Origin of the sequence: Arthrobacter sp. Y81 (genome assembly GCF_002929335.1) — a bacterium.
Lineage (GTDB): Bacteria > Actinomycetota > Actinomycetes > Actinomycetales > Micrococcaceae > Arthrobacter.
Map to the genome: position 1 here is coordinate 56,779 of NZ_PJIL01000009.1, position 54,875 is coordinate 111,653.

A 54,875-nucleotide genomic window follows, 5' to 3' on the forward strand; every position below is an offset into this window, starting at 1 on the left:
GGCCAGGGTGAGGACGAACTCCGCCGGGCGGGTCTTGGAGACCGCTGTCGCGGCGCCCGCCACGGCCGTTACCGGGTTGCCGGCCGACTCCACGCCCGCCGGGCGGCTTTCAAGGATTGTGGTCACGATTTCTCCTATTTGCTGGCGTCAGTGGGTGCGACGGCGGTGATGGAGCCGGTGTTCGTGGACTCCCCCGGACAACGGGCCTCGGCGGAACAGCGTCCGTCGCAGTCATGCTTGGTTACGAGTTCAAACTGCACACCGCCGTGCTGTTCCACGCCGGTGCGGATGGCGCGTTCGACGACGGTTGTGGCGAGCCGCTGCCGCAAGGCCAGCGGATCGCGGCGCAGGTCACGGGTCAGTGCGACACAGAGCAGCAGCATGACCAGCACGAAGGGCAGGGCGGCCACGATGGTGATGCGCTGCAGGCCGGACAACGCCTCGGACGGTTCATCTCCGCCGGCAAGCAGCATGACGGCTGCCACTCCACCAGTCAGCAGGCCCCAGAAGATCACGAGCCCGCGGCGGGGTTCGCTGGAGCCGTTGGAGCTCAGGGAGGCCATGATGATGGACGCTGAGTCTGCTCCGGTGATGAAGAAGATGGCCACCAGCACCATGGCCAGGACGATGACTGCGGCGGTGGCCCAGGCAGGCATGTTCAGGTTCTTGACCAGGTCGAAGAGGGCTCCGTCGAAGGAGATGGAGGGTGCGCCGTCGACCATCTTCACGAGGCCGTCGGCGGGATTCTCCGTCTTATCGGCCTGCTGCTGGATGCTGAAGGCGGTGCCGCCGAAGATGCCGAACCAGATCACGCTGACAATGCTGGGAACCAGCAGCACTCCGGTGACAAACTGCCGGATGGTGCGTCCCCGGCTGATGCGGGCGATGAACATGCCGACAAACGGTGTCCAGGACAGCCACCAGGCCCAGTAGAAGATGGTCCAGCTGGACATCCAGCTCCGCAGTGCCTCATCTCCCACGGCTTCCGTCCGGGAGGACATTTCCGCCAGGTCCCTGGCGTAGTCGCCGACGGCGGCCGGAATCAGGTTGAGGATAAAGAGGGTGGGGCCGGCAACAAAGACGATGAGTGCCAGGACGACGGCCAGGACCATGTTGATGTTGGACAGCCACTGGATGCCGCGGCTGATGCCCGAGACCGCGGAGGCCACGAAGCATGAGGTCAGGATGGCGACGATCACCACGAGCACAGGGGTGCCGAGTTCTCCGACCCAGCCGTTGGACGTCAGGCCGCTGCCGATCTGGAGGGCGCCAAGGCCCAACGATGCAGCGGTACCGAACAGTGTGGCGAAAATTGCCAGCACATTGATGAACTTGCCGACGGGTCCCTCAACCATCCTGATGCCAAAGAGCGAGGTGAAGGCCGCGGAGATGAGCTGCTTGCGGCCCAGGCGGTAGGTGCCGTAGGCCATCGCGATGCCCACCACCGCGTACATTGCCCACGGGTGCAGGGTCCAGTGGAAGATGGAGGTGGCCATGGCGGTCTGGATGGCTGCGGGGGTCCGTCCATCCACGGTTCCGGGCGGCGGCGAGATGTAGTGGTACAGGGGCTCAGCCACGCCGTAGAACATGAGCCCGATGCCCATGCCCGCGGCAAACATCATGGAGACCCAGGAGATGGTGCGGAATTCAGGTTTTTCGCCGTCCTTGCCCAGCGGGATGTTGCCGAACTTACCGAGGGCCAGCCACAGGACAAAGACCACGAAGAGCGAGGCCAGGACCATAAAGAGCCAACCTGTGTACTCCATGACCCAGTCGAGGACGGCCTGCGACGTGGCGCCGAGGCTGTCCCGTCCGAGGAAGCCCCACAGCACGAAGGCGATGGCGCAGGCGCCCGTGATCCCGAACGTGACCTTGTCGAGGGTGAGCTTGCGGTTCCGTCGTTCCGTCACGGCCCGCTCGGTCTTGGTCTGGCGCAGTTCCTGCAGGAGCTGGTCATAGTCCTCGGCGTCCAGGTGCGGTGCGGGAGGGAGCGGATCCGGGGCCGTCGGCTCGGGTTCCGAAGGGGTTGAAGGTGTTAGGACTGCCGCGTGTGCGGCGGGGGTGTTGACGTTGACTTCGGTGTCCACGCTTATGTCACTGTTCAAGCTGGTGTCGCTGTTCAATGCCATGAGGGATTCCTCTGTTCGGATTCGTGGGCTGGCGCTAGACGTGGCCGTCCACTGTCAGGCCTGGGGGGAGGTTGGGAACCTCATCGGATTCGGTGATCATGATGTCGCCATCGATCACTGTGACTTCGTGGGAGCGGACCGGCAGCTTGGCCGGCGGGGCGTCGACGCTTCCCGTGCGCAGGTTGAACCGTGACGCGTGGAGCGGGCATTCGACCCAGCAGTCCTCCACCCAGCCGTCCGCCAGGGAGGCATCCTGATGGGTGCACGTGTCGTCAATGGCAAAAAGCTCGCCCTCCTCGGTGTGGAAGACGGCGATGGGCGGCGACGTATTTAGCCGCAGCGCTTCCCCTGGCGCCAGTTCACTGAGCGGGCATGCCTTGTGCATGGAGGGACCTCTTCTTCGTTTCGGGGATCCTGGCTGTGCGACGACCGCCGAGCGGAGTTCCGTAGTAAACAACAGCAATCGCAATAAGCAACAGAGTGCGGTAGCTCACAGTGCTTGTCAAGGCTTTTCTTCTCTGTTGCGGGTCGGCGTCTTCCTTGCGGGAAGACCCTTGACAGTGACCGTGGCATAGATCACGCTGTTGCATATAGCGATTGTTGTTGCGTAAGAAGCAATTGAAAGAGGATGTTGAATGCAGACGCTTGCGATTGTGGGAGCTTCCCTGGCAGGCCTTTCCGCCGCCCGGGCGGCCCGCGCCCAAGGCTTTACCGGACGGCTGGTCATCATTGGCGATGAACCCCACCGGCCGTACGACCGGCCGCCCCTGTCCAAGGACTTCCTGCTCGGTACGGTCACGGCGGAGGACCTGCTACTGGAATCCGGCACCGACGATCTGGAGGCGGAATGGGTTCTGGGCACCGAGGCCGCCTCCCTGGATGCCTCCTCGCGGACCATCCTCCTTATGGACGGCCGCACTGTGCAGGCGGACGGCATTGTCATTGCCACCGGCGCGAGGGCGCGGCAGCTGCCCGTCCTGGCCGGGCTGAGCAACGTCTTCACCCTGCGTACCCTCGGGGACGCACAGAGCCTTGCGCCCGAGCTGGTGCCCGGGAGCAGGATGGCCGTGATCGGTGCCGGATTCATCGGTGCGGAAGTTGCATCGGCTGCCGCGTCCCGGGGCATGGAAGTGACCATGATCGACACCAAGCCCGTACCGTTCGCCGCCCAGCTCGGCACGGAGATGGGCGGCGTCGTGGCCGGACTCCACGCAGCCAACGGCGTGGAGCTGATTTCCTCCGCCGTTATAGAGGACTTCTACAGCGGCGAAGGCAACGTCAGCGGACTCCGGCTGGCCGGCGGACGCTATGTGGCCACCGACGTCGTGGTGGTTGGCATTGGAGCCGAGCCGAACACCGGGTGGCTGGAGGGCTCCGGCCTGGAGCTCCGCGGCGGCGTCCTGTGCGACGCCATGGGACGCACCGGACTGCCGGGAATCGTGGCAGTGGGGGACTGCGCCGCCTGGTTCGACGAGGCTGTGGGCACACACCGCCGGGTGGAGCACTGGACCGGGGCCCGGGAGCGTGCCGCCCTGGCTGTTGAGGCGTTGCTGGATGCGGACGCCGCGCCGAAGCCGGCCAAGCCACACTATTTCTGGTCCGACCAGTACGGGGTCAAGCTGCAGTTCGCCGGCCACTCCGCAGGCTACGACCGCCTGGAGATCGAAGTCGGCGACGTCCTGACGCACAGCTGCCTTGCCGTTTACTACCGCGGGGATGTTCCCGTCGCGGTCCTCGGGATGAACCAGCCGCGGCTGTTCACCAAGTGGCGGCGGAGCCTCCAGGCGCCGGCCGCGGCGACCTCCGCCCCGCAGGGTGCGGCGACCACTGCGCGGCCGCACACCCGGCCGGCGGACCAGCACAACAGGCAGGCTGCCTGTGCGGACGCCTCCGCACTCGTGGGGGCCGCCGTCGTGTCCTGAAAATCCTGTTCCTGAAACCCGTACCCGAAAACCCCGTCCCTACATAAGTTTTGGCTTTCGTTGTTGTTGATCTTTTGTTCGTTAGGAGGACAAATTGTCTGTTGAGGTAAGTGCCCCGAGTCTGATTCCCACGCTGCCCGGTTACACCTATGTGGATGAGGCCGTGTTCCGGGCCGAGCAGGAGCGGATCTTCGAGCAGATGTGGTTCTGCGCCGTGCGGTCCGCCGACCTGGACAAGGCAGGCGCCTGGCGGACGGTGCAGATCGGGCGGGAGAGCGTGCTGATCAGCCGCACCCGCAAGGGCGGAATCCGCGCCTTTTACAACATCTGCCGGCACCGTGGCGTCAAGCTGTGCATGGAAGAGCAGGGTGAAGCCGCACGCTCGTTCCAGTGCCCGTACCACGCCTGGACCTATGACTTCGAGGGCAAGCTCATCGCGGCGCCCAACCTGACCAAGATGCCGGACATCGACCGGGACGAGTACGGCCTGGTGAAGGTCCACATCCGCGAATACCTGGGCTACGTGTGGGTATGCCTGGCCGACGAGCCGCCGTCATTCGAAGAGGAGGTCATGGGTGCCATCGAGGAACGGCTCGGCGACCTCAAGGCGATCGAAGGCTATGACGTGGCCAACCTCAGCCTGGGCCGCCGCATCCGCTATGACGTGAAGGCGAACTGGAAGCTCATCATCGAGAACTTCATGGAGTGCTACCACTGCGCCACCATCCACCCGGAACTGACCGAGGTCCTTCCGGAGTTCGCCGACGGCCTGGCTGCGCAGTACTTCGTGGGCCACGGCGCCGAGTTCGGCGAGGACGTCAAGGGCTTCACGGTGGACGGCTCGGAGGGGCTGGACCTGATTCCCGGGGTGAGCGAGGACCAGGACCGCCGGTACTACGCCATCACCATCAAGCCCACGGTGTTCGTGAACCTGGTCCCGGACCACGTGATCATCCACCGCATGTTCCCGATGGCCGCCGACCACACGATCGTGGAGTGCGACTGGCTGTACGTGCCCAGCGTGGTGGAGAGTGGCAAGGACGTCAGCGCTTCAGTGGAGCTGTTCCACCGCGTCAACCAGCAGGACTTCGACGCCTGCGAGCGGTGCCAGCCGGCCATGGGCTCGAAGGTCTACGCCAAGGGCGGCGTGCTGGTGCCGAGCGAGCACCACATCGGCGCCTTCCATGACTGGGTGCAGGAGAAGGTCGGGGACATCGTTCCGCGCTAGTTGAGGCTTCGTTCCGGTGGTTGAGCTTGTTTCGGCAGGCTCAACCACCGGTTCGGTGTTTAACGGCCGGTGTAGCCCATCTTTGCGCTGATCTGCAGGCCCGCCTGTTTCAGTGCTTCGAGGAGTCCCGGGGCCGTTTCGGGATCAAAGCGGAAGGCCGGGCCGGAGATGCTGACTGCCCCGATGACCGCACCCAGATGGTTGTACACGGGCACGGACATCGAGTTGAGCCCGATTTCGAACTCCTCCCGGACCACTCCATAGCCCTCGCGGGCGACATCGAGGAGCTGGGTTTCGAGCTTGTTCCTGTTGGTGATGGTCCGCGGCGTCCGGGCCGGAAGTCCGGTCTCCTTCAGGACGCGGTCCCGGTCATCCGCGGACAGTGCTGCCAGCAGGACCTTCCCGCTCGAGGTCGCGTGGAGCGGCGTCAGGCTGCCCACCCAGTCGTAGGTGGCCAGCGTTGACGGGCCCATGGCCTGGTCCACGTTGACGGCGTAGTTGGAGCGCAGGACGGCGAGGTTCACCGTCTCCTTGAATTCCTCAGCCAGGTTTTCCAGCACGGGCCGGGCCTCTCGGACCAGGCTGAGCCGCCCGGGGATGGAGCTTGCCAGCCTCAGGATGCCGAACCCCAGCTGGTACTTACCGCGATCGCTGTTCTGGTGGACCATTTCCCTGCTCACCAGCGAACCCAGCAGCCGGGAGACGGTGGACTTGTGGATGCCCATCTCCTCGGCGATGTCGCTCACGCCCGCATGGCCGTCGCGCGCCAGGATTTCCAGGACTGCGAGGGCCCGGTCCACTGACTGGACACCGCCGTGCTGGCCTGACTCCGCATCGACGTCGGATTCGGGGTCATTCTTCGAAGCCATGATCCATACTCTCAAGTAGTTTCTGCGGCTTGCCTACCTGCCACAAGGCCGCCGTAGCGTCCTCTCGGTTAGTTCCACACTTTCGATCCTATGCCGTGGGGTGTGACGCCGCCGACATTGCGTTAAGCGGTTTGACGCGCCCTGCGTGCCACCGGAGGCGCGGTCAGCGCAGGTCCAGGCGCATCAGCACCCGGGGGAAGCCATTGACCACGGAGTCGGTGTCGGCGGCCTTGGTGAAGCCTGCCCTTTCGAAGAGCTGGCGCGTGCCCACATATGCCATGGTCAGGTCGACGTGGCTTCCCTGGTTATCGACGGGGTAGCCCTCGATGGCCGGCGCACCGTAGCTGCGGGCGAAGTCGACCGCCCCCCGCAGCAGGTGGTGGGAGATTCCCTCACCGCGGTGTCCGGGCCGCACCCGGATGCACCACACCGACCACACGTCCAGGTCGTCCACGTGGGGGATCTTGCGGTTGCGGGCAAAGCTGGTGTCGGCGCGCGGATGGACACCCGACCAGCCCACCACCTCATCGCCGTCGTACGCGATCACCCCGGGCGGCGGATTCTGTTTCACGAGCTGCTTCACCAGCTCCCCGCGCTCAGTGCCGCGCAACTCCACGTTCTGCTTGGAGCGGATGCGGTAGCTCAGGCACCAGCACACGGACGCATCGGGCCGCTTGGGTCCCACCATCGTTCGTACGTCCTCGAACACCGTTGCCGGACGAATCTCGATCGCCATGTCGTGGAGTCCTCCCGTGAGCTGTTCCGGTCCCCGGCCTAACGGAGGCCGTTGCTGTGGGCCATGGCGATCGCTTCGGTGCGGGACGAAGCGCCGACCTTCCGGTAGATGTTGCGGAGGTGGAACTTCACGGTGTTCTCGCTGATGTGCAGTTTCGCCGCGATGGCCCGGTTCCGCTGGCCGGCGGCCAGCAGCTGCAGCACCTCGAGTTCCCGCTCACCGAGCTTCCAGTCGGAGACGTCCGCCAGTTGGCGGGCCGGCGGGTCGAGGGGGAGTGAGACGGCGACGTCGGCACCCCAGCCGGGCATCACATCCACCGACATGCTGCCGTCAAGGGCCTCGACGCGCTGGGCGAGGCGGGCCATGTTCGGTGCCGCCGCGGACAGTTCGCCGGGACCGTCGTCGCGGACGTTGACCAGGAGGTTCTCGCCGTCGCAATCCCACTGCGTGCGGATCCGGCGGACGCCTGACTGGTCCACCATGGCAAGCACCAGTCCGCGGACAATCGCTCGGGCCGCATGGGCAACCTCGCCGGGCAGCGCGCGGCCGTTGACGGGAGGCTCGATGAACTGGACGTCGATGCCGCTGAAATTCATCAGTGGTTTCAGGTCCTCGCGGAGGCGCTGGAATGCGGTGGCGACGGGTTCCTCCACGAGTTCCGTGGTGCGGTCGTTAAGGGTGCGGAGCCCCACCAATGCCTTGGCGGCGACGTCGGTGGCGGACCTCCGTGCCGCGTCGTCACCCAGCGCGGGCGACCGCAACGCGGCGAGCAGGGTTTCGAGGGTGGTGGAGTGGCGGTCCACCAGTTCGGCGGTCACCCGGACCCGCTCGGCCGAGGCCGCGCGGGATTCAATGAGGTACGACGGCGGCGCGTCGGCCACCTTCTCCCGGATCCGCTCGGCTGCCAGCGTCCAGAGGTAGCGGAGTATCCGCCCTGCCGCCGCGTGCTGGGCGGGGTCCGGCAGGGGCTGCGGATCGGCGAGGACCAGCAGCGCATTGCTCGGCGAGGACAGGGCAAGGACCGGGTGCGGCTCGCCGCCAAGCACCGCTTCGCCCAGCCAGCCGTCGCCCTGCCAACCTGCGCCCTGCCGCGAGCCACCGCCGGCATCCTCGCCGGAATCATCCTTGCCGGGATCGTCACCGCCGGAACCATCGCTGCGCAGCGACGCCCGGATGTGGTCCAGTTCGGCGATGGACACGCGGCTGATGATCGACTCGTCGCCGGCCTTCTTCTGCGGCCGGCCCGTGCAGTCCTCGGTGAAGATGACCAGGGCCGTGCTTCCCAGGTAGGGGAGGGTGGCCTCCCGCAGCCGCTGGGCAATGGTGGCCAGCGGAGCGGTGGACAGGGCGGCGATGGCCTCGAGCAACGGCTGCGCCTCCCCAACAAGCCGGGGCAGGTCGGGCCGGGGAGAGGAATGGACATCGGGTGCATCGGTGAGGGTTGCCACCTGCCCAGTTTACGGCCAGCCCGGGAATCCACCTATCCCTTTGGGTAGTAAAAACCGTTCGATGATGGCGTTGGACCCACCCGGCAGGCGAGCGAGGATGAATAGGTAACAACATTCGTGAAGGAGGTACAAGCCCATGAGCGTCATCGCAGACACCGCTCCGGCCGCCCTGGCCGGTACATCCCGGGCCTTTAGCCGCAACCGGGCTCTTGTCCGGGACGAAATCAGTGAAGTGTTCCAGCGCGTTGACCCGGCGCAGGTCGCGGCCCTGGTGACCGAGCTCAGGCTGGCCGACAGGATCTTCGTGACCGGGGCCGGGCGCAGCGGCCTAGTCCTGAAAATGGCGGCCATGCGGCTCATGCACCTGGGGCTGACCGTGCACGTCGTCGGCGAGACGACGGCGCCGGCAATCCGTGCCGGCGACCTGCTGCTCGCAGCCTCCGGTTCCGGCACCACCGCAGGAGTCGTCAAGGCGGCAGAAACCGCGGCCGGCCAGGGTGCGCGGGTTGCCGCCTACACCACCAGCCCCGGTTCCCCGCTCGCGGCAGTTGCTGCCGCCGTCGTACTCATCCCGGCCGCCCAGAAGACGGACCACGGCTCGGCCGTGTCCCGGCAGTATTCGGGCAGCCTCTTCGAACAGGTGCTGTTCGCCACCACCGAAGCGGTGTTCCAAAGCCTCTGGGACGAGGACGCGGCGGCCGCGGAGGAACTCTGGCAGCGCCACGCGAACCTCGAATAGACCCGCCGACCGAACCCTGCTCCATCGAAACCCTAAAGCCAACCCCAAGCTGAAAAGAGACCACTCGTGAAACTGCAAGTCGCCATGGACGTCCTGACCGTCGAAGCCGCCCTCGAACTCGCCGGCAAAGTTGCCGAATACGTGGACATCATCGAACTCGGCACGCCGCTGGTGAAGAACGCCGGCCTGTCCGCCGTGACTGCCATCAAGACCGCCCACCCGGACAAGATCGTGTTCGCCGACATGAAGACCATGGACGCCGGCGAGCTGGAAGCCGAGATCGCGTTCAGCGCCGGCGCGGACCTGGTGTCCGTTCTCGGCAGTGCCGACGATTCCACCATCGCCGGGGCGGTCAAGGCAGCGAAGGCCCACAACAAGGGCATCGTTGTTGACCTGATCGGCGTCGCGGACAAGGTGACCCGCGCCAAGGAAGCCCGCGCCCTGGGAGCCAAGTTCATCGAGTTCCACGCCGGCCTCGACGAGCAGGCCAAGCCGGGCTACAACCTGGACGTCCTGCTCAGCGCCGGTGAGGAAGCCCGTGTTCCGTTCTCCGTCGCGGGCGGAGTGAACATCTCCACCATCAACGCCGTGCAGCGCGCGGGCGCGGATGTCGCCGTCGTCGGCGGTTCCATCTACAGCGCGGACGACCCCGCCCTCGCCGCCAAGGAGCTGCGGGCCGCGATCATCTGATCCCGACGGGCCCGATCACCGGGACCGCCGGGCTTTGCCCGCGGTTGGAGCGCACGACGGCGGTCCGCACCTTTTGGTGCGGGCCGCCGTTTGTGTTGCGCCCGGCCGGCCGGCCTTTCCGGGGCCTGCTGCTGTTCCTGGCGGAGCAAATGTCCGTGGCGAAGCAAGTGTCCGGCGCGCTGGCGGGTGATTTTCAGCGCCGGATTCGAGTAGTGCGGGCCGTTCCGTCCGGACCACGGCCATGCCACACTTGGTGGACTATCGATTGACTGGGGGGATCCACGTCAGGAGATTGTCATGGGAATTAGGATGGCCCCCCGCACTTCGTGCTCCCAATTGGTGGTGAGCAACCCATGATGATCGGCTGGGCTTACCTCATGGCGGCAATCATGACCGTGGACTCACTCCTGCTGGGGCTGCTGCTGCTGAACATGAAGTGGCCAAAGAGCTGGAAGAGAAACGGCTGAGTCCTTAGTCGTCTCAGACGCCCCCTGCGCGTGACCTGACCTCCCGGGCGGCATTCACAGCATGCCGACAGGATCCGAACAGCAGCGCCACACCTTGGCGCCGCATCTTTGAGTAAGGGACGGTGCAAACCGGCCGTTCTTCCCAAAGAGCCGTTTCACGCGGCGGATCGAGGAGACATCAGATGTCACGCATGAAGAGAATCACGCTTGGCCTTTCGGCCGGGGCATTGGCGCTGGGCGCCGGACTGGGAGTCACCGGGATGGCCTCGGCAGCCGAAACCCCAAGCCCCAGTGCCACCGCATCGGCCGAGGCCACCACGCCGGACGGCTCCGCCGCCACACACGGCGGAATACGGGGCGGACACAAGGGTGGCGACCGCGGCCAGCTGGCAGCTGACCTGGCCACCAAGCTTGGCGTGGAGGAGGCCAAGGTGACCGAAGCCCTCCAGTCGTTCCGGGATGCCAACAAGCCGGCCGAAGGGACCAAGCCAGCTGAGGGCACCAAGCCGGACCGCTCCGCCCGGGACGCGGCACTGGCCAAGTCCCTGGCGGAGTCGCTCGGCGTCGAGGAATCCAAGGTCACCGCAGCGCTGGAGGAAATCCGCGCCGCCGGCCAGGCCGAACGCGCGGCCGCGCTCAAGACCAGGCTCGACCAGGCAGTCACCGACGGCAAACTCACCCAGGCCGAGGCGGACGCCGTCACCAAGGCCGTGGAAAGCGGGGTGATCGGCGGCGGCGGCCGATAGGAAGCAGGGCCTTCCTCGCAGTAAACGCAAGAGTCCCCCGGGCAGTGCTGACCGCCCGGGGGACTCTTCCCTTTCGGCGACGCTCTCTCACTTCCTGCCGCCTGAGGCCAAACGCTCTCTCACGTGTGAGAGAGCGTTTCGGTTTTCGTTGCGAAAAGTGAGAGAGCGTCGCGGAAGGGGAGCTGCTTAGAGGACCTTCCGGATGGTTTCCTCGAAGCTCGTGACGTGGTGCAGGGCCAGCTCGCCCGCTTTGTCGGCGTCCCCGGCCGCCACCGCTTTGAGCAGCTCCACGTGTTCAGTGATGTGGCCGCTGACTGAGGGCACCTTGTCCAGGACCACGCACCAGATGCGCGTTGCCAGGTTGTCGTAACGGATCAGGGTGCTTTCCAGATGCGGGTTAGCGGCCGCCTTGTAAATCAGCCGGTGCACCATCAGGTCGTAGCGCATGAGGTCGCGCGACTCCCCCTGGCCGGGGGCCAGCTCCGCGATGGCGTCGGCGACGCGCAGCAGTTCCCGCCGCATGCTCCCGCTTGCCCTGCTGGCAGCACGGCGGGCAGCCAGCGGCTCCAGCAGTTCGCGGATTTCCGAGACATCCGCCAATTCCGTGAAATCCACATTGGTGGCAAAGGTTCCGCGGCGCGGATAGGAAATGACCAGGTGGTCCACTTCCAGTCGCTTGATCGCCTCACGCACGGGAGTGCGCCCAAATCCGAGCTCGGCGGCCAACTGCCCGTCATTGATGGGTTCACCGGGCCGTATTTCGAGCATGATCAGCTTGTCGCGCAGCTGCCTGTAGGCGGCCTCCGCCTGTGACGGTGCCTCGTCTTCGGTCTGAGGCAGGGCAAGAAGTGCATTCAAGGCGCCGCTCCGTTCTTCGCTGCAGGTTCGAAACTTCCAAGCGGAAGCTTCGTGCCACTTTCGTTCAGCTATTGACTCTGCTGTGATCTCAATCATACCATTGACCTCACACTGATATATCAGTCATAACAACAGTGGTATTTCAAAAGGAGCATCCGTGGTTGAGCAGTTGAACGAGCGACTTTCCGCAGTCGATCCCGAGGTCCAGCAGGCCATCAACAATGAGCTGGGCCGCCAGCAGTCGACGCTGGAAATGATCGCCTCGGAGAATTTCGCCCCGTCCGCCGTCATGGAGGCGCAGGGCTCGGTCCTGACGAACAAGTACGCCGAGGGCTACCCCGGCAAGCGCTACTACGGCGGCTGCGAGCACGTTGACGTGATCGAGCAGCTCGCCATCGACCGGGTCAAGGCCCTGTTCGGCGCGGAATTTGCGAACGTCCAGCCGCACTCCGGCGCCCAGGCCAACGCCGCCGCCATGTTCGCCCTGCTGAACCCGGGCGACACCATCATGGGGCTGAGCCTGGCGCACGGCGGCCACCTCACCCACGGCATGAAGATCAACTTCTCCGGCAAGCTCTACAACGTGGTCCCGTACCACGTGCGTGAATCGGACCTCCGCGTGGACATGGCCGAGGTCGAGGCGCTGGCCCTGGAACACCGGCCCAAGCTGATCGTTGCCGGCTGGTCCGCCTACTCCCGCCAGCTGGACTTCGCCGAGTTCCGCCGCATCGCCGACCTGGTGGGCGCCTACCTGATGGTGGACATGGCGCACTTCGCCGGCCTGGTGGCAGCAGGGCTGCACCCGAACCCGGTGCCGTACGCCGACGTCGTCACCACCACCACGCACAAAACCCTGGGCGGCCCGCGCGGCGGAGTCATCCTCGCCAAGGAGGAGTACGCCCGCAAGATCAACAGCGCCGTGTTCCCCGGCCAGCAGGGCGGTCCGCTGGAGCACGTCATCGCCGCCAAGGCCGTGGCCTTCAAGCTCGCCGGCACCCCGGAATTCAAGGAACGCCAGGAACGCGTGCTCCAGGGATCCAAGCTGCTGGCCGAACGGCTCCTCCGCGACGACGTCGCAGTGGTCGGCATCTCCGTGGTCAACGGCGGCACCGACGTCCACCTGGTCCTCGTGGACCTGCGGAACTCGGAACTGGACGGCCAGCAGGCCGAAGACGTGCTGCACCGGATCGGCATCACGGTCAACCGCAACGCAGTGCCGTTCGACCCCCGCCCGCCGATGGTTTCCTCCGGCCTCCGGATCGGCACGCCCGCCCTTGCCACCCGCGGCTTTGGCGCCGTGGAATTCACCGAAGTGGCGGACATCATCGCGACGGCGCTCATCGCTGCGGCGACCGCCGGTGAAACCGACGGCGGATCGCTCAGCGAGGACACCGCCGTCGGACTCCGCGCACGGGTCACCGCCCTTGCCGAGCAGTTCCCGCTTTACCCGCATCTTTCCGGCGAAGCCGAGATTGCCACGTTTGAAACAGAAATGATTGGAGCAGCCCAGTGAGCACGCAACAGCTCCCGGAACACCCGGATTTCCTCTGGCGCAACCCTGAGCCCAAGTCCTCCTATGACGCCGTGATTGTGGGCGGCGGCGGGCACGGCCTGGCCACGGCTTACTTCCTGGCCAAGAACCACGGGATGACCAACATTGCCGTCCTGGAAAAGGGCTGGCTGGCCGGCGGCAACATGGCCCGCAACACCACCATCATCCGCTCCAACTACCTCTGGGACGAGAGCGCGGCCATCTACGAGCACGCCCTGAAGCTGTGGGAAATCCTGCCGGAAGAGCTCGAATACGACTTCCTGTTCAGCCAGCGCGGCGTGATGAACCTGGCCCACACCCTCGGTGATGTCCGTGAAAGCATCCGGCGCGTCGGAGCGAACAAGCTCAATGGCGTGGACGCTGAATGGCTGGAGCCGGACCAGGTCAAGGAACTCTGCCCCATCCTCAACATCAGCGACAACATCCGCTACCCCGTCATGGGCGCCACCTACCAGCCGCGGGCGGGCATCGCCAAGCACGACCACGTGGCCTGGGCCTTCGCCCGCAAATGCGATGAGCTGGGCGTGGACATCATCCAGAACTGCGAGGTCACCGGCTTCCTCAAGGACGGGAACCGCGTCGTCGGCGTCAAAACCAACCAGGGCACGATCCACACCGAAAAGGTGGGCCTGTGCGCCGCCGGGCACAGCTCGGTCCTCGCCGAAATGGCCGGCTTCCGGCTCCCCATCCAGTCCCACCCGCTCCAGGCACTGGTGTCCGAACTCCACGAACCCGTCCACCCCACCGTGGTCATGTCCAACCACGTCCACGTCTACGTCTCGCAGGCGCACAAGGGCGAACTGGTGATGGGCGCCGGCGTCGACTCCTACAACGGCTACGGCCAGCGCGGATCCTTCCACGTGATCGAGCACCAGATGGCAGCCGCCGTCGAACTCTTCCCGGTCTTCGCCCGGGCCCATGTGCTCCGGACCTGGGGCGGCATTGTGGACACCACGCTGGATGCCTCCCCCATCGTGGGCACCACCCCGGTGGAGAACATGTTCGTCAACTGCGGCTGGGGAACCGGCGGCTTCAAAGGCACTCCGGCTGCCGGACTCACGTTCGCGCACACCATCGCCACGGGCACGCCGCACAAGCTGAACAAGCCGTTTGCGCTGGAGCGCTTCGAAACCGGAGCCCTGATCGACGAACACGGCGCAGCCGCCGTCGCCCACTAGCCGCCGTTCACTAGAAAGAAGACGCACATGCTGCTTATCTCATGCCCCAACTGCGGCTCGCGCGACGAGACCGAGTTCCACTACGGCGGCCAGGCCCACGTGCCCTACCCGGAAAACCCGAACGAGCTGAACGACCGCGAATGGGCCGAGTTCCTGTTCTACCGGGACAACACCAAGGGAACGTTCGCCGAGCGCTGGCTGCACAGCACCGGCTGCCGCCAGTGGTTCAACATGCTCCGCGACACCGTCACCTACGACATCCAGGCCGTCTACCCGATGGGCACGCCGCGGCCTGCAACTGCCGCCCCCAACGCGGCCGAATCCGGAACTGCCAGCCTCGCGGCTGACAGCACCACCACCGGCACCGCCGGCCCCAGCATCGCCGCCCCCAGCACCTCGGCAACCAGCATCACCGCCACCAGCACGACCCAGTCCGGCACCACCGCCCCGGAAGGAGCAACCAAGTGACTTCCCAGAACGCCCGCCTCGCCGCCGGCGGACGCATCGACCGCAGCATCTCCTGGCGTTTCACCGTGGACGGCGAGGAATTCACCGGACACCCCGGCGACACGATCGCTTCCGCCCTGCTCGCCAACGGCCGGGTGGCCGCCGGCAATTCGCTCTACGAGAACCGCCCCCGCGGCATCATGGCCGCCGGCGTGGAAGAGCCCAACGCGCTGGTGCGGGTCGAACCGCGCTTCCCGGGCGACGTGGCCGAGTCCATGCTTCCCGCCACCACCGTCACCCTGGTGGACGGCCTGAAGGCTGACCTGCTGAACGGCCTGGGCCGGCTGGACCCGGAGGAAGACCGCGCCGAGTACGACAAGAAGTACCTGCACACCGACGTCCTGGTGATCGGCGGCGGCCCCGCCGGCCTTGCCGCGGCCCGCGAAGCCGTCCGCACCGGCGCCCGGGTGATGCTCATGGACGACCAGCCCGAACTGGGCGGCACGCTCCTCTCCGGATCCACGGCCCCGGGCCTGGCCGAGACCATCGAGGGCAAGCCGGCCCTGGAATGGGTGGCGGACGTCGAAGCCGAACTCGTTTCCGCGGCCGAGTGCACCGTCCTGAACCGGACCACGGCCTTCGGCGCCTACGACGCCAACTACGTCATCGCCGTCCAGAACCGCACGGACCACCTGTCCAGCCCGGCCGCCCCCGGCGTGTCCAGGCAGCGTATTTGGCACATCCGTGCCAACCAGGTTGTCCTGGCTCCCGGCGCCCACGAACGCCCGCTGGTCTTCGAGAACAACGACCGCCCGGGCATCATGCTCGCCTCCGCCGTCCGGAGCTACCTCAACCGCTACGCCGTCGCCGCGGGGCAGCGGGTGGTCATCAGCACCACCAACGACAGCGCCTACGCCCTGGCCGCGGACCTGCGGGCCGCCGGCGTCAAGGTCGCCGCCGTCGTCGACGCCCGCCCCGGCATCACTCCGGTGGCTGCCGCCGCCGTCGAATCCGGGACACGGGTGCTGATCGGCAGTGCCGTGGCCAACACCGCCTCTACCGAGTCCGGCGCGGCCGGAACAAACACAGGACGGCTGAACTCCGTCACCGTCCGCAGCATCAACGACGACGGCGAACTCACCTCCGGCATCGAAGAGATCGCCTGCGACCTGCTGGCAGTCTCCGGCGGCTGGAGCCCGCTGGTGCACCTGCACTCGCAGCGGCAGGGAAAGCTGCGCTGGGACGAGGACCTGGCGGCCTTCGTGCCGAGCACCGTGGTCCCGAACCAGCAGATTGTCGGCTCCGGCCGCGGCAGCTTCGAACTCGGGGACTGCCTCGCCGAAGGCATCTCCGCCGGAGCGTCGGCCGCCATCGCCGCGGGCTTCAGTTCCGCCGTCGAGCCTTCGGTACCCGGCGAGGCGAAAGCCTCAGGCCCCACCCGCCAGCTGTGGCTGGTTCCCGGTCAGGCCGGCACGCCGGACGACTGGCACCACCACTTCGTCGACTTCCAGCGGGACCAGTCCGTGGCCGACGTCCTCCGCTCCACCGGGGCCGGCATGCGGTCCGTGGAGCACATCAAGCGTTACACCTCCATCAGCACCGCCAACGACCAGGGCAAGACGTCCGGCGTCAACGCGATCGGCGTCATTGCCGCGGCCCTCCGGCAGGCCGGCGAAGCCTCCCGGGGCATCGGAGACATCGGCACCACCACCTACCGGGCGCCGTTCACGCCCGTGGCCTTCGCGGCACTCGCCGGACGCCAGCGCGGCGAACTGTTCGACCCCGCCCGCGTCACGTCGATCCACCCGTGGCACGTGGCACAGGGCGCACTGTTCGAGGACGTCGGGCAGTGGAAGCGACCCTGGTACTACCCGCAGGACGGGGAGGACATGGACACCGCCGTGCTGCGCGAGTGCGGCGCCGTCCGCGACTCCGTCGGCTTCATGGACGCCACCACGCTCGGCAAGATCGAAATCCGGGGCAAGGACGCCGGTGAGTTCCTCAACCGGATCTACACCAACGCGTTCAAGAAGCTCGCCCCGGGGTCCGCCCGCTACGGCGTGATGTGCATGGCGGACGGCATGATCTTCGACGACGGCGTGACCCTCCGCCTTGACGAGGACCGGTTCTTCATGACCACCACCACCGGCGGCGCCGCGAAGGTGCTGGACTGGCTGGAGGAATGGCTGCAGACCGAGTGGCCTGAACTGGACGTGCACTGCACCTCGGTGACCGAACAGTGGAGCACCATTGCCGTCGTCGGGCCCAAATCCCGTGCGGTGATCGCCAAGCTGGCACCGGAACTCGCCGCGGGCGGCGGGCTGGAGGCGGAAGCCTTCCCTTTCATGACCTTCCGCGAAACCACCCTCGCCTCCGGCGTGCAGGCGCGGATCTGCCGGATCTCTTTCTCCGGTGAACTGGCCTACGAGATCAACGTGCCGTCCTGGTACGGGCTGAACACGTGGGAAGCGGTGGCCGCCGCGGGGGCCGAATTCAACATCACCCCGTACGGCACCGAAACCATGCACGTGCTCCGGGCCGAAAAGGGCTACCCGATCGTCGGCCAGGACACCGACGGCACCGTCACCCCGCAGGACGCCGGGATGGAATGGGTGGTTTCCAAGGCCAAGGACTTCATCGGCAAGCGCTCCTACGCCCGGGCCGACGCCCGGCGCGAGGACCGCAAGCACCTGGTCAGTGTCCTTCCCGTGGACGGAACGCTGCGGCTGCCGGAAGGCACCCAGCTCGTGGAAAAGGGGATCACCACCAACCCCGCCTACGGTCCCGTCCCGATGCAGGGCTTCGTGACCTCGAGCTACCACAGCGCCGCACTGGGCAGGTCGTTCGCCCTGGCTCTGATCAAGAACGGCCGCAACCGCATCGGCGAGACCCTCGTGGCCGCCGCCGGAGACCAGCTGGTCGAGGTCATCGTCGCCGAAACCGTACTTTTTGACCCCGAAGGGACCCGTAAAGATGGCTAACACAGCAGCACTCACAGGCATCAATGGACTCCGGGAAATCCGCCGCAGCCCCGCCTCACACTTGGCCAAAGCGCTGGAGGCCGGCTCCGTTCCGGGAAAGATCGTCCTGAAGGAAGGACCGTTCCAGACCATGGCCGGCGTCCGCGTCGACCCCACGTCCGAGGAAGGGACCCGGATCGCCTCCGTCACCGGCGGCCTGCCGGCACGCTGTGGCGAGGTGGCCGGCACGGAGGGCCTCAGTGTCCTCTGGCTGGGACCATCCGAGTTCCTGGTGGTGGCGCCGGAGGAAGCCCATGACTCCCTGGGCGGTGACCTGATCGGCTCGCTCACGGACGCCCTGGGCGACGCACCGGGCCAGGTGGTGGACCTCTCCGCCAACCGCACCACGTTCGAACTCTCCGGTCCGCGGGCCCGGGCAGTGCTGGAGAAGGGCTGCGCCCTGGACCTGCACCCGCGCAGCTTCACGCCGGGAACGGCCCTGACGACGGAAGTCGGCAACATCCCGGTCACCCTGCTGAAGACCGGGGAGGAAAGCTTCAGGCTGTTCCCCCGGGCCTCGTTCGCGGACTTCCTGGGCCGCTGGCTCCTGGATGGCATGAGGGAGTTCGCTTCCCCTGAGGTGCCCTAATGGCCCTCAGCGCCCTGGACCTGTTCTCCGTTGGCATCGGGCCGTCCTCGTCACACACGGTCGGCCCTATGCGGGCAGCAAAACTGTTCGCGGACGGGCTCAAAGGTGATGGCCACCTGAGTGCCGCGGTCCGGGTCCAGGCAGAACTGTTCGGATCGCTCGGTGCCACCGGCCGCGGCCACGGCTCCGACAAGGCCGTGGTGCTGGGCCTTCAGGGCCTGGACCCGGAAACCGTGGACACCGCCACGGCCGACGACCAGGTGGCCGCGGCAGCCCTCGACGCCGAACTCCGGATCGGCGGCCACCACCGGGTGGACTTCAACTGGGACGAGGACGTGGTGCTGCACCGCCGCAAATCGTTGCCCGCCCACCCCAACGGCATGACCTTCCGGGCGCTCGACCACACCGGCGCCGTCCTCAGCGAACGGAGCTTCTATTCAATTGGGGGCGGCTTCGTTGTTGACGGCGATGCCGACGGCGGCGACCGGGTGGTGGCCGACGCCACCGTCCTGCCCTACCCGTTCACCACCGCCGACGAACTGCTGGCCATCTGCAGCCGCGAAGGCATGTCCATCTCCGACGTGATGCTCGCCAACGAACTGGTGTGGCGCAGCGAAGCGGAACTCCGCGAGAAGCTGCTGGCGCTCTGGGCCGTCATGCGCGAATGCGTGGACAACGGCTGCGCCGCGGAAGGAATCCTTCCCGGCGGGCTGAACGTCAGGCGACGGGCGCCGTCGTTGTTCCGCACGCTGACCGCGGACACCGGCGTCACCGATCCGCTCCGAGCCATGGAGTGGGTGAACCTCTTCGCGCTCGCCGTCAACGAGGAAAACGCCGCCGGCGGGCGCATCGTCACCGCCCCCACCAACGGCGCGGCCGGCATCGTGCCGGCGGTGCTGCACTACTACATCAAATTTGTTCCGGGAGCCGACGACGACGGTGTGGTCCGCTTCCTGCTGGCGGCGGCCGCCGTCGGGATTCTCTTCAAGATCAACGCCTCCATTTCCGGCGCGGAAGTGGGCTGCCAGGGTGAAGTGGGCTCGGCCTGCTCCATGGCGGCCGCCGGGCTGTGCGAGGTCATGGGCGGCACCCCCGAACAGGTGGAAAACGCCGCCGAAGTGGGCATTGAACACAACCTTGGGCTGACCTGCGATCCCGTGGGTGGCCTGGTGCAGATTCCCTGCATCGAACGGAACGCGATCGCCAGCGTGAAGGCCATCAACGCCGCGCGGCTGGCGCTGCACGGCGATGGCAACCACAAGGTGTCGCTGGATAAAGCCATCAAAACCATGCGTGAGACAGGAGCGGACATGAAAACCAAGTACAAGGAGACCTCCCGCGGGGGCCTCGCCGTGAATGTGATCGAGTGCTGAGCCATGACTGCCATCGAGACTGAAACCTCCCTCCCGGAGCAGGCCACCACCGTGGAGCATGTCCTGACGCTCGACTGCCGGGAGTCGCCGGGCATTGTCCACGCCGTCTCCGGCTTCCTGCTGGAACACGGCTGCGACATCATCGACAACCAGCAGTTCGGCGAACGCTCCGAAGGGCACTTCTTTATGCGGGTGCACTTCGCGTCCGACGGCGATGCCTCCACCGCGGACACCCTGCGGGCCGCTTTTGCCCCGGTGGCTGACCGCTTCGGGATGAGCTGGCGGCTGGAGCCGCAGGGTTCCAAGCGCCGGGTGCTGATCATGGTGTCCAAGTTCGGGCACTGCCTCAACGACCTGCTGTTCCGCGCCAGGATCGGCGAACTGCCCGTTGACGTGGTGGCCGTGGTCTCCAACCACACGGACCACCAGGCGCTCGTGGAATGGCACGGCATCCCGTTCTTCCACGTGCCCGTCACCGCCGCCACCAAGCCCGAGGCGGAGGGCCGGCTGCTGGAGCTCATCGACGAGTACGACGTCGAGCTCGTGGTGCTGGCCCGCTACATGCAGGTCCTCAGCGACGGGCTCACGCGCAAGCTGGACGGCAAGGCGATCAACATCCACCACTCGTTCCTGCCCAGCTTCAAGGGTGCCAAGCCGTACCACCAGGCCTACGCCCGCGGCGTGAAGACCGTGGGTGCCACCGCGCACTACGTCAACGGCGAGCTCGACGAGGGGCCGATCATCTCGCAGCAGACGGTGGAAGTGGACCACACCTACGGACCGGAGGACCTCGTCGCGGCTGGCCGCGACACGGAGTGCAAAGCGCTCAGCAACGCCGTTCGCTGGCACTGCGAGGGCCGGGTGATCCTCCGCGGCAGCAGGACCGTGGTGCTCCGCTAACCTACCTGGACGCTCTCTCACTTCCTGTCGCCTCAACCGGGACGCTCTCTCACTTCCTGTCGCTTCAACCGGGACGCTCTCTCACTTCCTGTTGCCTCAACCGGGACGCTCTCTCACTTCCTGTCGCTTCAACCGGGACGCTCTCTCACTTTCTTGGGGAAAGCGAGAGAGCGTCCCTGTTTTTGTTGCGAAAGGTGAGAGAGCGTCCTGTATTGCAGCCGGGGCTGCTGCTTCCCGGAGGGGCTACAGCGCGGCCAGCCGGGTGGCCAGGTGCAGCGCGGCGAGCCGGCCCGTTCCCCGCGGGTCGCCGCCGCACAGCTCGAAAATCCGTTGCAGGCGGTGGTGCATCGACTGCCGTTCCACGTGCAGTTCCCGGGCGGCCTGCGCTGTATTGCAGCCGGAGTCGAGCCAGGTTGCCAGTGTTGCCAGAAGCTGGGAGTTCCGCCGCGCGTCGTGCTCCAGCACGGGCCCCAACTGCTGGCGGATGAAATCCTGCCGCACGCCCTGGTCCAGATGCTGCGCCACCAGGCGCTCCACGGCGAGGTGCTCGACGTCGAGCACCACACCTTCGGTTTCTGACAGCGGCCGGGCCACCGCCCGAAGCGAACCGTTCACGGCAAGGTCCAGGGCGCACTTCGCCTCGGACAGCGACCACGGCGCGTTTTCGATCCCGGACGCCAGGGGACCCACCGCCGTCATGGTTCCGGCCTCAACCGGCAACTCCCGCAACGCTGTCACGAGCTCGGCGCGTGCGGCCACCGCCCCGTCAAAGGGAAGGGCGGCAAGCGCCAGGAGCTCCGCGTTGTCCACGTAGCTGGCACTCTGCTGGGCCGAGCGCTTCAGGATCTTGTCCATTGCCGCCCGCAGCTGCTGCGAGGTGGAAGTCCTGACGACGACGGCGACGACCGTGGCAGAGGGCGGGATCCCGGCAGCCGGAGACAGCTGTTGAAGCCGCCAAGGCTGGCTGCCGGAGCTGACAGCACGCAGGAGTGCGGTCCCGGCCACCTCTTTCAGCCCGGGTGGCATCCGTTGAAGCAGCGCCAGCGAAAGGATGTCAATGCAGCGCCCGCCGGCGACACGCGCCAGGTTGACGTCGCCATGGGCCGGAACGTTGATGACCAGCCGGGCGGAGGGAACGCCGCGGACCGGCACGTCGATGCTGATCAACGTGCCGTCGGCGCCAGGCCCGGCTGCCAGCCCGGGCCCTTCTTCTGCCCCGGAACCGCCTGCCTCGGAGCCTGCTGCCCCGGAACCGCCTGCCGGAGTGGAGCCGTCCGCCCCGGAGCCGCCTGCCGGAGTGGAGCCGTCCGCCCGCTGCGTATCTGCGCTGTCCGGGCCGGCGCCGCCAGCGGCTGCGCTGTCAGTGCCCGGGGTGTCCGGTCCCGCACTGCCGAGGGTCACGCCGGACACCGACGAGAGCTCCAGGGTCGCGTCAATGAGTCCGGCCAGTACTGCCAGGATCTGATCGAGGCTGCTCCCGTGGGCCAGTTCAACAGCCATGGCATGGCTGGCCTCATCTGCGCGGCGCAGGTGCGCCACCGATTCGCTGACAAGCATCGAATTGATGGCCTGCATGATGCCCACGAAAGGCACCACCTTGCGCAATTCAATGAGGGGGAGCCCGGCGCTTTCCGCCGCCCGGACCATCGACAGTGGAATCGAGGCCAGGGTCTGTCCTGTTTCCACCGCCAGGGCACCCACGCCTCTGGCGGCAAGCTGCCGGACGTACTCCACCCGGCGGCCATCCGATGCCGTTGCCAACGCGTCGCCGCCGGTGAGAAGAAGCTCGCCGCCGCTAAGTAGCGGGGCTATATCCAAAACCTCACTGGAGTGGACCCATCGCAGCTGGGTGCTGGCCGCTGCGGCAGCGCCGGCGCGGATCACGGGATCAGCGGCGGTGAGAGTGGAGTGTTTCAGGATTTCACTGAGCTTGATTGGCATTACGCTCCGTCATGCAAAGGGCGGTTTTCGTATACATATCGTATCTTGTCCAGTGTGGTCTACAGCACATAACCTTGCGGTATCCCCCTTTTCTCCCTATGGAGGCCCCACATGCATAACAACTCCACTGCAGCCTCGGCTGGCCCAGTGCAGGCAGTCGACAACGACGTCGAAGCCTGGCTGCAGCCCATCCCGGAATCCCAGCGGACCAGGAAAGTCTCCGGACAATTCTGGATCTGGGCCGGCGCCAACCTCGCCCCCATCAACTGGGTGCTCGGCGCCCTCGGCATCCACCTCGGCCTCGGCTTCGCCGATACGGTTATCGTTCTGGTCTTGGGGAACCTGATCGGCATGCTCCTGTTCGGCTGCTTTGTCCTGCTCGGCCAGAAGACCGGGGCCACCGGCATGGTGCTGGCCCGCGCAGCGTTCGGCAGGCGCGGAAATTACCTGCCAGCCGCCATCCAGGCGCTGCTGGTGATCGGCTGGTGCGCGGTGAACACCTGGATCATCCTGGACCTGGTGATGGCGCTGTTCGGAACCCTCGGCTGGGTTGACCCGACGGCCCAGAACTACGCCTGGAAGATCGGCGTCGCCACGACCATCATGGCGGCGCAGGTGGCCATCGCCTGGTTCGGCTACAAGGCCATCGCGGCATTTGAGAAGTGGACCGTGCCGCCCACCATCATCATCCTCGCGGTGATGTCCGCCGTCGCCTGGTTCGGCATGAAGATCAACTGGTCCTACGCCGGACCGGCCGGCAATATCCTCGAAGGCTCGGAACGGATCGCCGCGATGAGCGCCGTCATGACAGCCATTGGCATCGGCTGGGGGATCACCTGGTTCACCTATGCCGCCGATTACTCCCGCTTCGTCAGCACGGAAGTGCCGAAGCGGCGGGTCTACCTGGCCTCGGTTCTGGGTCAGTTCATCCCTGTTGTCTGGCTTGGAATCCTGGGCGCCAGCCTCGCAACCAACAGCGGCGAGATCGATCCCGGAAAACTCATCGTCCAGAACTTCGGAGTCCTCGCACTTCCGGTGCTGCTGATGGTCCTGCACGGACCCATCGCCACCAACATCCTGAACATCTACACCTTCTCCGTCGCGACGCAAGCCCTCGACATCACCATCAGCCGCCGCAAGCTGAACCTGTTCGTCGGTGTGTTCTCGCTGGCCGCCGTCGTCTTCTTCATCTTCCAGGAGGACTTCGCCGCGGTGCTGGATGCGTGGCTCATCGGACTCGTCGCATGGGTGGCTGCCTGGGGCGGTGTGATGCTGGTGCATTACTTCTGGATCGAGAAGCGCTGGCCTGGCGACCCCGCACGACTGTTTGACGGCGTGGGCACCAAGCGCCTCCCCGGTGTGAACTGGGCCGGCATCGTATCCCTCCTGATCGGCATTTTCGCCACCTGGCTGTTCATGTACGGGCTGGTCCCGGCAATGCAGGGCCCCATCGCCGTGGCCCTGGGCGGCTGGGACCTGTCCTGGCTCGCCGGCGGACTCAGCAGCGCCGCGAGCTACGCGGTCCTGGGGCCCCGGTTTCACCGCAAGTTTCTGGTCGGCGCAGAACCGCAGCCGGCCGCGGTAACCGTCCCGGAGTCAGATGTCCCCGAGGCGGCTGCCCGCCCGACAACCGCCGTCTCGCTCTAGAAAGGAATCGGACCATGGAATTCCCCGCCTTCCCGGACTCCGCCCATCCCATCACCTGGCCCGAAGGGTACAGGGCGGCCGCATCCTTCACCTTCGACGTGGACGCGGAGTCATGCACCATCGCCCACGACCCCACCAGCACTCGCCGGATGTCCCTCATGACCCACCAGTCCTACGGACCCAAGGTTGCGGTACCGCGGCTGCTGCAGATCCTGCAGCGCCAGGACATCCAGGCCACCTTCTTCATCCCCGGCTTCACCGCCGAAAGCTACCCCGACGTGGTGCGCCGGATCGTGGACGCAGGCCATGAGATCGCCCACCACGGCTACCTGCACGAACCCATGCAGGGCATCGACGCAGCCACCGAGGCGCGGTACATCGACCGGGGGCTGGAAGCGCTGGCCAAGGTCGCGGGCGTGCGGCCGGTCGGCTACCGCGCTCCCTGGTGGGAGCTGAACTGGCACTCGCCGGCCCTGCTGGCGGATAGGGGCTTCCTCTACGACTCCAGCCTGCTCGACGGCGATGCGCCGTACCGCTTCAGCGTCGCCGAAGGCGACTCCAGGGACCTGGTCGAAATCCCGGTCGACTGGGCGCTTGACGACTGGGAGCAGTACGCCTTCTACCCCGGGGTGACCGGCAGCGGGGTCATCGAAAGCCCCGCCAAGGTCCTCGAAATGTGGACCCTGGAAGCAGAGGCGCACCACGCGGCCGGAAGCTGCTTCGTCCTGACGAACCATCCGTTCATCTCGGGCCGGCCGTCCAAAGCGGTGGCCCTCGAACAGCTGATCAGCCGGGTCAAGGCCATGGACGGTATGTGGGTCACCACAATGGCCAAAATCGCCGAGCATACGCGGGACACCGTGACTGAGGTCCACAGCCACGCGCGTATTGAGGTTCCCGGTTTCCCCGACGCCGGCGCCCGCTTCACCCCGGGGCAGGTCCGTCACTCCGTAGTGGCATCCGACCGGGCTCGCATCTGAAATGGATTAACGCAGCCGGAACCCTCTCTCACTAATTACAGAAAAAACCGGAACCCTCTCTCATAGGTGAGAGAGGGTTCCGGTTTTTGTTGCGAAAAGTGAGAGAGCGTCCTAGACGCCCAGGGCTTCCTTCAGCGCGGCGACGTGGCCCTGTGCCTTGACCTGGTACTGGGTCAGCTTCACTTTGCCTTCAGGATCGAGCACCACGGTGGAGCGGACGATGCCCTCGGTGACTTCGCCGTCCCGCAGCTTTTCGCCCCAGGCGCCGTAGGCCAGCGCCACGGAGTGGTCCTCGTCGGCCAGGAGCGGGAAGGTCAGTGCGAAGTCGCCGGTGAAGTGGGCCAGTTTTTCGGGGGCGTCGGGGGAGACGCCCAGGACCTCGTAACCGGAGCCCTGCAGGGACGCGAGGCTGTCGCGGAAGTCGCAGGCCTCGGTGGTGCAGCCGGCGGTGGCCGCTTCGGGGTAGAAGTACACAATGACGTTCTTGCCGCGGTAATCGGCCAAGGATGTCGGCTTGCCTTCAGCGTCAGGCAGGGTGAAGTCCGGTGCCTGGGTTCCGGGCTGGAGCTTGGTGGTCAGGTTGGGGCTCATGATGGTCCTTCGGGAGTCTGATTACTGACAAAAGCGATTGGTACTCAGTCGGTTCTACTGAAACAACCACGTGTTCAGAGGCAGTATTCCGCCGGCCGGCCAAGTGACCTCCGGGGAACGCCTAGACCTGGTCCTTGAGTGCCTTGGTGCGTTCCTGGATAAACGTGCGGAGCGTGTCAGTCTGCTCCGCCAGTTCCTCCTGCGTGAGGTCATCGCTGGGAGGCACGACGGCGGCGATCCGGTCCAGGAGGCCGGCGGCGGTTCCGCTGGCGAGCAGCTGCTCATAGAGGTCCGCGTAGGCGTTGTCGTACAGGGACTGGAACGCCTCGGAGGCCAGGAACCGCTCCTTGAGCTCGTTGCCGCCCCTGGCACCGCCTGGGGCTGCCCCCGCCGGCGGCGCCCCGGCGTCGTCATTTCCGCCTGGAGGCAGCTGCATGCCTGCGCCTCCGCCCATGCCTCCGCCGATGGAGACCTTCTCATCCGGGGACGCCGTGGCGTTGCCCGTCATGGCCAGGTTCAGGTCCCAGGAAATGACGGAGATCTTCTTGGTGTCGAGGTCGTACCAGAGGTAGTAATTCTGGCCCGGTCCGGCCATGTCGTCGCCGTTGACCAGCAGATTCATCGTGGCCGCATAGCGTGCGAACGATTCCACATCCACCCGGTTGGCCAGCTCGGCATCAAACTCCTCATCGCTGGCTTCGGAGAGCCACTTGAGGAAATCGACGATGGGCTGGAGGTCCTCGGTGTCCTCCGCATTGAGCTGTTTGAACTGCTCTTCGTACGTCGCAAGGTCATCGCCCTGATACGTGAAGCTGGACTCCGCGTCGGACTTATAGAGCACGCCCGGGGTGTCGAAGAGGGCGTCGGCATAGGCTTCGTCCGGGTTTTCGACCAGCAGCCTGGTCTGGGTGGTGCTGCCATTCACGGAGTAGGTGGTGTAGGCGTAGCGCTGCGTCGCCTGGCCGCTCGCCTCGGTGAGGGCCAGCGCCAGGGCCTCGTTCAGGACTGGCGAGCCCGGGCGCAACGAGAGCTGGGTGAGCCCCTGGTAATTCTGGCCGTCAACGTATTTATCGAAGTCAATCAGCAGTGGCAGCGATTCCGGAACGTCGGAGGAGATGCCGGACGAAAGCGCGGCCCCGCCGCCCTTTGCTCCGTCGCCGTTGCCGTCGCCGCTGAGGCTGCGCAGTGTCGAGTTGCCCTTGAGCCGTACGCCGATGCCGGAGACGAGCGTGCCGTCGATGGTGATGTCCGCCTGGATCCATTCCTTGGACCCGTCTGCTTCGTAGGCGGCGATCATGTCGGCGTAGGCAGCCTCGTCCCATTCAATGCTGACTTCATGGGAGGCGCCGTCGGCGAAGAGGGTGGTCTCCGCCGTCGGTGTTCCGGCGCCTGCTTCTGTGCCTGATTCCGTGGCTGCGCCACTGCCTGCGGAGGCCGCGGATGTTGCCGTCCCGGACGGCTCTGTAGCCGCGCCGGCCGCGCACCCGGTCAGGGCCAGGGTGAACGCAAGGAGGGACGAGGATAGGACGGTGCGGGGGGAACATCGCATGGACTGCTGCTTTCAAGCTCGGAGATGGTCCATGCAACGTTCCCCTTAGCACCTGTGCCGTTGCTGTGCCTGGCCCGTGCGGCCGGTATGACCCGGCCGCACGGCGCCGACAAGCTGGCTCTTACAGCCCCAGCTCCTCGCGGAGCGTAGCGACGTGGCCCTGCGCGTCCACTTGGTAGCGGGCCAGCGTGACACCGCCGTCAGCGCCAATGACCACGGTGGAGCGCAGCACGCCCTCGGTGATTTCGCCGTTGAGGACTTTCTCGCCCCAGGCCCCGTACGCCAGGGCGACGGCATTGTCCTGGTCGGAGAGCAGCGGGAAGTTCAGCCTGAAATCTCCCGTGAACTCGGCGAGTGCCGCGGGGGCGTCCGGGGAGATGCCGATGACCTCGTAGCCGGAGCCCTGCAGCGACGCCAGGTTGTCGCGGAAGTCGCAGGCCTCGGTGGTGCAGCCGGGAGTGGCAGCCTTCGGGTAGAAGTAGACGATCACGTTCCTGCCCCGGTAGGACGCGAGGGATACAGCCTTCCCGGCGGCGTCCGGCAGGGTGAAATCCGGGGCCGGGGTGCCGGGCTGGAGCCTTGCGGTGAGAGCCGTGCCGGTGAGCGCTGTGGGCGTGAAAGCCATGGTGGCCTGGTCAGTGGGGGTCATGGTGTTCCTCATGTTTTCTCAGATGCAGTATTCCGCAGGTCCGCGTACTTTGGCGTGGGGACCGGGGACGAACTGGTAGCCGCCGCCTCGCACCGTGGCGATCGCATGCCGGCCGCGGCGCAGCTTCCGCCGCACCCGGCCAACGTACACATCGATGGAACGGGAGGCCGCTGCGGGGGAATCGAATGATTCCAGGAACAGCCGGAGCTCTTCCCGGCTGATGGCCCGCGAACAATTCTCCACGAGATAGCGCAGGAGTTTGAATTCGACGCCGGTCAGCGGCACCGGCGCCCCGTCCAGCTTGACCTCGCCGGCGGCAAGGTCCACTGACACCAGGCTCGCGGGCCCGGCCAACGGCGGGAGGGGAGTTGCGCCGTCGTCGTCCTCCGGGGAGTCCTCCGGAACGGACGACGACGGCACCTGGGTTCCGCTGCCGGCTGGCCCGTGCGGTCCCCCCGGCGGGGCAGCGTGGGCAGCGGAAGTTGCAGCTCCGGCGGCGGGCCAAACGTGGACTTCCGCCTCCGGAGCAATCTTCAGGGCGCGCGCCAGCAACAGCTCCGCGGCGCGCGCCATCACGGCGTCGTCAATGTCCTGGTCGCCGTCCGGGGTCACCCAGACAGCCAGGCCATGGGCCTTGAGCGCCGGGCCCGGTGACGCCGGCCCCGCCGCACATATGCCCCGCGGGGAATGTACCTGGACAGCCATGGCGTGATGCCTCAGACGCCGCCGCGGCGGATGAGCTTGCCGCCCGGGGTCTGGCCGTCGATTTCATGTCCGCGCAGGAATGTCTTCCGGACCACTCCGGAGAGCGCTTTGCCGTCATACGGCGTAATGGGGTTCTTGTGCTTCAGCTTGGAGACGTCCACCACGAAGGCCTCATCCGGCGCGAACACCGAGAAGTCGGCGTCATACCCGAGTGCCAGCTGGCCTTTGTTGGAGAGCCGCGCCAGGGCGGCGGGCTTCTCGGCCATCCAGGAAATAACCTGCTCCAGCGGGATGCCGCGGTGCCGGGCCTCGGTCCAGATCAGCGACAGGCCCAGCTGCAGCGATGAGACGCCGCCCCAGGCCACGGCGAAGTCGCCGTTTTCCAGGTCCTTCAGGTCAAGGGTCGACGGGGAGTGGTCCGAGACGATGCAGTCGATGGTGCCCTCCTGCAGGCCTTTCCACAGCAGCTCGCGGTTGGAAGCCTCGCGGATGGGCGGGCAGCACTTGTACGCGGTGGCGCCGTCGGGAATTTCCTCGGCCATCAGCGTGAGGTAGTGCGGGCAGGTCTCGACGGTGAGGTGCACGCCGTCGCGCTTGGCTGAGGCGATCATCGGCAGCGCGTCAGAGGAGGACAGGTGCAGGATGTGGGCGCGGGCGCCGGTCCAGCGGGCGCGTTCGATCACCTCGGCGATGGCTTTGTTCTCGGCGCCGCGGGGGCGGGAAGCCAGGAACGTGGAGTAGTGGTCGCCGCCGGGGTGGGGTGCGCGGTCGATCGCGTGGGAGTCTTCGGCGTGGACGATCATGAGCGAGTCGAAGGACTTGAGCTCGGCCATGTCCTCTTCCATCTCGTCCGCTTCGAGGTGCGGGAACTCGTCCACGCCGGAGTGCAGCAGGAAGCACTTGAAGCCGAATACGCCTTCGTCGTGCAGCGGGCGGAGGTCCGCCTTGTTGCCGGGCACGGCGCCGCCCCAGAACCCGACGTCCACGAACGCCTGGTCCTCGGCCACTTCGCGCTTGAGCTTGAGGCCTTCCACCGTGGTGGTGGGCGGGATGGAGTTCAGCGGCATGTCGATGATGGTGGTGACGCCGCCGGCTGCGGCGGCGCGGGTGGCGGACGCGAAGCCTTCCCATTCGGTGCGGCCGGGCTCGTTGACGTGGACGTGGGTGTCCACCAGGCCGGGAATGAGGGTCTCGTCGTCGGCGAGTTCGATCACTTCCGCGCCGGACAGGCCGTTGCCGAGCGGCTCGATGGCGACGATTTTGCCGCCGCGCACGCCCACTTCACGTGCCGCGATGCCGGCGGTGGTGAGGACGCGCTGGCCCCGGATGACGAGGTCAAAGCTTTCTTCAGACATTGAGGGGCTCCTTAGTGCGGGCGCTGTTCACTGGCGGGGTGGAACCGGGCGGGGTGGAACCGGCCGGGACCAGGTCCGCCAGCTCCACGCCGATGTTCTTTCCCAATTGTTCGAGCAGGGGTCCTGCTTCGGCTATACATATTTCTACCTTGGCCTCCAGCGAGGTCAGAGGGTAGACCTGCCGGAAGCCGGAATCCTTCTGCTGCGCCGGCGTCAGCGTGGTCCGTCCGCAGACGGCCACTACCGGAACGCCGGCCCGTGCAGCCGCCCGCGCCACGCCCATGGGCGTCTTGCCGAGCAGGCTCTGTTCGTCCAGGCTGCCTTCGCCGGTGATCACCAGGTCCGCGCCGGCCAGACGGTCCGCGAGTCCGGTGAATTCAAGGACGACGTCGATGCCCGGCCTGCGGGTGGCGGCCAGGACCGCGATGGCGGCGTAGCCCACGCCGCCCGCCGCCCCGGCACCCGGTGCGTCAGCGGCCTTCAGCGCGCGGGGCCCGATCTCGTCGGCGAGCACGTCCACGAAGTGCGCGGCCGCGGCGTCGAGGATTGCGACGTCCTCCGGGGTGGCGCCTTTCTGCGGGCCGAAGATCGCCGCGGCGCCTTCCGCTCCGAGCAGCGGGTTGTCCACATCGCTGGCGAGGACAAAGCGTGCCTCGTCCAGCCGGGTGTCGAAGCCGGAGAAATCGATCCGGTCCAACCTGGCGAGGGCCGCGCCGCCGGGCGGCAGTTCGTTGCCTTCGGCATCGAGGAGCTGCGCGCCGAGTCCCTGCAGGACGCCGGCGCCGCCGTCGGTGTTGGCGCTCCCGCCGACGCCCAAAATGATCTGCCGGCATCCGGCGTCGAGCGCTGCCCGGATCAGTTCCCCGGTGCCCAGGCTGGTGGCGTCCCTTGCGGTGACGGAATCCGGCGTGCCGCCCGGCAGGACGGCGAGCCCCGAAGCGGCGGCCATTTCAATGACCGCTTCGCGGCCGCGGACCGCAAACTCCGCCCGGAGCGGCTGCCCGGTGGGGCCGCTGACCAGGGCGCTCCGGCGGGTGAAGCCGGAGCCGACGGCGGCGTCGAGGGTGCCCTCGCCGCCGTCGGCCACCGGAATCCGGATGACGTCCAGGTTACTGTTTTGTCCGGCGGTGCGGGCTGCCGCCTGCAGCCCCGCATCCAGGTGCCGGGCAACGTCCGGGGCGGACAGTGAGCCCTTGAACTTGTCCGGCGCGATCACGATCCGCATGATTAGGCCTGCATCGCCAGGATGGCGGTGGGGGCGTCCGCGCTGGTCTCGGCCAGTTCCTCGAACTCGTTGACCGCATTGATTTCCACGCCCATGGAGATGTTGGTGATCTTTTCCAGGATCACTTCAACAACCACGGGAACCTTGAACTCGCCGGCCAGCGCCTTTGCCTTGTCGAACGCGGAGCCCAGGTCGTTGGGGTCCTCCACCCGGATGGCTTTGCAGCCCAGGCCTTCGGCAACCTTGACGTGGTCCACGCCGTAGCCCGCTGCGGTCGCAGAGAGATCAGTGCTGTTGATGTTCTCGAAAGCCAGGGAAACGTTCTGCTCCATGTTGAAGCCGCGCTGGGACTGGCGGATCAGGCCCAGGTAGGAGTTGTTGACCACCACGTGGATGTACGGCAGGTTGAACTGCGCACCCACGGCCAGTTCCTCGATCATGAACTGGAAATCGTAGTCACCGGACAGGGCAACAACGGTTTCCTCCGGCTTGCCGCGGACAACGCCCAGGGCGGCCGGGGCGGTCCAGCCCAGGGGACCGGCCTGGCCGGCGTTGATCCACTTGCGCGGGCCGAACACGTGCAGCATCTGGGCACCGGCGATCTGGGACAGGCCGATGGTGGACACGTACGTGGTGTCCTTGCCGAAGGACTTGTTCATCTCCTCGTAGACGCGCTGCGGCTTGATGGGGATGTTCTCGAAGTGCGTCTTGCGGTGCAGGCTGGCCTTGCGCTCGGCGCATTCGGCGGCCCAGCCGGAGTAGTCCGGCAGGGTGTTGGCGTCGCGGCGCTCACGTGCCAGCTCAATCAGCCCGGCCAGCGCTGCACCGGCGTCGGATGCGATGCCGAAGTCCGGGGAGAACACTCGGCCGATCTGGGTGGGCTCGATGTCGATGTGCACGAACTTGCGGCCGGCCGTGTAGGTGTCCAGCCCGCCGGTGTGGCGGTTGGCCCAGCGGTTGCCGATGCCGATCACGAAGTCGCTGCGCAGGTAGTTCTCGTTGCCGTAGCGGTGCGAGGTCTGCAGGCCCACCATGCCGGCCATCAGCGGGTGGTCGTCGGCGATGGAGCCCCAGCCCATCAGGGTGGGGATGACCGGAACGCCCAGCAGTTCGGCCAGTTCCACCAGCTGCTCGGAGGCGCCGGCGTTGATGATGCCGCCGCCGGCCACGATCAGCGGGCGCTCGCCTGCGGTCAGCATGTCCAGGGCCTTTTCCAGCTGCCTGCGGCTGGCCTTGGGCTTCTCAACGGGCAGGGGCTCGTAGGTGTCGATGTCGAATTCGATCTCGGCCATCTGCACGTCGATCGGCAGGTCCAGCAGCACGGGACCGGGGCGGCCGGAGCGCATCAGCTGGAAGGCCTTCTGGAAGGCGCCGGGAACCTGGCCGGGCTCCAGGATGGTCATGGCCATCTTGGTGACGGGCTTGGCGATGGACTCGATGTCCACGGCCTGGAAGTCTTCCTTGTGCAGCTTGGCCACGGGTGCCTGGCCGGTGATGCAGAGCATGGGGATGGAGTCGGCCCAGGCCGCGTACAGCCCGGTGATCATGTCGGTGCCGGCAGGGCCGGAGGTGCCGATACAGATGCCGATGTTGCCGTCCTTGGCCCGGGAGTACCCGTCGGCCATGTGGCTGGCGCCTTCAACGTGGCGGGCCAGCGTGTGGCGGATGCCGCCGTGGGCCCGCATGGCGGAGTAGAAGGGGTTGATTGCCGCGCCTGGCAGGCCGAACGCCTCGATGGCGCCTTCCTTTTCCAGGATGGCAACCGCTGCATCAACGGTACGCATCTTGCTCATGGTGTGCTCCTAAGAAGTCTGTTTTTGGGTGTGCTGAGGGAAGGCCCGGCGTTCGTCGCGGGGCACTTTGGGGGAGTCTGCGTCGTAAATTACGACGGCGGCCGGCGTGTTCGTGTCGAACTGCCCCAGTTGTGATCGATCAGCGCCGCCGGCCGCGTGCTACGTGAGGGTTACTTCCGGCCGCTGAGCTGGAGGACCTGCTTGAAGAGGCCCGAGTGGTCGAGACCGCCGTCGCCCTGGTTGACGGTGGCGGCTACGAGCTGTGCGACGACGGCGCCGAGGGGGACGGCGACGTTGGCTTCGCGGGCTGCGGAGGTGACGATGCCGAGGTCCTTGTGGTGGAGGGCAAGGCGGAAGCCGGGGTCGAAGTTGCGGTCGAGCATCTTCTGGCCTTTCTGGTCCAGGACCTTGGAGCCTGCGAGGCCGCCGCCGAGGACCTTGAGGGCTGCGTCGGTGTCCACGCCGTAGGCCTCGAGGAAGGCGATGGCCTCGCCCAGGACCTCGATGTTGACGGCGACGATCAGCTGGTTGGCTGCCTTGACGGTCTGGCCCGAGCCGGACGGGCCGACGTGGACGATGGTCTTGCCGACGGCGTTGAGGACGTCCTGTGCTGCCTCGAAGTCTGCCGCGTCGCCGCCCACCATGATGGAGAGTGCGGCGTCGATGGCGCCCTGCTCGCCGCCGGAAACGGGAGCGTCGAGCGGGTGGATGCCTGCTGCGGCTGCGTCCTCGGACAGGCGCTTGGCCACATCCGGGCGGATGCTGGAAGCGTCAATCCACAAGGTGCCCTTCTTGGCGTTGGCGAAGACGCCGTCCTTGCCGCTGACTACGCCTTCGACATCGGGGGAGTCCGGGACCATGGTGATGACGACGTCGGCGTCCTTGACGGCGTCCGCGATGCTCGTGGCACCCTTGCCGCCTTCGGAGACCAGCTTGTCGATCTTGTCCTGGCTGCGGTTGAAGCCGGTGACGGTGTGGCCGGCCTTGACCAGGTTGATGGCCATGGGCAGGCCCATGATTCCGAGTCCGATGACTGCAACATTGCTCATTGTGGTTCTCTTTCTGAAGTCTGTGGTAATTGAGGAAGCCGGACCCAACTAGGTCGCAGTAGATGTCGTTTTGAGGGCTCTAAACGACATCTACTGCTACTCAGTTGGGCTAGGGGGGACTACTGGGAGACGCGCTGGCGGATGGCCCAGCTGAAGGCGGTCTCCGCCGGTTCCTTGTATTCGAGGCCGATGTAGCCCTCGTAGCCGAGTTCGCGGCTGCGGGCGATCCATTCGCCGAGGGGAAGCTCTCCGGTTCCGGGAGCCCCGCGGCCGGGGTTGTCGGCGATCTGGATGTGGCCGAAGTCCTTCGCGTGCTTTTCGATGACGGCGGCGACGTCGTCACCGTTCACGGCCAGGTGGTAGAAGTCGGCGAGGAGCTTGATGTTCTCCGCACCGGATTCATCCCTGACCCGGGCGATGACGTTGAGGGCGTGCTGGGCCTTGAGGAGCGGGTACCTGGGGGCGCCGCTGACAGGTTCCAGCAGGACGGTGCCGCCGATGCGGGCGACGCCGGCAGCTGCCGCCGCAAGGTTTTCGGCGCCGATGGCGTCCTGCTTTTCGGCCGATTCGCCGTCAATACGGTTGCCGTAGAGGGCGTTGAAGGCCTTGCAACCGAGGCGCTCGCCGATGCCGGCGACAACGTCGATATTGTCCTGGAATTCGGTCGAGCGTGCGGGCCAGGAAACCAGGCCGCGGTCGCCCCCGGGCATGTTGCCGGCGTTGAAGTTCAGGCCGGTCAGCTGCACGCCAGCGTCGGTGATGGCGTTCTCGAACTCGGTGACCTGGGCGTCGGTGGGGACGGAGGTTTCGAAGGGCCACCAGAATTCAACGGCGTCAAAGCCGGCGGCCTTCGCTGCGGCGGGCCGCTCCAGGAGCGGCAGTTCCGTCAGCAGGATGGAGCAGTTCACTGTGTACGTCATTGTCATGTCCTTGCGTGGTCCGGTGTTCCGTCGGTCTAACAGTAACTTCCGAAGTTATTTCGTATTGTGGAAGTTATATTCTGCTGTATGAAAAGTGTAGGTCCAGTCGGGCGTGGACGTCAACCATTAAGGCCGGGGAGGCGGCGGGGATATGGCGGCGCACGAGCTGGGGGCGGCGTCGGCTGCTGGCCGGCACAGAAAAACGGGCGGCCCCTAGTCAGGGCCGCCCGTCCGGTTGTTCGTATTTAGTGCCGCTTGAAAGCGTGCTTGATCTTTTCGCCTGCCTGCTTGAGGTCGGCCCTGACTACGCGGCCCTTGCCTTCGGCCCTCATGCGGTCGTTGCCACTGATCTCACCGGCGGCTTTCTTTCCCTTGCCGTGAAGCCTCTCCGCGGCGTTGTGGATCCTGTCACCCAAACCCATTGCGGTCCTCCTTGTGGTGCGGCCCGTGCAGCTGGTTGCCGCCATTGCCGCCACTTAAATTGTAGATAGAAATGGCCCTTTGGGGGGGGTGGCCCGGCTGTTCTCAAATCGGCTCCTGCCCGAGATGCTGGCCGGGTGGCGGTTCAGCGTGAGGACAAAGTTGATAAGCCTTACCCTGGCCGCCTGCGAGCGGCAACATAGCGGATGCCCAGCCCTGCCAGTGCGACGGCCAGGGCCAGGAAGACTGTGGGAAGTGCTCCGCCTTTGGGCCCGAGAGTAGCGGCCAGGATCTGTCTGCCCATCAGCAGCATCTCCTGCATGTCGCCCGCCAGTACCCGTGACCCAAGAACGTAGTTCACTGAGATGAAGAGGGCGGGAACCACCCACAACAGGGCAAGGTTCACGAGCCACACCGCGGCCCGCCGCGCCGGACGAAGCCCGCACCAGGCCAGGGCGCAACCGACGAGGAGGGCGGGAATCCAGCGAGCAATTGACGGCACGGCGACGGGGACATTGACGTGCCCGACAAAGCCAACGACCCACTCCACCGCCCATGAAGCGAACGGCACAGCCACAAGTCCGGCCCCCAATGCGGTCAGGCCCCGGGACTTCGAGGCCAGCAGCAGGAGCGCCACCAGGGCTGCGGCGAGGGATGCAGTCACGCCCGCGAGCAGCCCGGCGAAGTAGAGGCCCGCCATCGTCCCGCGCGTCAGGCCGCCGTCGAGCACCGTGAATGACTGGACAGCCGCCGCGAGCTGGACCGCAAGGACCCCGGCTGCCGCGCACCAGGTGGCCAGCCGCCGCCGGGCGGGGAACGCGATGTGCACCGTCAGTCCTGCCGCTGCACCGCCTACGGTCAGGAGCGCAACGATCGTAGTGAGTTCGTATTGGCTCAGTGGCAATAACGAGACGGGCATCTGCTCCGGCATGACCTCTGCACCCCACAAGTTCTGCAGCGGGAGCCTCGCTCCGGTCATCAGCCACGGGCCCAGGCCGAGCAATCCTCCCAGGAATCCAATCAGGCACCCCCAGACTGCGACCCCGGCCCGAGGATGGCCCGGCCTTGGGCCGGGAGCTGGCTGGGCGGCTGGCTCTCCCGTAGCTTGCTCCGGAAGGGTCATGACAGCTCCTTGCTTATGGGGGTTGATGAGGGACTACTCACGCAAAAAAGGTTGGTCCATCCGAATAATACACCGACTGGATTAATCGTAGAGTGCTCCAAAGCGTCGCCACGAAACGGAACATTATCTCCCATTTAATATCGCTGGAGTATTGACCGCAGTCCCGCAGCGCTGATAAACGTTAGGTGCGGAAAGCGCTTTCTCTCCCGCCCGACAAACCCCTCGCGAAATTCCTAGGGGCGTTGCCGGCAACGAATGAAACGATACAACCACTCACGGTGCGGCAGAATTCCTGCCCGCCAGCATCAAAGGAGATGTTCTTGGCATACCCCGCGAAATGTTCCGCTCAGAGTACGAAAGGCCGGGTGCGGAAGTCTGCGCCCCTGGCGGCTGCAGCAACTTTGGCTGCGGCCGCCCTGGCCTTTACCGGCGTTCCCCTGGCCCAGGCCGATCCAAACCAAACCGAGCCCAACCAGACGGCAGGCGCCGCGGCTGCCCAACCAGCCCAGTCCGGTACCGCCGGACTCCAGCGCCAGGTGGAAAACCTGGACCGCGCCCCGGTGGCGGTGCTCACCGACCAGGGCGTCACCCTGAGCTGGCGGATGCTGGGCCTGGACAAGGACGGCATCGGCTTCCACGTCATCCGCGACGGCGTGCAGCTCACCGTGGATCCGATCAGGAACAGCACCATGTTCGTCGATCCGGCAGGGACGGCGTCTTCCAAGTACGTGATCAAGGCCGTGGGCAACGGAAACGGCCAGGACAAGCTCACTGAAGAATTTGCGCCGCTGGCCCGGAACTACCTGGCCATCAGGCTGGACAAGCCGGCTGACGGCGTCACCAAGGACGGCAAGCCGTATACCTACTCGGCCAATGACGCCAGCGTGGCCGACCTCGATGGCGACGGCAAATACGAGATCATCCAGATGTGGGCGCCGTCCAATGCCAAGGACAACTCGCAGTCCGGCTACACAGGCAATGTGTACGTGGACGCCTACAGGATGGACGGCACCAAGCTGTGGCGCATCGACCTCGGCCACAACATCCGCGCCGGCGCGCACTACACGCAACTGCTGGCCTACGACTTCGACGGCGATGGCCGGGCCGAGCTGTCGATGAAGACCGCGGACGGCACCAAGGACGCCGCAGGCGCCGTGATCGGCGATCCGGCTGCGGACTACCGCAACGCCGCCGGCTACGTGCTGTCCGGTCCCGAATTCCTCACGGTGTTCAAGGGCGAGACCGGCACCGCCATGGACACGGTGGCCTACGATCCGCCCCGCGGCTCAGTAGCAGCCTGGGGTGACGGCTACGGCAACCGCGTGGACCGCTTCCTCGGAGCGGTGGCCTACCTGGACGGCGAACACCCGTCGATGATGTTCAGCCGCGGCTACTACACACGCACCGTCCTGGTCACATACGACCTGGTCAACGGCAAGCTGGTGAAGCGCTGGAAGTTCGATTCCGACGACGCCGGCGCCGAATACAAGGGCCAGGGCAACCACAACCTCTCCGTGGCCGACGTGGACCAAGATGGCAAGGACGAGTTCGTCTTCGGCTCCATGACCATCGACGACGACGGCAGGCCCCTGTACAACACCAAGCTGGGCCACGGCGACGCCATCCACACCAGCGACCTGGATCCGTCCCGCCCGGGCCTGGAAACTTTCGCCGTCCACGAAAGCATGAACCAGAGCGGCAACCGGGGTGCCACGTTCCGCGACGCCGCCACGGGTGAAGTCCTGTGGAGCATCCCGGCCATCAAGGACACCGGCCGCGGCGCAGCCGGGGACATTGATCCCCGCTACGCCGGCGCTGAGGGCTGGGCCATCGGCGGGACTGCAGCGTGGAACTCGCCGGTGGGCCAGCTGATGTCCGCGAAGGGCGAACTGATCGCGGAGAACATCCCGGCCGCCAACTTCCTGGCCTGGTGGGACGGTGACCTGTTGCGCGAAATCGTGGACCACGACTACGACGCCAGCACGTCCGTCGGCGTGCCCACCGTCTCGAAGTGGAACTGGGAGACGGAAACCAGCGACAGGCTCCTGACCGCCACGGGCGCCAGGACCAACAACACCACCAAGGGCAACCCGTCCCTGCAGGCTGACCTGCTCGGTGACTGGCGCGAGGAGCTTGCTTTCCCGTCCTCGGACAGCACGGAGCTGCGGATCTACACCACCACGGCCCCCACCGAGGTGCGGCTCCGCACCCTCATGCACGACCCGATGTACCGGACCGGCGTAGCGCGTGAAAACGTTGCCTACAACCAGCCGCCGCACCCGAGCTTCTTCATCGGCGAAGGCATGGAAACGCCGGCCATGCCGTCAGTCAGGTACGCCGGAACCTCCAAGTAATACCGGCCGACGGCGGGACAAACGTGCCGCCCGCAACCCAACGGATGCGGGCGGCAGGCAAGGGTTCCGCCCGCGGGCGCGAACGGACACTTGGGGCCCCACAAAAGCGGGGCTGTAAGTGTCCGTTCGCGCTGAGGGGCTGGTCCGCCCGCAAAATCATCGGCGAAAATAGGCGTCAGCAGGAGTACCCTAAGGGCCATAAGCATGCTTGCTATCTGAAGGGGTGGTTCTCATGAAAACTGTTCCGGCTTTGGGCCTGGCAGCCGCGGCGGTGCTCGCCTTGGCCGCGTGTACGGGTGGCGGTGGACAAACCCCGTCACCTACCGCCAGTGCAACAACCAGCACAGCGCAGGACAAGGTCTATAGCGAGGATGAGCTTCGCGAGCTCATCTCCGGTAAGTCGGACAAGGACGGCAGTGAGCTGAAGCTCTATTCAAAGGACCAGGTGGAACAGGGCAGCCGCATAGCCGGCTTGCTGATGAGTGCGGCCACCACCGACCCGACGGAGTGCAAGACAATTGCCACGGCCGGCCTGCTGGACACAGTAGAAAACGGCGACGTGGCGATTGCGATCTCGGAGGGTCAGCAACCGCGCACGTTGTCCGCCCAGTCCGGAAGCGAGGGGCCCGACGCCGTCAGCTTGCTCAATGACGTGAGCGGCAAAATGGCCCAGTGCGAGAGCTTCAAGGTCTCAGTGCTCGGGCAGAGTTACGGCGTCGCCAGTAAGGAACTGCAGGCCGAAACCGACGGAGAGACGACTTTCGCAACGATAAGTACGCGCGGCGGCAACGAGTCTGACATGCTGATGCAGATTTCCGCAGCCCAAGGCCGCCTCCTGGTGGTGGCCACCAAAGGCGGTGCCAATCTTGGCGACGCCGATCAGAAGGAGCTGGAGGACTTGGTCAACGAGGTCCTTGGTGAAGCCGAAGGCGGTTCCTCCGGAACGACCACCTCGACGCCGAGCATCACTTCGTCAATGTCCGGAACGCCAACCCCGGACGGCACGGAAACCAGCACGGCAACAGTCACCGTCACACCAACTGAATCCGCTTCCCCAACGAGTCCTTCACCAACGGCTACAGGCACCAGCCGGTAGCCTGCGGCTCAGTCGAAATCCACCAGCCCGTTCGTCTGGTCAAACGGGTGCGCGAACCGGTTGTACTCCTGGCCGGTTTTTGCTGTGCCGGCCGGGGTTTCGGAGACGCCGGAAACTGTTGCTCGCCCGGCGCCGGTCGCGCGGTCTTCGTGCTCGATGAATTCCTTGAACTTCTTGAGGTCGTGCTCGGCCTGGCGGGCCACGATGTGGAGCAGGTCGCCCAGCTTCTCGACCACACCCTCGGGCTGGTTCCAGGGCGCCGACTCCGGCATACGCACGCTATATGTAGGCGTGCGCGCCACAAAGAAGAGCCAGGGGCGGGTGCCCCTGGCTCCAGGATGCGCAGATCCATTGAGCGGATCGGTTGCGCGGAACGCCGTCAGCTGATGCGTGCGACGTCGCTCCTTTCCCACTTGGTCCAGTCTGACCAGTTGTTGCCGTTCTTAACCCGGAAGGAGACTTCCTGGTACACGCGGTCTTTGCCTTTGTCCTTGTCGACGTCGGCCTTCTTGCTGACGGTGACTTTGCCATCATGCTTGTCGAAGTACTTCCTCCATTCGGTGGTGTTGCCGAGCTTGTCGTCGCGCCCGTTCCGGTCCTTTTCAAAGCGCTTCTGGCGGACTTCTACGACCTTCTTGCCGTTGCAATCGATCTTGATCTTGAATTCCGCGACGTTCTTCCCCGCGTCCGTCGGTTTCAACGGGTTCACGGTACAACCGCGAAGCGACGTCGAAGCGTCAGCGGGAACGGCCAGTGCAACAGGTCCTCCAATAAGACCCAGTGAAACAGCCGATATCAATGCAAATCGCGTCCCGAGGGGGCGGGATTTTGTTGGGGTAGTTGTGGACATTTCTTTTGCTCCTAGAAAGGATGCGAGTGGATCATTTTCGGGCAGGACTGTCCGGCCGCTATGACACTCCCCATGTGAGGCGGCAGTCAGTTTCAACCCATTTTCAAACAGCACTCCCGGTCTCTGCGGGGGCTTGACGCCGGGCGATGCTCACTGCATTTTCGTGGCCCGGTAGTACAATCGTGCGCCTGCTTTTGCCCCAGCGCTAGGGAAGTTGTTCCCCTTTTGAGTGGATTTTCGCGAGTTGGGTAGCACGACACCACGTGACATAACAGGCGGAAATCTGGCCACTGCAGCAACGCAGGCGAATAGGCTGAAGGTGCCGCCGGAGCCAACGAATCGGCGGCAACAGACCTGCAACCCCGAACGAAAGGTGCCGTCATGACAGACCCCAAGGAAGCAGCGGCCGACCCCGCCGACCAGATCGGCCCGGGCGACCCCGACGCCGTCGATCAGCAGCCCCGCCCGGGCCAGGGCGCGGCGAAGAACATCCGGGAAGAACAGCAGACGCAGGCGGGCGGCACCGTTCCGGCGTCGTACATTGGCAGCGGCGACCCCGATGCGGAGCACAAACCGGAGGAAGCCGCCGCGGCCGACGGCACCTGGGATGACCAGGTGTAGTACTGCGACGGCTGCCAACAATTTCTTTTCCATCTTGCGGTTAAACAATTCCGCAGTACGGATTTAGCCTGCCGGAAACACGGGGGCCATAGCGTTGCCCATGTCCTGAGGCGACCTGCGCGCCTTTTCCCTGTTGATTGGCAGCCCTGATGAAATTTCCTCCAACCGCCGTGACGCGCAAAGCAAGCACCGCACCGGCACCCAAGAAGCCGCTCTACAAGTCGCTCTTCTTCCAGATCCTCGTGGCCGTCTGCCTCGGCATCGGGATCGGCCACTTCTGGCCCGACCTCGGCTCCGCCCTACGGCCGCTGGGCGACGGCTTCATCCAGCTGATCAAAATGATCATTGCTCCGCTGATCTTCCTGGTGATTGTCACGGGAATCTCGGCCGTGGGTGACGTGAAGGCCGTGGGCCGGGTGGGTGTGAAGGCCCTGCTCTACTTCACCGGTGCCACGCTCTTCGCCCTGGTGTTCGGACTGGTGGTGGGCAACATCGTCCAGCCCGGCGCCGGCCTGAACATCGATCCCAACACGCTTTCCCAGGACGCCCTCAACGCCAAGACCGGCACGGCACCGCCCAAGGACGCCGGCGCGTTCCTGCTGGGCATCATCCCCACCAGCGTGGTGGGCGCCTTCGCGTCCAACAGCCTGCTGCAGGTGCTGTGCTTCTCGGTGTTCTTCGGTGCGGCCATCGTGGTGGTGGGCCGTGACCGGTGCCTGCCCGTGATCAATCTCCTGGAGACGGCGCTGGAACTGTTCTTCAAGATCATGACCTGGGTGATGCGCGTTGCCCCGGTGGGCGCTTTCGGCGCCATGGCCTTCATCATCGGCCAGTACGGCCTGGGTTCGCTGAGCACCTATGCCCTGCTGATCGCCGCCTGCTACGGTGCCGCCATCGTCTTCATTGCGCTGCTGTTCCTGGTGGCCTGGGTGTACCCGCGCGTGCCGCTGTGGCAGTTCATCAAGTACAGCCGGGAAGAGTTCCTGCTGGCTCTGGGCACGGCATCCACCGAGTCCGTGCTGCCGCGCATCATGACGAAACTGACCAACGCCGGCTGCTCCCGCGCCACCACCGGGCTGGTGGTCCCCACCGGCTATTCGTTCAACCTGGACGGCGCCGCACTGTACCTGTCCATTTCGCTGCTGTTCCTCGCCCAGGCCTTCGGGCACAACCTTGACCTGGGCCAGCAGCTCGTGGCTTTGGGCATCCTGATGCTCACGTCCAAGGGCATGGCCGGCGTTCCCGGCTCCGCGTTCCTGGCTCTCTCGGCAACTGCCGGCGCCCTGGGCATTTTCCCCGTGGCCGGCGTCGCCCTGCTCCTTGGCGCCGACCGCCTCATGGATTCCATGCGCGTCTCCGTGAACCTGCTGGGGAACTGCGTGGCCACGTTCGTGGTGGCGAAGTGGGAGGGCCAGTTCGACCGCGAAGCCATGCTCCGGGCATTCCGCGGGGAACTTCAGGATGAACCGGAAGTCACTGAAAGCCCGACGGCGGGCGACGCACCGGCGGCTGATGCCGCCGTCGAACCTTCCGGTGCGGCGCCTGCCGATAGCCAACCGGCAGGCGTGCGGTAGGACGGACCCGACGGCGGCGGAAGCCGGGACCGGGTAGTGTGTACCGCGCACTCGCCTCCGACGCCGGAACCGGCACTGCGACTACGGAACCTCAACCGCCCACTGGCTGAAGATCAGCCGCCCGGAGGCGGGAGGCAAAGCCGACGGCGTGCGCCGCCAGTTCCGCTTCGGCTTCCCGGCGGGAGCCCTCGACGTCGGTGTTCAGCACCGTCGGGGCGAAGCGGACATGGGTGGCGTCGGTGATGCCGACGAAGGTCAGCCAGTCCGCGAAGAAGGTGCTGCTGAAGTCCTGGCCGAACGCGGGGGCAACGCCGGGGGAGTAGACGCCGCTCGTGTGGATGGCCAGGGCGTGCTTCCTGTCCATCAGCCCGGTGTAGCCGGCAGAGGGGTCGAACCCAAAGCTCCAGCCGGGCTGGGTGACGATGTCGATCCACTGTTTCAGGACGTACGGCACGCCGGCGTTCCACATCGGAATGTTGAAGACGTAAGCGTCGGCAGCCGCGAACCGGTCGAAGACGGCGCGGGCGTCGGTCCAGGCCTGGAGCTCTTCCGGAGTCTGGTCCCGGCCGGAGAACACGGCCATCTTGGCGCCGGCGGCGGTGGTTCCGAACCCGGGGAGGGCGCCGGCGTCGAACAGGTTCAGGGTTCCGACCTCAATCCCGCCTTCTCCGATGGGATCGCCGTCAATAGGGGCACCGGCCGCCTGAACTTCGGAGATGAAGTGGCGGGCAAGGAGCAGTGAGTCGCTGTGGTCCCCGCGCGGGGAGGCATTGATGTGGAGGATCCTGGGCATAACAGGCCTTTCGTCGGTTCGGCTGGTCGGGTGTTCGGCGGGTGGTCTGCGGCGGGCCGGTGCCGCCGCAGTTCCGATCCTTTCCCGCCGGGCCGGGCAGTGTAAGAACGCACTTTGGACTGCCTAGGGAACCCCGGCGTACCTGCCCGCTGACCGTTCCCCGGTTTTGTTACGGCACGTTCGGCGCGGTGGGCGGACCACACGGTCCCCTATTAGGCTGGTGCCGCGGCAACGCGACAGGACAACCGGCATCAGGGGAATATAGGGCGATGACTCTCACAGCGGACCAGAAACGGCAGACAGCACAGTCCCACTACGCGGAGGGGCTGGGGCAGTGCCCGGCGCGCCAGCTACTCGAGACGATCACCAGCAAATGGGTCACCCTGGTGATGCTGGAACTGGCGGACGGGGAACTCCGGCACAGCGAGCTGCGCCGGCGGATTCCGGGGGCAAGCCAGAAAATGCTCACGTCCACCCTGCGCTCGCTGGAACGCGACGGGCTGGTGACCCGGCTGCTCACCCTGTCCGTGCCCGTCCGCACCGACTACGAGCTCACGCCGCTGGGACACTCCCTCCTGGCAGTCATCCACGGGATGAAGGAGTGGGCGGACGACAACATGGACCAGGTGGAGGAAGCCCGCGGGGACTACGACAGCCGGCGCTCCAGCGCCGGCTGACCGCCGGGTTACCCGGCGAACCAGTCGCTGTGTAGCGGGCGACGGCGGTCAGCGAACCAGCCGGCGTTCAGCGGACGGGCTGGAGTGCCGGGAGGTGCTCCCCGATCAGGGCCAGGTTCTGGATCACCGCCAGGCCGAACTGGGCAGCATCGTTGGTGGACACCGTGGGCGCTTCGTCGACGGCGGTGAGGACGTATGGCGGTTTGATCTTCCGCAGGGTGAACGCCGATCCGTGGTTGAGGTGTTCGCCGCCTTCCGCAAAGCTGTCCCAGGCCCGGCGTGCCAGCCCGGAATCCCCGGCGCGGGCCGCCGCGTAGGCGGAAAGCCGGCTGTGGGCCTGCGTCAGGTAGACGCCGTCCAGCGGCTGGCCCACCTCGGCAATCTGCTCCTCCTCCGAGGCCAGGAACAGCCGGCAGTACTGCAGCCAGGCGTGTTCGAACGCGGCATCCGGTATCAGGTCGATGAGCTCGCTGCAGATTTCCACCAGCCCGAACACCGCGGAAAGGTGCGATACCTGGATCCGTTCGCGCCCGGCGTCGAACCTTCCCTTGTCCAGGTCGTACAGCGCCTCTCCCGTGAGGAAGCCGTATTTCAGGGCGCCGATGTCCGCTATGGTCCCCAGCAGCCGGTCCCGGGAACGGGGGTTGCCGGTGCGTTCCCAGTCAGTGAGCCAGGTGGCGGCGAGGGATCCCCAGTCGGTGCCGAGCCCCACGCCGAGCGCGTTCCGCTCCGGCCGGTAGGTGGCGCTGTCCGGCCGGACCTTCCGTACGGGGTCAAGGCCGAGGAAGTTCTGGTCGCTGTCCACGAGTTCGGAGAGCAGGTTGCCGGTGCGTTCGTCCGCCGTGAGGTAGTAGTAGAAGCGCCGGTAGGCGGGGGTGCTGATCCGCAGCTGCTTGGCGCTGCAGCCCCAGTGCTGCACGTTGTGCCGGGATCCCAGGCCGCGCCACTCGCCCAGGTGGTAGACGTCCACCTCGCCGGTGTGCCGGGTCATCGCCTCCGCGAAGCGGAACACGTCCGCCCGGCCGGACCGCAGGTACATGTACCAGAGCCACAGGTCCGGGGAGAGCTCCGAGTTGTCCCAGGCGTACCCGCCCACGTCGTAGCGCCAGGCGTGCCGGTCGAAATCGTAGGTGTGCATCACGTCGCCGAAGTTCCAGAACCCGTACCAGCGCCGCTGCTCCACCTGGCCGGCGTAGAAGTCGAAGAGGAAGTCCAGCTTGTCCTCCAGCCCGGCGCGCTCCGGTGTGCTGCGGTCCACGGGCGCCCAGTCGCCGAAGACCCTGACCGAGTGAAGGTATTCAGGCGAGGCCTGGAGGAGGGGCGGCGCTGAGGATGCCTCCACGTCAGCGGCGAGGGCGCGGGTGTCCGGCGTCGCGTCGTAGGCGAACAGCGTCAGCTCGTGGGTGCGGGCGATGCCGCTGGGATTGCCGAACCCCGGTTCGTAGTCCTCGTAGGTGATTTCGAGGCCTTCGAGCTGTTCTTCAAAGGTGTCCTGGCCCAGCCCGTCGTGGTAGAAACGCAGGTCCATGGGCTGGGCCTCCGGCGAGTACAGCCAGGCGGTCACTTCCGCCTGTGCGGTGGCGGCGCCGCGGATGTCCAGCTGGACCGGGTGGGACTGCCAGAAGTTGCGGACGCCGATGCCGAAGCCGCCGCGGGGGCCGCTGAGCGAACAGAATCCCTCGGCCCGCGTGCCGCCGGAGATTCCCACCCAGCCGTGGCCCTCGCCGGTCCGCTTGCGGAGCTCGAAGCCGTCGGCGCTCAGCTGGCTCAGGGTGAAGTCGTTCCAGGCCGGGATCAGGTGCAGCCGCTTGGACACCAGCTCGCTCCACTCCTCCAGCGGCGGGGTGGGCTGTCCGTCGATCTGGGCGCGGCGGACGGCCTCGCCCGGGTCGCGGCGCAGGCCGGTCAGGCCGCGCACCGCCTCGGTGAGGAAACCGCCGTCTGCCCCTGCGATGCGCACGTGCCGGTCGTGCAGCTGGCCCTCCATCGGCACCGTGAAGCGGATGCCGAGGCCGGCGAGGAAGTCGCGCTCCGGCTCGCCGTCCCAGATGAACGAGTGGACCATCCGCACGCTGCGGGCGCCGGCGTGGAAGTAGAACCGGACCACGAACGGCAGCCAGCTGCGCCCGTCGCCGCCGTGGGTGTCCGGCCGGTGCGAGCCTTCCAGCCGCACCACGGCACGGACAGGACCGCGTTGTTCAATGACGACGGCGGTCACCTCGCCGGTGAACGGTTCCCGGCTGACGCTTCCGGGGCCGTCCTGGGCGCCGTCCTGGAGCAGGCTGACCAGCTTGCCGTCACGGGCCACGGGCACGCCGCCGCGGGAAAGGGTGGTGAACAGGGTTGAGCTGCTGCGGCTGATGACCATTTCCAGCGCGCCGGTGGACACCGTGACGGAGTCTTCCGCTTCCGTCACCTCGATGTGGGGTGGGGGCTCAACCTCCGGTGCGGTTTCCGTCTTCGGTGAGGGTCCGCCGTCGGACGTTACGTTGTAGTGCGCCGAGGGCGCGTCGGTTGCCGGCAGGGCGATGCCGGCCCATTTCAGCGAGCCGTCCGGCCATGTTGCCAGCGGCCAGGCCTGCGACGCGACGGTGCGGCCAGCCGCGTCCGCAACGGAGATCCCGCTGGCGCCGGCCAGGGAGCCGCGCGCGAAGGGCATGCCCCAGGTGGTGCCGCCGGAAAGCGCGGCCGGAGCCCCGCCGTCGAGCCAGTTGAGCGTTGTTTCGGTCATCGCTTTGTCTCCTTCGACACGCGTGAGGCAGTGAATGGCAGGCACGTCCGGTTCGCGCAAGGTAGTTGTATCGTTTCAAAAAATAATGGAGAACCCGGCCGTGGTATTTGGCTTGGTGATGGCTGGGCGCAGCCCGGAAACCGCTTTCCGATCATTTCTAACAGTCGGCGGCGGGGTAAGTCAACGAGCCTGTGACATTCTTGTGCGCTTTTGGGTGTTTGTGTGTGGTGCTATTGGGCGACGCCGGACCCTTCGGTGTCACCCCGGCCGGCGGTGTCGATGACGCAGAAACGGTTGCCCTCGGGGTCGGCCATGATCACGTAGTCCGCGTCCGCGGGCCGTTTGCTCCACTCGACGCGGGTGGCGCCCAGGCCAAGGAGTCGCTGCACTTCGCCGCTCTGGTCCTCCGTGTACAGGTCCAGATGGATGCGCGGCGGGATGTGCACCGACGAGGGGATGCGGTCCAGCGAGATGCAGGTTCCCATGCCGCCGGGCGGCTGCAAGATCACAAAATCGTCCTCGGGTTCATGCCGCGGCGCGAAGCCGAGGGCGGCCTGCCAAAAGGCCATCTGGGCCGGGAGGTTATCAACGCGGATGACGATCGAGCCAATGCTCAGCATCCGGCCAAGCTACCCCGATGCAAAGTGGCCCGCAACGGTGTTGGAACGACTCCCTCCATTAGGCTGGCAGCAAAGAACCCCTCCCGGCGGGCCGCGCTTCCGTGGCGCCAGCCTGCCCCGAGCCGACGGAGCAGTTGGAGAATCATGACCCGGAAGATCACTGTCAGCCTGCCGGACGCGGTACTTCGTGAGTACCTGAAGCCGCACCCGGATGTCACCGTTGTTGAGTGGGACTTCGCGGGCGAGCCGCCGCAGCCGCAGATCGACATCGTGGTCCCGCCGTACATGGGCGGCACACGCGTTCTCCGGAATCTCGAGGCGGTGGAGACCGCGCTGGTGCAGAGCCAGTCGATCGGGTACGACGGCGTGGCGGACTCGCTCCCGGAAGGCCGGGTTTTCGCCAACGCTGCCGGCGTGCACGAAACCTCCACAGCTGAACTGGTCCTCGCCATGATCCTGGCCAGCCAGCGGGAGTTGCCGCGGCTCCTGCGCAACCAGCAGGAGGGCCTCTGGGAAGCCCGGCCCACCGCCAGCCTCGCCGACCGCCGCGTCCTCATCGTGGGCTACGGCGGCGTGGGCAAGGCGATTGAGCAGCGGCTCATCCCGTTTGAAACCACGGTGACACGCGTGGCCAGCCGGCCACGGACGGACGGGAACGGCGTCATCCACGGCATTGCAGAACTGCCGGAACTGCTGCCGGACCACGACATTGTGGTTGTCGGGGTCCCGCTCGGCGACGCCACCAGGCACCTTATCGACGACAAGTTCCTTGCGGCAATGCCCGACGGCGCGCTGCTGGTCAACGTGGCCAGGGGTCCGGTGGCGGACACTGAGGCCCTGGTCCGCCACACCGCTTCGGGACGGATCCGCGCCGCGCTGGACGTCACGGATCCCGAGCCGCTGCCCAAGGACCACCCGCTATGGGGCACTCCCGGCGTCATCATTACCCCGCACGTGGGCGGTGCGAGTTCGGCCATGCGCCCGAGGATGGGCCGGCTGCTGCAGCGGCAGATCGACCTCATGCTGGCGGGGGAGCCGCCGGTCAACGTGGTGCTCGGGGGCTGACCCGGCTAGCCGAATTCAGGAATCGTCACTACTTGGAGGTTCATTTGGAAACCGTCAATCAGCTCCTCGACTCGATCAAGGGCGTGGGCCGCGACGCGGTGCGCGGAGGCTATTCCCGGGCCGTCTACTCGACGGCGGAACTCGACTTGAGGACATGGTTCATCGAACAGGCGCTCCAGCGCGGCCTGTCCGTCGAGACCGACCGCAACGGCATTATCTGGGCCTGGTGGGGCAAACCCCAGGACGGCGCCCTGGTCACGGGAAGCCATCTCGATTCAGTACCCGGCGGCGGGGCCTTTGACGGCCCGCTGGGCGTCGCATCGGCACTCGCCGCCGTCGACGTCCTGATAGCCCGCGGAAAAGTGCCGAACCGGTCCCTCGCCATCACAGTGTTCCCCGAGGAGGAGGGCTCCCGCTTCGGCGTAGCCTGCCTCGGGTCCCGCCTGCTCACCGGAGCCATCGACGTCGACAAGGCACGGAACCTGCGCGACGGCGACGGCAACACCTTTGCGGACGTCGCACGGTTGAACGGCCTCGATCCCAGGCACGTCGGTCCGGATCCCCAGGCCCTGGCGCGGATCGGCGACTTTGTTGAACTGCACGTGGAGCAGGGCAAAGGCCTGGGCACGGGGGGCCCGGCCATCGCCGTCGGAAGTTCCATCCTGGGGCACGGCCGCTGGAAGCTGAGCATCAGCGGCCAGGGCAACCACGCCGGGACCACCCTGATGGCGGACCGCGCGGATCCGATGGTCGCAGCGGCACAGATTATCGTCGCCGTGCGCGACGCCGCTGCAGCCCAGCCGGATGCGCGTGCCACGGTGGGACGCCTGATGCCGGTGCCCGGCGGAACCAACGTCATTGCCTCCCGCGTGGACATGTGGCTCGATGCCCGGCACCCTGACGATGCCGTGACCGCCCGGCTGATCGAAACGATCTACGGCGCCGCCCGGCAGATAGCGGCCACCGAAGGATGCTCCGTTTCCCTCATGGAAGAGTCCTACAGCGACACTGTCCATTTCGATCCCGGCCTGACCCAGCGGATCAGCGGGATCCTGCCCGACGCCCCGCTGCTGGCTACCGGAGCCGGCCACGACGCCGGGGTGCTCTCCGCCTATGTGCCGTCCGCGATGCTCTTCGTCCGCAATCCCAGCGGCATCTCGCATTCGCCGGAAGAATATGTGGCCGACGAGGACGCCAACACCGGTGCCGGCGCCCTCGCGGATGTCCTGGAGGGCCTCCTGTGACCGGGCCTGATGTCACCGGGCTCTGGTGCGAGACGGCTGTTATGGGCGGCGCCGGTGGCACCGGCGAAGCCGACGGCGGCCCCGCAGTGCGCGCGTCGGTGCGGCTGGACGTGCGGGACGGCCGCATCGAGCGGATCACTTCCGGCGCGGAACCGCAGCCCGGCGACCACATCCTGAAGGGCGTCGTCTTTCCGGCCGCCGCCAACGCCCATTCCCACGCCTTCCACAGGATCCTGCGCGGACGGACCCATGACGGCCGCGGCGACTTCTGGGTGTGGCGGGAGCAGATGTACCGGAGCGCGGCCGAGCTGACGCCGGAAACCTACGAAAAGCTCGCCAGTGCCGTGTTCGCGGAAATGGTGGTCGCCGGCTTCAGCAGCGTGGCCGAGTTCCACTATGTCCACCACCAGCCTGGCGGCGCTCCCTACGCGGAACCGCATGCCATGGAGCTGGCCCTGGCCCGGGCGGCAATGGCGGCAGGGATCCGACTGACGCTCCTGGACACGCTGTATCTGGCGGGAGGGATCGGTACGCCGCTGAGTCCCGAACAGCAGCGGTTCGGCGACGCCAGCGTCCAGGCCTGGCTGGAGAGGCTTCTTTCGCTCCGGAACGAAATCGCGCAAAGCTTTCCACCGGAGATGGTCGGAGTGGGGGCCGCATTGCATTCCGTGCGCGGCGTGCCCGATACGGACCTGGCGGCGGTGGCTGAACAGCTGCCCGCGGATATGCCCCTCCACATCCACCTCAGCGAACAGCCGGCGGAGAACGAGGCCTGCCTGGAGGCCTACGGTGTCACCCCCGCGGGCCTGTTGGAGCGGCACGGCCTGCTGTCCGGGCGGCTCTCGGCCGTCCATGCCACGCACCTGACGCCCGGGGACGTCGCCCTGCTCGGCAATGCCGGCGCCACGGTGGTGATGTGCCCGAGTACTGAGGCCGACCTCGCCGACGGGATCGGCCCGGCCCGCGCATTGTCCGACGCCGGAGCCACCATAGCGCTGGGCACGGACCAGCACGCCGTCATCGATCCCTGGATTGAAATGCGCACGCTGGAACACGGGGAACGGCTCGGTTCCGGCCAGCGCGGCAGGTTCTCCCCGCAGGAACTGCTGCGGGCCGCTACGGATGGGGCAGCCCGCTCCATGGCCACGCCTATTGCCGGCGCTCTGGCGGTGGGTGCGGTCTGCGACCTGATGGCCGTTGATCCTGATTCCGCCCGTACTGCCGGTTCCAAGGCAGAGCAGTTCCCGTTCAGTGCCACAGCCAGCGACGTCACCGACGTCGTCATCGCCGGGGAACGGGTGGCCTCCAACGGCACCCACGTGCGGCTCGGCCAGCCGGGCCGTCTCCTGACGGAGGCGCTGAAGGAGTTTTCCTAACTCATGCTCCTGCGGCGCGCACAACGCACCATTCGTTGCCTTCGGGATCCTGGAGCACCTGGAATGTTCCCACAGTATCTATGTGGATCTTGCCGATCCGGACGGCTCCGAGGGCTTCGGCGGCGTCTGAGGCAGCGGGCACATCCTCAGACATTCGCGCGCCTGCACGAGCTAGGGTGGCCAATATCCGTGCTTCAGACCAACGTCGCCCGAAGGAAACCATGCCCCGCCATCACTTCAGTCCGCAGCTCTACCAGTCCGCAGCCCCGTTTTCCCACTACGTTGAGCACGGAAATATCGGATACACCGCAGGCATCATCGGCCAGCGCCGTGATACCGGAGAGCTGGTCTCGGACGATGTCTCCGAGCAGTGCGACACGATGCTGACCAATCTGCAGATCCTGCTCGACGAACAGGGACTGACACTGAAAAATCTGCTGCGCACGACTGTCTATCTGACTGATTACCAGGACTTTGAAGCGATCAACGGTGTGTATGCCCGGCGGCTGCAAGAACCGTATCCCGTCCGCACCACTGTTCAGGTGGCCGCCCTGCCGCTAGGCGCCAAGGTGCAGATTGAGTCAGTGGTTTGCTGTTCCCTGAGTGCACCTACAGCGATACCCGGCCGCTAACCACGGTCCGGCTGGTGCCGCCAACCCAGATGCCTTCGTCCTCGACGGTGATGGTCAGCAGCCCGCCGCGTCCCAGGGCGGTGCCTTGCTGGACGGTGTAGTCACCGTCCACCACTCCTTCGCTGAGGAGCCATTGCGCTAGTCCGGCGTTGAGGCTGCCGGTTACGGGATCTTCGGGAACGCTGAACCCGGGCACGAACGCCCGGACCTCATAGTCCGCCGGTCCTGCCTCCGCGAAACGTCCGATCACGCCAACACAGAGCTGGTCCATCAGGGCGAAGTCAGGCTGCAGCTCCAGCACTTGTTCCGCTGACTCCAGCCGGATTCCTATCCAGCCCGGACCGTTGTCCACCCAATTGCTGCCAAGGACCTGGGCGGCATCGATGCCCAGGCTGGCGATGGCCTGTTCCAGTACCGCAGGTTCAACCGGGCCGGAGCGGACCAGCGGCGGTGCTGCAAAGGCCAGATCGGCGTCGGTGCGGCGGATTTTCACCAGCCCTGCCTCGCATTCCTGCACCAGCACCCCGTCCCGGCGGGGCTGGCCGCCCATGTCCAGCCAGGCGTGGGCAGAGCCCAGCGTGGGATGTCCGGCAAACGGCAGTTCGGACGCCGGGGTAAAGATCCGCAGCTTGTAGTCCGCTTCCGGATGCGTCGGCTTCTGCAGGAACGTGGTCTCCGACAGGTTGGTCCAGTTCGCGAAGCTCTGCATCTGTTCAGTGGACAGGCCCTCGGCGTCATGCACGACGGCGACCGGGTTGCCTGCCTTGGGCCCCGGGGCAAAGACGTCTACCTGGGAGAAGGGATATTCGTTCACAACAGTGGGCATGCTGGTCCGTCTCTGGATTTCAGGGAACTCCGGCGGGAGTACTTACCCGTCCACGGTAGGTGGCCGCGAAGCGCGCGCACCATAGCCACATCCGGAAAGTGGCCTTGTTCAGCTTTCCCGGACGAGCCCCTCCCAGGACCACTTTGGGATTCGCAGCCCGTCCGGCACGTCATCCGGGGAACGCTCGTACCTCGACATCGTGGTGTTCGTCGCCCAGGCGAAGTAGTCGTGCAGCACTTGGCGGAGGACGTCGTCGTTGGTGAGCCCGACGTCCGTCAGGGCCTGCTCGAAGCAGCTGATGGCCCTGCGGTCCATATCCTCGTGCTGCCCGTTGCCGCTGTGGATCCGCACCACTGATGTCTCGTCCCCGTAGAAACCCGAATAGTCCGGCGGGCCGCCTAAAGCCTCGGCCCAATAGGCGGCCAGCCGCCGGTTGTGGTCGGGATGGAACCCGTGGCTGAACGCGTGGCTGACCACCTCATCAGCCATGACCCTGGCATGCCAGGCGTTGGCCAGCGTCGCAGCAACGATGCCACGCCGCACCCGTGCGCGGAAGGGCCACCTCAAGCCGAACGGACTCGCGCCCGCCCTCAGCCCAGGCCCGCGAACCTTAGCCCGGCGGTTACTGCGACGGCGACTCCGACAATCACCAGGAACGGTGCCTTGATCCAGCTGAGGACAGCGGCCACCGCGGCACCGCCGATCAGCGCGCCGCCGGCCAGTTCGCCGTCGTGAAAGGTGCCGGACCGGGCGGCAACCGCCGCCAGCAGCACCACGGACGCCACCTCCAGGGTCCGCTGCAGGGCCGGGGACGGCTTCCACCGCTTGCGCAACAGCGGCCCCGTGGCCCGGAAGGTATAGGTTCCTACGGCAAGGACGGCGATCGCGGCCAGAAGTTCAGTCATGAGCTCAGTTCCGGTTCGGTTGTGGTGGGACGCCAGGGACGGGCTACCGCGATGGCGGCCAGGGAGAGCAGTTCCGGGAGTCCGGCGGGAAGGAACGACGCCGTTGCAACAGTGATTGCCGCGCCCACCACCACCGCGGTGGTCAGGGCAGCGCCGCCCGCCCGAGCCTTCGGAATGACCAGGGCGAGGATCATCGCCGGAAAGACGGCGTCGAGTCCCCAACGGTCCAGGTCGCCGAGGAAGGCGCCGAGCCAGGTGCCCAGCGCGGTCCCGAGGGGCCAGACCAGGACAATGCCCACACCGCACGCCCAGAATCCGAGGCGCCGTATGGCCGGGCTGCTTCCGGCAAGGGCAAACGAGGTGGACTCATCGTTGATTGCGTGGGCGCCGAGGATAGAGCGGAGGCCGTGGCCCATGACCGGGGCCACCTGGAAGCCGAACGGAATGTGCCGGGCATTGACCAGCAGCCCGGCCGCGGCAGCCAGCCATGGGCTGCCCCCGGCTCCGATGATGGCAACGAACATCATTTCCGAGGCGCCGGCCACCACTGCCACAGACAGCAGAACCGGGATCCACCAGGGCAGGCCGTAGCCGGTGGCCAGGGCGCCGTAGGAGATTCCGAGGATCCCGCCGGCCAGGCAGACCACGGCCACGGAGCGCAGGAGTGAATGCA

52 protein-coding genes (2 of these 52 only partly in view) are annotated in these 54,875 nt (G+C 66.4%); 23 read left to right on the forward strand and 29 right to left on the reverse strand.

Annotated elements, in window-relative coordinates:
- The 3 genes in view from purU (CXQ91_RS13335) to CXQ91_RS13345 are tightly spaced (at most 34 nt apart) and all read right to left on the reverse strand, a layout consistent with a single transcriptional unit that may run on beyond the window.
- Nucleotides 1-126, reverse strand: the start of a protein-coding gene (purU, locus tag CXQ91_RS13335; RefSeq protein WP_181038879.1) for a formyltetrahydrofolate deformylase. 852 nt of this gene lie to the left of the window's left edge; only the first 126 of its 978 coding nucleotides appear in the window; the start codon lies at nucleotides 124-126; its stop codon lies beyond the left edge, outside the window.
- An 8-nt stretch (nucleotides 127-134) separates the two neighbouring features.
- Nucleotides 135-2,129, reverse strand: a complete 1,995-nt coding sequence (locus CXQ91_RS13340) for a BCCT family transporter (RefSeq protein ID WP_104174400.1) — start codon at nucleotides 2,127-2,129, stop codon at nucleotides 135-137.
- Nucleotides 2,130-2,163: 34 nt separating this feature from the next.
- Entirely contained in the window at nucleotides 2,164-2,514 is a 351-nt protein-coding gene (locus CXQ91_RS13345; protein WP_104174401.1) for a bifunctional 3-phenylpropionate/cinnamic acid dioxygenase ferredoxin subunit, read from the reverse strand.
- 250 nt (nucleotides 2,515-2,764) lie between these two features.
- On the opposite strand from CXQ91_RS13345, the gene CXQ91_RS13350 reads away from it, so the two are divergent.
- On the forward strand, nucleotides 2,765-4,051 hold the full coding sequence (locus CXQ91_RS13350) for an NAD(P)/FAD-dependent oxidoreductase (protein ID WP_104174402.1): 1,287 nt from the start codon (nucleotides 2,765-2,767) through the stop codon (nucleotides 4,049-4,051).
- A 94-nt stretch (nucleotides 4,052-4,145) separates the two neighbouring features.
- A complete protein-coding gene (locus tag CXQ91_RS13355; RefSeq protein ID WP_104174403.1) occupies nucleotides 4,146-5,279 on the forward strand; it encodes an aromatic ring-hydroxylating dioxygenase subunit alpha in 1,134 nt (377 codons plus the stop codon).
- Between the two features lie 59 nt (nucleotides 5,280-5,338).
- Here the strand turns inward: CXQ91_RS13355 and CXQ91_RS13360 are convergent, their stop codons facing one another.
- The 3 genes from CXQ91_RS13360 to CXQ91_RS13370 form a co-directional block, all read right to left on the reverse strand.
- Nucleotides 5,339-6,148 carry an IclR family transcriptional regulator gene (locus CXQ91_RS13360; protein WP_104174404.1) on the reverse strand — a complete coding sequence of 270 codons (810 nt, stop codon included), beginning with the start codon at nucleotides 6,146-6,148 and terminating at the stop codon, nucleotides 5,339-5,341.
- A 163-nt stretch (nucleotides 6,149-6,311) separates the two neighbouring features.
- Nucleotides 6,312-6,884, reverse strand: a complete 573-nt coding sequence (locus CXQ91_RS13365; protein ID WP_104174405.1) for a GNAT family N-acetyltransferase — start codon at nucleotides 6,882-6,884, stop codon at nucleotides 6,312-6,314.
- 38 nt (nucleotides 6,885-6,922) lie between these two features.
- Nucleotides 6,923-8,281, reverse strand: a complete 1,359-nt coding sequence (locus CXQ91_RS13370; RefSeq protein WP_104174532.1) for a response regulator transcription factor family protein — start codon at nucleotides 8,279-8,281, stop codon at nucleotides 6,923-6,925.
- Nucleotides 8,282-8,468: 187 nt separating this feature from the next.
- Here CXQ91_RS13370 and hxlB point away from each other — a divergent pair, with 187 nt between their 5' ends.
- The 3 genes from hxlB to CXQ91_RS13385 all read left to right on the forward strand — a co-directional run bounded on the left by hxlB (nucleotide 8,469) and on the right by CXQ91_RS13385 (nucleotide 10,974).
- Nucleotides 8,469-9,071, forward strand: a complete 603-nt coding sequence (hxlB, locus tag CXQ91_RS13375) for a 6-phospho-3-hexuloisomerase (protein WP_104174406.1) — start codon at nucleotides 8,469-8,471, stop codon at nucleotides 9,069-9,071.
- Nucleotides 9,072-9,137: 66 nt separating this feature from the next.
- Nucleotides 9,138-9,761 (forward strand): 3-hexulose-6-phosphate synthase, encoded by a 624-nt coding sequence (gene hxlA / locus CXQ91_RS13380; protein ID WP_104174407.1) that lies wholly within the window; start codon nucleotides 9,138-9,140, stop codon nucleotides 9,759-9,761.
- A 649-nt stretch (nucleotides 9,762-10,410) separates the two neighbouring features.
- Nucleotides 10,411-10,974, forward strand: coding sequence for a hypothetical protein (locus CXQ91_RS13385; RefSeq protein WP_104174408.1), 564 nt, complete (start codon nucleotides 10,411-10,413; stop codon nucleotides 10,972-10,974).
- 186 nt (nucleotides 10,975-11,160) lie between these two features.
- Here CXQ91_RS13385 and CXQ91_RS13390 read toward each other — a convergent pair whose 3' ends face one another.
- Nucleotides 11,161-11,832, reverse strand: coding sequence for a GntR family transcriptional regulator (locus tag CXQ91_RS13390; RefSeq protein ID WP_104174409.1), 672 nt, complete (start codon nucleotides 11,830-11,832; stop codon nucleotides 11,161-11,163).
- A 157-nt stretch (nucleotides 11,833-11,989) separates the two neighbouring features.
- Here CXQ91_RS13390 and glyA point away from each other — a divergent pair, with 157 nt between their 5' ends.
- From glyA to purU (CXQ91_RS13425), 7 genes are read left to right on the forward strand one after another with little or no spacing between them, the layout of a single operon-like run.
- Complete coding sequence (gene glyA / locus CXQ91_RS13395; protein WP_104174410.1) at nucleotides 11,990-13,345, forward strand: serine hydroxymethyltransferase; 1,356 nt, start codon at nucleotides 11,990-11,992, stop codon at nucleotides 13,343-13,345.
- Nucleotides 13,342-14,562, forward strand: coding sequence for a sarcosine oxidase subunit beta family protein (locus CXQ91_RS13400; protein ID WP_104174411.1), 1,221 nt, complete (start codon nucleotides 13,342-13,344; stop codon nucleotides 14,560-14,562). Before glyA ends, CXQ91_RS13400 begins: the two co-directional genes overlap by 4 nt.
- Before the next feature lie 27 nt (nucleotides 14,563-14,589).
- Nucleotides 14,590-15,030, forward strand: coding sequence for a sarcosine oxidase subunit delta (locus tag CXQ91_RS13405; protein ID WP_104174412.1), 441 nt, complete (start codon nucleotides 14,590-14,592; stop codon nucleotides 15,028-15,030).
- A complete protein-coding gene (locus CXQ91_RS13410) occupies nucleotides 15,027-17,990 on the forward strand; it encodes a sarcosine oxidase subunit alpha family protein (RefSeq protein WP_104174413.1) in 2,964 nt (987 codons plus the stop codon). The genes CXQ91_RS13405 and CXQ91_RS13410 overlap by 4 nt, the downstream gene beginning before the upstream one ends.
- Nucleotides 17,983-18,618 carry a sarcosine oxidase subunit gamma gene (locus CXQ91_RS13415; protein ID WP_104174414.1) on the forward strand — a complete coding sequence of 212 codons (636 nt, stop codon included), beginning with the start codon at nucleotides 17,983-17,985 and terminating at the stop codon, nucleotides 18,616-18,618. Before CXQ91_RS13410 ends, CXQ91_RS13415 begins: the two co-directional genes overlap by 8 nt.
- Nucleotides 18,618-19,991 (forward strand): L-serine ammonia-lyase, encoded by a 1,374-nt coding sequence (locus tag CXQ91_RS13420; RefSeq protein ID WP_104174415.1) that lies wholly within the window; start codon nucleotides 18,618-18,620, stop codon nucleotides 19,989-19,991. Before CXQ91_RS13415 ends, CXQ91_RS13420 begins: the two co-directional genes overlap by 1 nt.
- Before the next feature lie 3 nt (nucleotides 19,992-19,994).
- Nucleotides 19,995-20,891 (forward strand): formyltetrahydrofolate deformylase, encoded by an 897-nt coding sequence (purU, locus tag CXQ91_RS13425; protein ID WP_104174416.1) that lies wholly within the window; start codon nucleotides 19,995-19,997, stop codon nucleotides 20,889-20,891.
- Nucleotides 20,892-21,134: 243 nt separating this feature from the next.
- Here purU (CXQ91_RS13425) and CXQ91_RS13430 read toward each other — a convergent pair whose 3' ends face one another.
- Nucleotides 21,135-22,832 carry a PucR family transcriptional regulator gene (locus CXQ91_RS13430; RefSeq protein ID WP_104174417.1) on the reverse strand — a complete coding sequence of 566 codons (1,698 nt, stop codon included), beginning with the start codon at nucleotides 22,830-22,832 and terminating at the stop codon, nucleotides 21,135-21,137.
- Between the two features lie 111 nt (nucleotides 22,833-22,943).
- On the opposite strand from CXQ91_RS13430, the gene CXQ91_RS13435 reads away from it, so the two are divergent.
- Nucleotides 22,944-24,479 carry a cytosine permease gene (locus tag CXQ91_RS13435; RefSeq protein WP_104174418.1) on the forward strand — a complete coding sequence of 512 codons (1,536 nt, stop codon included), beginning with the start codon at nucleotides 22,944-22,946 and terminating at the stop codon, nucleotides 24,477-24,479.
- 14 nt (nucleotides 24,480-24,493) lie between these two features.
- Entirely contained in the window at nucleotides 24,494-25,459 is a 966-nt protein-coding gene (locus tag CXQ91_RS13440) for a polysaccharide deacetylase (protein WP_104174419.1), read from the forward strand.
- A 111-nt stretch (nucleotides 25,460-25,570) separates the two neighbouring features.
- Here CXQ91_RS13440 and bcp (CXQ91_RS13445) read toward each other — a convergent pair whose 3' ends face one another.
- The 11 genes from bcp (CXQ91_RS13445) to CXQ91_RS13495 all read right to left on the reverse strand — a co-directional run bounded on the left by bcp (CXQ91_RS13445) (nucleotide 25,571) and on the right by CXQ91_RS13495 (nucleotide 36,838).
- Entirely contained in the window at nucleotides 25,571-26,050 is a 480-nt protein-coding gene (gene bcp, locus CXQ91_RS13445) for a thioredoxin-dependent thiol peroxidase (protein ID WP_104174420.1), read from the reverse strand.
- A gap of 121 nt (nucleotides 26,051-26,171) precedes the next feature.
- A complete protein-coding gene (locus tag CXQ91_RS13450; RefSeq protein WP_104174421.1) occupies nucleotides 26,172-27,599 on the reverse strand; it encodes a CotH kinase family protein in 1,428 nt (475 codons plus the stop codon).
- A gap of 121 nt (nucleotides 27,600-27,720) precedes the next feature.
- Nucleotides 27,721-28,224 (reverse strand): thioredoxin-dependent thiol peroxidase, encoded by a 504-nt coding sequence (gene bcp / locus CXQ91_RS13455; RefSeq protein ID WP_104174533.1) that lies wholly within the window; start codon nucleotides 28,222-28,224, stop codon nucleotides 27,721-27,723.
- Between the two features lie 42 nt (nucleotides 28,225-28,266).
- On the reverse strand, nucleotides 28,267-28,953 hold the full coding sequence (locus CXQ91_RS13460) for a winged helix-turn-helix domain-containing protein (protein ID WP_104174422.1): 687 nt from the start codon (nucleotides 28,951-28,953) through the stop codon (nucleotides 28,267-28,269).
- A gap of 11 nt (nucleotides 28,954-28,964) precedes the next feature.
- Complete coding sequence (gene allB, locus CXQ91_RS13465) at nucleotides 28,965-30,308, reverse strand: allantoinase AllB (protein WP_104174423.1); 1,344 nt, start codon at nucleotides 30,306-30,308, stop codon at nucleotides 28,965-28,967.
- Nucleotides 30,301-31,533, reverse strand: a complete 1,233-nt coding sequence (locus tag CXQ91_RS13470; RefSeq protein WP_104174424.1) for a glycerate kinase — start codon at nucleotides 31,531-31,533, stop codon at nucleotides 30,301-30,303. The genes allB and CXQ91_RS13470 overlap by 8 nt, the downstream gene beginning before the upstream one ends.
- Before the next feature lie 2 nt (nucleotides 31,534-31,535).
- Nucleotides 31,536-33,326 (reverse strand): glyoxylate carboligase, encoded by a 1,791-nt coding sequence (gene gcl / locus CXQ91_RS13475; protein WP_104174425.1) that lies wholly within the window; start codon nucleotides 33,324-33,326, stop codon nucleotides 31,536-31,538.
- 170 nt (nucleotides 33,327-33,496) lie between these two features.
- Complete coding sequence (locus CXQ91_RS13480; protein WP_104174426.1) at nucleotides 33,497-34,375, reverse strand: 2-hydroxy-3-oxopropionate reductase; 879 nt, start codon at nucleotides 34,373-34,375, stop codon at nucleotides 33,497-33,499.
- Between the two features lie 119 nt (nucleotides 34,376-34,494).
- Complete coding sequence (locus CXQ91_RS13485) at nucleotides 34,495-35,295, reverse strand: hydroxypyruvate isomerase family protein (RefSeq protein WP_104174427.1); 801 nt, start codon at nucleotides 35,293-35,295, stop codon at nucleotides 34,495-34,497.
- A 245-nt stretch (nucleotides 35,296-35,540) separates the two neighbouring features.
- Nucleotides 35,541-35,717 carry a CsbD family protein gene (locus CXQ91_RS13490; protein WP_104174428.1) on the reverse strand — a complete coding sequence of 59 codons (177 nt, stop codon included), beginning with the start codon at nucleotides 35,715-35,717 and terminating at the stop codon, nucleotides 35,541-35,543.
- A gap of 170 nt (nucleotides 35,718-35,887) precedes the next feature.
- Nucleotides 35,888-36,838, reverse strand: a complete 951-nt coding sequence (locus CXQ91_RS13495; RefSeq protein WP_258073968.1) for a hypothetical protein — start codon at nucleotides 36,836-36,838, stop codon at nucleotides 35,888-35,890.
- 314 nt (nucleotides 36,839-37,152) lie between these two features.
- Here CXQ91_RS13495 and CXQ91_RS13500 point away from each other — a divergent pair, with 314 nt between their 5' ends.
- Both CXQ91_RS13500 and CXQ91_RS13505 read left to right on the forward strand, forming a co-directional pair.
- Nucleotides 37,153-39,192: a rhamnogalacturonan lyase gene (locus CXQ91_RS13500; protein ID WP_258073969.1), complete on the forward strand. Its 2,040-nt coding sequence runs from the start codon at nucleotides 37,153-37,155 to the stop codon at nucleotides 39,190-39,192.
- A gap of 232 nt (nucleotides 39,193-39,424) precedes the next feature.
- On the forward strand, nucleotides 39,425-40,288 hold the full coding sequence (locus tag CXQ91_RS13505; protein WP_104174429.1) for a hypothetical protein: 864 nt from the start codon (nucleotides 39,425-39,427) through the stop codon (nucleotides 40,286-40,288).
- An 8-nt stretch (nucleotides 40,289-40,296) separates the two neighbouring features.
- Here CXQ91_RS13505 and CXQ91_RS13510 read toward each other — a convergent pair whose 3' ends face one another.
- Both CXQ91_RS13510 and CXQ91_RS13515 read right to left on the reverse strand, forming a co-directional pair.
- Nucleotides 40,297-40,560, reverse strand: coding sequence for a hypothetical protein (locus CXQ91_RS13510; protein ID WP_181038880.1), 264 nt, complete (start codon nucleotides 40,558-40,560; stop codon nucleotides 40,297-40,299).
- A 107-nt stretch (nucleotides 40,561-40,667) separates the two neighbouring features.
- The gene (locus CXQ91_RS13515) at nucleotides 40,668-40,988 is read right to left on the reverse strand and encodes a hypothetical protein (protein WP_104174430.1); all 321 of its coding nucleotides are present in this window, start codon (nucleotides 40,986-40,988) and stop codon (nucleotides 40,668-40,670) included.
- A 531-nt stretch (nucleotides 40,989-41,519) separates the two neighbouring features.
- On the opposite strand from CXQ91_RS13515, the gene CXQ91_RS13520 reads away from it, so the two are divergent.
- A complete protein-coding gene (locus CXQ91_RS13520) occupies nucleotides 41,520-41,759 on the forward strand; it encodes a hypothetical protein (RefSeq protein WP_104174431.1) in 240 nt (79 codons plus the stop codon).
- 149 nt (nucleotides 41,760-41,908) lie between these two features.
- Complete coding sequence (locus CXQ91_RS13525; protein ID WP_104174432.1) at nucleotides 41,909-43,333, forward strand: cation:dicarboxylate symporter family transporter; 1,425 nt, start codon at nucleotides 41,909-41,911, stop codon at nucleotides 43,331-43,333.
- A gap of 91 nt (nucleotides 43,334-43,424) precedes the next feature.
- Here CXQ91_RS13525 and CXQ91_RS13530 read toward each other — a convergent pair whose 3' ends face one another.
- Nucleotides 43,425-44,126 carry an FMN-dependent NADH-azoreductase gene (locus tag CXQ91_RS13530; protein WP_104174433.1) on the reverse strand — a complete coding sequence of 234 codons (702 nt, stop codon included), beginning with the start codon at nucleotides 44,124-44,126 and terminating at the stop codon, nucleotides 43,425-43,427.
- Between the two features lie 269 nt (nucleotides 44,127-44,395).
- Between CXQ91_RS13530 and CXQ91_RS13535 the strand changes: the two genes are divergently transcribed.
- Nucleotides 44,396-44,803, forward strand: coding sequence for a helix-turn-helix domain-containing protein (locus tag CXQ91_RS13535; protein WP_104174434.1), 408 nt, complete (start codon nucleotides 44,396-44,398; stop codon nucleotides 44,801-44,803).
- A 67-nt stretch (nucleotides 44,804-44,870) separates the two neighbouring features.
- Here CXQ91_RS13535 and CXQ91_RS13540 read toward each other — a convergent pair whose 3' ends face one another.
- Nucleotides 44,871-47,534: a Tat pathway signal sequence domain protein gene (locus tag CXQ91_RS13540; RefSeq protein ID WP_104174435.1), complete on the reverse strand. Its 2,664-nt coding sequence runs from the start codon at nucleotides 47,532-47,534 to the stop codon at nucleotides 44,871-44,873.
- 230 nt (nucleotides 47,535-47,764) lie between these two features.
- On the reverse strand, nucleotides 47,765-48,154 hold the full coding sequence (locus CXQ91_RS13545) for a VOC family protein (RefSeq protein ID WP_104174436.1): 390 nt from the start codon (nucleotides 48,152-48,154) through the stop codon (nucleotides 47,765-47,767).
- A 144-nt stretch (nucleotides 48,155-48,298) separates the two neighbouring features.
- Between CXQ91_RS13545 and CXQ91_RS13550 the strand changes: the two genes are divergently transcribed.
- From CXQ91_RS13550 to CXQ91_RS13560, 3 genes are read left to right on the forward strand one after another with little or no spacing between them, the layout of a single operon-like run.
- Nucleotides 48,299-49,219 (forward strand): 2-hydroxyacid dehydrogenase, encoded by a 921-nt coding sequence (locus tag CXQ91_RS13550; protein WP_104174437.1) that lies wholly within the window; start codon nucleotides 48,299-48,301, stop codon nucleotides 49,217-49,219.
- 44 nt (nucleotides 49,220-49,263) lie between these two features.
- Nucleotides 49,264-50,463 carry an allantoate amidohydrolase gene (locus CXQ91_RS13555; RefSeq protein WP_104174438.1) on the forward strand — a complete coding sequence of 400 codons (1,200 nt, stop codon included), beginning with the start codon at nucleotides 49,264-49,266 and terminating at the stop codon, nucleotides 50,461-50,463.
- A gap of 41 nt (nucleotides 50,464-50,504) precedes the next feature.
- Nucleotides 50,505-51,839, forward strand: a complete 1,335-nt coding sequence (locus tag CXQ91_RS13560; RefSeq protein WP_104174536.1) for a formimidoylglutamate deiminase — start codon at nucleotides 50,505-50,507, stop codon at nucleotides 51,837-51,839.
- A 1-nt stretch (nucleotide 51,840) separates the two neighbouring features.
- Here the strand turns inward: CXQ91_RS13560 and CXQ91_RS24755 are convergent, their stop codons facing one another.
- Nucleotides 51,841-51,993, reverse strand: a complete 153-nt coding sequence (locus tag CXQ91_RS24755; RefSeq protein ID WP_219816525.1) for a VOC family protein — start codon at nucleotides 51,991-51,993, stop codon at nucleotides 51,841-51,843.
- A 22-nt stretch (nucleotides 51,994-52,015) separates the two neighbouring features.
- On the opposite strand from CXQ91_RS24755, the gene CXQ91_RS13565 reads away from it, so the two are divergent.
- On the forward strand, nucleotides 52,016-52,471 hold the full coding sequence (locus CXQ91_RS13565) for a RidA family protein (RefSeq protein ID WP_219816526.1): 456 nt from the start codon (nucleotides 52,016-52,018) through the stop codon (nucleotides 52,469-52,471).
- Here the strand turns inward: CXQ91_RS13565 and CXQ91_RS13570 are convergent.
- From CXQ91_RS13570 to CXQ91_RS13585, 4 genes are all read right to left on the reverse strand, one after another.
- Complete coding sequence (locus CXQ91_RS13570; RefSeq protein WP_104174440.1) at nucleotides 52,449-53,297, reverse strand: PhzF family phenazine biosynthesis protein; 849 nt, start codon at nucleotides 53,295-53,297, stop codon at nucleotides 52,449-52,451. The genes CXQ91_RS13565 and CXQ91_RS13570 overlap by 23 nt on opposite strands.
- 108 nt (nucleotides 53,298-53,405) lie before the next feature.
- Nucleotides 53,406-53,864: an oxidoreductase gene (locus CXQ91_RS13575; protein ID WP_258073971.1), complete on the reverse strand. Its 459-nt coding sequence runs from the start codon at nucleotides 53,862-53,864 to the stop codon at nucleotides 53,406-53,408.
- Between the two features lie 23 nt (nucleotides 53,865-53,887).
- A complete protein-coding gene (locus CXQ91_RS13580) occupies nucleotides 53,888-54,202 on the reverse strand; it encodes an AzlD domain-containing protein (protein ID WP_104174441.1) in 315 nt (104 codons plus the stop codon).
- Nucleotides 54,199-54,875 carry the 3' portion of an AzlC family ABC transporter permease gene (locus tag CXQ91_RS13585; protein WP_219816527.1) on the reverse strand. The gene runs 16 nt beyond the window's last position, so 677 of the gene's 693 nt are visible here — the last part of the coding sequence; its start codon lies off the right edge, out of view; its stop codon occupies nucleotides 54,199-54,201. The genes CXQ91_RS13580 and CXQ91_RS13585 overlap by 4 nt, the downstream gene beginning before the upstream one ends.

What these genes read in the sequence shown, in the direction of transcription:
- CXQ91_RS13415 (WP_104174414.1), top strand. Translation starts at nt 17,983, where the DNA reads ATGGCTAACACAGCAGCACTCACAGGCATCAATGGACTCCGGGAAATC.
- CXQ91_RS13480 (WP_104174426.1), bottom strand. Translation starts at nt 34,375, where the DNA reads ATGAGCAATGTTGCAGTCATCGGACTCGGAATCATGGGCCTGCCCATG.
- hxlB (WP_104174406.1), top strand. Translation starts at nt 8,469, where the DNA reads ATGAGCGTCATCGCAGACACCGCTCCGGCCGCCCTGGCCGGTACATCC.
- CXQ91_RS13530 (WP_104174433.1), bottom strand. Translation starts at nt 44,126, where the DNA reads ATGCCCAGGATCCTCCACATCAATGCCTCCCCGCGCGGGGACCACAGC.
- CXQ91_RS13420 (WP_104174415.1), top strand. Translation starts at nt 18,618, where the DNA reads ATGGCCCTCAGCGCCCTGGACCTGTTCTCCGTTGGCATCGGGCCGTCC.
- CXQ91_RS13535 (WP_104174434.1), top strand. Translation starts at nt 44,396, where the DNA reads ATGACTCTCACAGCGGACCAGAAACGGCAGACAGCACAGTCCCACTAC.
- allB (WP_104174423.1), bottom strand. Translation starts at nt 30,308, where the DNA reads ATGTCTGAAGAAAGCTTTGACCTCGTCATCCGGGGCCAGCGCGTCCTC.
- CXQ91_RS13510 (WP_181038880.1), bottom strand. Translation starts at nt 40,560, where the DNA reads ATGCCGGAGTCGGCGCCCTGGAACCAGCCCGAGGGTGTGGTCGAGAAG.
- CXQ91_RS13345 (WP_104174401.1), bottom strand. Translation starts at nt 2,514, where the DNA reads ATGCACAAGGCATGCCCGCTCAGTGAACTGGCGCCAGGGGAAGCGCTG.
- CXQ91_RS13360 (WP_104174404.1), bottom strand. Translation starts at nt 6,148, where the DNA reads ATGGCTTCGAAGAATGACCCCGAATCCGACGTCGATGCGGAGTCAGGC.
- purU (WP_104174416.1), top strand. Translation starts at nt 19,995, where the DNA reads ATGACTGCCATCGAGACTGAAACCTCCCTCCCGGAGCAGGCCACCACC.
- CXQ91_RS13560 (WP_104174536.1), top strand. Translation starts at nt 50,505, where the DNA reads ATGGGCGGCGCCGGTGGCACCGGCGAAGCCGACGGCGGCCCCGCAGTG.
- bcp (WP_104174420.1), bottom strand. Translation starts at nt 26,050, where the DNA reads ATGAGCCCCAACCTGACCACCAAGCTCCAGCCCGGAACCCAGGCACCG.
- CXQ91_RS13545 (WP_104174436.1), bottom strand. Translation starts at nt 48,154, where the DNA reads ATGCTGAGCATTGGCTCGATCGTCATCCGCGTTGATAACCTCCCGGCC.
- CXQ91_RS13505 (WP_104174429.1), top strand. Translation starts at nt 39,425, where the DNA reads ATGAAAACTGTTCCGGCTTTGGGCCTGGCAGCCGCGGCGGTGCTCGCC.
- CXQ91_RS13580 (WP_104174441.1), bottom strand. Translation starts at nt 54,202, where the DNA reads ATGACTGAACTTCTGGCCGCGATCGCCGTCCTTGCCGTAGGAACCTAT.
- CXQ91_RS13385 (WP_104174408.1), top strand. Translation starts at nt 10,411, where the DNA reads ATGTCACGCATGAAGAGAATCACGCTTGGCCTTTCGGCCGGGGCATTG.
- CXQ91_RS13440 (WP_104174419.1), top strand. Translation starts at nt 24,494, where the DNA reads ATGGAATTCCCCGCCTTCCCGGACTCCGCCCATCCCATCACCTGGCCC.
- CXQ91_RS13340 (WP_104174400.1), bottom strand. Translation starts at nt 2,129, where the DNA reads ATGGCATTGAACAGCGACACCAGCTTGAACAGTGACATAAGCGTGGAC.
- CXQ91_RS13450 (WP_104174421.1), bottom strand. Translation starts at nt 27,599, where the DNA reads ATGCGATGTTCCCCCCGCACCGTCCTATCCTCGTCCCTCCTTGCGTTC.
- CXQ91_RS13570 (WP_104174440.1), bottom strand. Translation starts at nt 53,297, where the DNA reads ATGCCCACTGTTGTGAACGAATATCCCTTCTCCCAGGTAGACGTCTTT.
- CXQ91_RS13350 (WP_104174402.1), top strand. Translation starts at nt 2,765, where the DNA reads ATGCAGACGCTTGCGATTGTGGGAGCTTCCCTGGCAGGCCTTTCCGCC.
- CXQ91_RS24755 (WP_219816525.1), bottom strand. Translation starts at nt 51,993, where the DNA reads ATGTCTGAGGATGTGCCCGCTGCCTCAGACGCCGCCGAAGCCCTCGGA.
- CXQ91_RS13525 (WP_104174432.1), top strand. Translation starts at nt 41,909, where the DNA reads ATGAAATTTCCTCCAACCGCCGTGACGCGCAAAGCAAGCACCGCACCG.
- CXQ91_RS13460 (WP_104174422.1), bottom strand. Translation starts at nt 28,953, where the DNA reads ATGGCTGTCCAGGTACATTCCCCGCGGGGCATATGTGCGGCGGGGCCG.
- CXQ91_RS13540 (WP_104174435.1), bottom strand. Translation starts at nt 47,534, where the DNA reads ATGACCGAAACAACGCTCAACTGGCTCGACGGCGGGGCTCCGGCCGCG.
- CXQ91_RS13520 (WP_104174431.1), top strand. Translation starts at nt 41,520, where the DNA reads ATGACAGACCCCAAGGAAGCAGCGGCCGACCCCGCCGACCAGATCGGC.
- CXQ91_RS13365 (WP_104174405.1), bottom strand. Translation starts at nt 6,884, where the DNA reads ATGGCGATCGAGATTCGTCCGGCAACGGTGTTCGAGGACGTACGAACG.
- CXQ91_RS13470 (WP_104174424.1), bottom strand. Translation starts at nt 31,533, where the DNA reads ATGCGGATCGTGATCGCGCCGGACAAGTTCAAGGGCTCACTGTCCGCC.
- CXQ91_RS13550 (WP_104174437.1), top strand. Translation starts at nt 48,299, where the DNA reads ATGACCCGGAAGATCACTGTCAGCCTGCCGGACGCGGTACTTCGTGAG.
- CXQ91_RS13490 (WP_104174428.1), bottom strand. Translation starts at nt 35,717, where the DNA reads ATGGGTTTGGGTGACAGGATCCACAACGCCGCGGAGAGGCTTCACGGC.
- gcl (WP_104174425.1), bottom strand. Translation starts at nt 33,326, where the DNA reads ATGAGCAAGATGCGTACCGTTGATGCAGCGGTTGCCATCCTGGAAAAG.
- CXQ91_RS13430 (WP_104174417.1), bottom strand. Translation starts at nt 22,832, where the DNA reads ATGCCAATCAAGCTCAGTGAAATCCTGAAACACTCCACTCTCACCGCC.
- CXQ91_RS13485 (WP_104174427.1), bottom strand. Translation starts at nt 35,295, where the DNA reads ATGACGTACACAGTGAACTGCTCCATCCTGCTGACGGAACTGCCGCTC.
- CXQ91_RS13405 (WP_104174412.1), top strand. Translation starts at nt 14,590, where the DNA reads ATGCTGCTTATCTCATGCCCCAACTGCGGCTCGCGCGACGAGACCGAG.
- CXQ91_RS13435 (WP_104174418.1), top strand. Translation starts at nt 22,944, where the DNA reads ATGCATAACAACTCCACTGCAGCCTCGGCTGGCCCAGTGCAGGCAGTC.
- CXQ91_RS13500 (WP_258073969.1), top strand. Translation starts at nt 37,153, where the DNA reads ATGTTCTTGGCATACCCCGCGAAATGTTCCGCTCAGAGTACGAAAGGC.
- CXQ91_RS13495 (WP_258073968.1), bottom strand. Translation starts at nt 36,838, where the DNA reads ATGACCCTTCCGGAGCAAGCTACGGGAGAGCCAGCCGCCCAGCCAGCT.
- bcp (WP_104174533.1), bottom strand. Translation starts at nt 28,224, where the DNA reads ATGGCTTTCACGCCCACAGCGCTCACCGGCACGGCTCTCACCGCAAGG.